The sequence below is a fragment of the Pseudomonas syringae pv. coryli str. NCPPB 4273 genome (genome assembly GCF_000972175.1).
In the GTDB taxonomy this organism is placed as follows: domain Bacteria; phylum Pseudomonadota; class Gammaproteobacteria; order Pseudomonadales; family Pseudomonadaceae; genus Aquipseudomonas; species Aquipseudomonas syringae.
In genome coordinates this window covers 1-53,108 of sequence record NZ_AWQP01000031.1, presented here as the reverse complement: position 1 = coordinate 53,108, position 53,108 = coordinate 1, and the positions used below count along the sequence as shown (strand labels likewise).

Here is a 53,108-nt window from a genome sequence, read left to right as displayed (position 1 = left end):
GGCCGGAAACGGAGCCAGGATAATGAGATGGTCAGCCCGATCCGAGAAACCCGGAGTGTCTACACTTTCCGGGTTTCTCTCTAACGTCGAGGAGATCACTCATGAAAAACGGCCTCAAGCTCTTAGGCATCGACATTGGTAAAAATAGTTTTCACCTCATAGGCCATGATGCAGGCGGCCACCAAGTATTACGCAAGTGCTTCAATCGCAATCGCTTTCTGCAGTTTGCGGCTCAGATTGAACCCTGCTCCATTGCAATGGAGTCGTGCGGTGGCTCTCACTGGCTTGCCAGGAAACTCGCCTCGCTGGGGCACCGGGTGAAGTTGATTGCTCCGCAACATGTGAAGCCCTACGTGACGGGCAACAAGAATGACTTCATCGATGCCGAAGCTATATGCGAGGCGGCCTCCAGACCGCGTACTCATTACGTTGCCGTTAAGACTGTGGAGCAGCAGGTACTTTCTGTACAACATCGTCTTCGCGAGTCACTGGTTTGCCACCGTACTGAAGCCATCAACAGGGTGCATGGTTTTTTGCTTGAGTTCGGAGTTGCCTTGCCAGCCACCAAGGCAGCGATCGCCAAAGTGCCTGAGCTGATTGACGATTCACGTAGCGACCTGCCGCTGCAGTTCAAAAGGGTCATGGAGCATTTGCTGGAGGATATTCATCGCCTTGATACCGAAATAAAGGCCTGTGATGCGCAAATCAAGCAGCAACTGGCGCAAGACGATGCTGGTACACGCTTGATGACGATTCCTGGCATTGGTCCTATTACCGCCAGCGCATTTGTAGCGGATCTGGGTGACGCTTCCAATTTTCGAGCCTCACGAGACCTTTCCGCTTTTCTGGGGCTGGTTCCCAGACAGTTCTCTACAGGCGGGAGACCCGTATTGCTGGGTATCAGCAAGCGAGGTGACAGGCACCTGCGAACCCTGCTGGTGCAAGGTTCTCGAGCGCTCATGATTCGAATAGAACGCCGCGATGATGCCCTTGGGCAGTGGGTAAGAGACTTGTTGGCACGCAAGCATCCGAACAAGGTGGCATGTGCTTTAGCGAACAAGCTGGCAAGAATCGTATGGGCGGTGCTCAGACGAGGTAGCACTTACAACGCATCAATGATCTGAGTAGAAAATAGACATACCAGCTTTTGCGACGCAGTGATGATGACGATAAACAGCTCATGGCCTGACTGAGAACCTGATAACCAAAGCAGCCTTCGAGGCTTTAAGGCTTTTGAGGACAGTAAGGCGGCGAATACTCATCAAGGGCCGGGCAGCGAAATTGCCCAGAATGAGCCCGGATACATTAGCGCAAGCATGCTTTACCGCTCATCGAACTGCGATTGCAGGGGGTGGGCTGACCATACATTTGGTTACTTTGGCCTCATCAAAGTAACTCGCCGAGGGGCGAAAAGGTGACCTGAGCCGAGCGCCAAACCACCTGATATCGCAGAACCGCTGTGTGACGCGGAGCGTCATGAACTGCATGCCGACGCGGAGCGTCGGCACGATAGTCAACTTGCATCGGATCGAATCCTGCTCGCGTCCAGCAATTAGCGATCATCCAGAGGCTCAGCGCACCGCCGGATCAGGCGGCACGTCGCCGTCCGCGCTGGTGTCGATGCTCACCACCACCGACATCCCTGGCCGCAAGTGCTCAAGCATGGGCTGATCGGCATCGACCACGATGCGTACCGGAATGCGCTGGGAAATCTTCACGAAGTTGCCGGTGGCGTTGTCGGCGGGCAGCAGGCTGAATTCCGAGCCCGCGGCGGGCGAAATTCTTTGTACGTGGCCGTGCATCTCGTGGCCGTCGAGCGCATCGACGGTAAAGCTCACCGGCTGGCCCAGGCGCACATTGGCCATCTGGGTTTCTTTCATGTTCGCCACGATCCAGCGCTGCTCGGGCACCAGCGCCATCAGTTGCGCGCCCGAATTGACATAGGCACCAAGACGCACGCCGATCTGCCCCAACTGCCCGTCACGCGGGGCAACGATACGGGTGTTGTCCAGATCGATGCGCGCCAGTTCGATAGCCGCTTGCGCATTGGCGACCGAGGCTTCCAGCGAGCCACGGTTGACGATGACGGTTTGCAGGTCCTCACGGGCGATCTGCAAGACAGCCCTGGCCTCGGCAACGGCGGCATTTGCCTGCGCGTCGGCGGCACGCGTCACATCCAGCTCGCTTTTCGAAACCGAACCGTCGGTCACCAGCGCCTGATTGCGCCGCAGATCGGCGGCGCTCTTGCGGCTCTGGGCGATGCTGTTCTGCAGTTCGGCCTGGCGCTGGCCGATGGTGGCTTCGGCACTGCGCCGTTGTTGCAGATTGTTGGCCAGCGAGGCCTTCTGCACCGCCAGTTGTGCGACGGCCTGGTCCAGGCGCTGACGATAGATACGGTCATCCAGACGCACCAGCAGATCACCGGCCTTGACGAACTGAAAGTCCTGCACCGGTACTTCGTAGACATACCCACTCAGTTGCGGCCCGATCAGCGTGGTCTGGCCCTTGACCTGCGCGTTCTCGGTGCTCTCGATCGGGCTGGCAAACGGAGGCAATTGCCAGGCGTACAGCACCACCAGTACTCCGGCCAGGGCGACGGCGCCGAAAATCACGGAAGACACGACACGCTTGCGGGTCGAGCGCGGCTTGCTGGTCACCGGGGACGTCAACGGTGCCGGTGGCGGCGAGTTACGAGGGGCTTCGGTATCTGGGGTCTTGGATTCGGTCATGAAGATTTAACGCCGGAGTTGGATACGGAGGGCGAAGCAGCAGGTGCAACGGGTGCCAGCGCCAGAGGTTGAGTGGTCATTTTCAGCCACAGGACCCGGGCTGAAATCCAGATCATGGTCAGCACGGCAATCAGCGCGATCAGCATGAATACATCGTTGTAGGCCAGCACGTTGGCTTCCCGGGTCGCGGCCGTGGCCATCGCGCGGATACCCTGACTGTTGCGCAACGACGGGTCGGCGATCACCGAGCTGTAACTGGCGCTGTAGCTCTGCAGCCGGGCCTGAACCAGCGGGTCGATGAGGCTCAGGTGTTCGACGACGTGGCTGGAATGAAACTTCTCGCGCACCACTTGAAAGGTGCCCAATGCCGCAGCCCCGATCAGCCCGCCGATGTTCTGCGTGATCCCGAACAACACCGAAAAGCTGACCATATTGCGCGGATTCGCCAACACCCCGCTGATCCCCAGCACCAGGGTAGGCCCGAGGAAGAACGTGCCACCGAACGCCAACAGAAACTGGCTGAGGTACATGTTCGATTGGCGGGTCAGGTTGGTGGAATGACTGTCCATCCAGGCACCGATTGCCATCATCGCCAGGGAGATCAGCAAAGGTTTGATCAGATGCGCAGGATTGATGGTCAGCGCGCTGACCGCCAGCCCCGAGACGCTGCCGAGCAACATCACCAGATACAAGGTGTGCAACTGCTGACTGCCCATGTTCAGCGCCTGCAGAAAACCGACAGCGCCCACCGACTGTTCGGACAACACCACGCGAAACAGGATAACCGCCAGGCCCAGACGCAGGATCGCGCCACTGCCCAGCCAGCGCGTGATCAGCAACGGATTGCTGCGGTTATGTTCAATGGCCAGTCCGGCACAGATCAGCGCAATCGATGCCGCTGAGGCGATACCAATCCACTGCGCTTCCAGCCACCATTCGATACGCCCCAGTGACAGCACCGCACAGAACAGCGCAAAGCCGGTGGCCAGCAGGCCGAAGGTCAGGAAGTCGAGCTTCTCGAACGCCTTGAAACGATCGCCCGGCGGCAGTTTGAGCATCAGTACGCAGCCCAGCGAGAGCAGCGCCATGCCCAGTTCGAACAGATACAGGCCACGCCATTGGGCAATCTGCAGCAAGTCTTCCGACACCAGCCGGGCCAGCGGTGTTGCCAGCTGGGCGGTGCCAATCCCCAATACCAGCGCCTTGAGCCGCCACTTCTGCGGGAAAGCCTGAATCATGTAATACAGGCCCAGAGTGCTGAGCGCAGCGCCGACCATACCGTGTGCCGCACGTACAGCGATGGCCGAATCGATGTCGTTGACGAACAGATGCGCCAGTGTCACCAGCGCGTACAGCACCAGAAACAGCTCGGTGAATGCGCGCAGACCAAATTGCTGACGAAACTTCACCAGCAGCAGATTCATCGACACGTTAGTCATGATGTAGGCCGCCGGCAGCCAGGCGATGTCCTGCGAGGTCGCCCCCAGTGCGCCCTGCAGATACGGCAGGTTGGCGACCACCAGCGCGTTGCCGAGCCCGCCGGTCAGCGCGACGATCACCCCTACGACAGCAAACGCCCAACGCCGCGCAGTCGAATGCAGCGGCGTCGACGGCGAGCCGGGCATGGTCGGACGCTCGTGGGCGGCCCACTCGCGCGGGGCATACTTATCGCTCATAAATGACTGGCACGCGGACGTTCATGGGGTACACCTGAGGAATTCCCTTTTGTGACATTAATGACACTCATAATACTCATCCGCCAGGCAATGATTCGCGTCGGTCAGCCCGATACAGCAACGCTCAGGCATTCACCAATGCTCTAAACAGTGGCTATCTGAAACTTCAGACTATGCTTAAACGCAGTTTTGCTTTGCACATTTGCGCTGCTAGGATCTTCTGCGACGCTTGAACGCTCGAATAAGAAAAAAGCGCAACCGAACAAGGAGTTCAGCATGAGTTCACAGGTTTCATCGGCCCGCTCGGTTCGACCGCCCGCCAGCCAGGATTCGATCGCTGTCGACGTGCGTAACCACATCGGTCACTTGACCCTCAATCGTCCGGAAGGCCTCAACGCAATCGATCTGGACATGGTCCGCACACTTCGCCAGCAACTTGACCGCTGGGCCGACGACCCCTCGGTTCATGCAGTGGTCCTGCGCGGCGCAGGGGGCAAGGCGTTCTGTGCCGGTGGCGATATCCGTTCGCTGTATGAAAGCCACCAGAACGGCCAGGATCTGCATCACACATTCTTTGCCGAAGAGTATGAGCTGGACCTGGCCATTCACCGTTACCGCAAGCCGGTACTGGCCCTGATGGATGGTCTGGTGCTAGGCGGCGGCATGGGGCTGGTCCAGGGGGCCGACCTGCGCGTGGTCACCGAACGCAGCCGCCTCGGCATGCCCGAAGCCGCCATTGGTTATTTTCCTGATGTCGGCGGCAGTTATTTTCTCTCGCGACTGCCCGGCGAACTGGGTACCTGGCTGGGCGTGACCGGGTCGCAGATCGGTGCTGCCGACGCGCTGTATTGCGGCCTTGCCAACTGGGCCATGAACAGCGAACTGCTGCCGCGCCTCGACCATATGCTTGATCACCTGAAGTGGAAGTCGACCCCACTCAAGGACCTGCAGGGTGCGCTGGCCAAGCTGGCGACCCAGCGTCTGCCCTCCCCGCCGCTGGAAGCCCTGCGCCACGCCATCGACCACTTTTTCGGCTTGCCGGATGTCCCCAGCATGCTCGAACAGCTTCAGCAGGTGGTCATCGGCGACACCAGGGACTGGGCGCTGGATACCGTCAGCCGAATGAAAGCTCACTCGCCGCTGAGCATGGCCGTGACTCTGGAAATGCTGCGCCGTGGTCGTCATCTGCCGCTGCCGGCCTGCTTCGCCATGGAGTTGCACCTGGACCGCCAATGGTTCGAACGCGGTGACCTGATCGAGGGCATACGCGCGCTGATCATCGATAAAGACAAGAAGCCGCAATGGAAACATGCCAGCGCGCAGGACGTCAGTGCCGCGCAGGTGCAGAGTTTCTTCAGCGGTCTGGAGAATTGAGCCGTGCACGACCTTGAATTGAGTGAAGAGCAGGTAATGATTCGCGACATGGCGCGCGACTTTGCGCGTAATGAAATCGCGCCGTATGCCCAAGCCTGGGAAAAGGCCGGCTGGATCGATGACGCGCTGGTTGCCGAGCTCGGTGAGCTGGGCCTTTTGGGCATGGTGGTGCCGGAGCAATGGGGCGGTACCTACATCGACTACGTTGCCTATGCACTGGCGGTTGAGGAAATCTCCGCCGCCGACGCGGCCACCGGCACGCTGATGAGCGTACACAGCTCGGTGGGCTGCGGGCCGGTTCTCAACTACGGGACCGACGAGCAGAAGCACGCGTGGCTGGAAAAACTGGCCACAGGCCGGGCCATCGGCTGTTTCTGCCTGACCGAACCGCATGCAGGCTCTGAAGCCCACAACCTGCGCACTCGCGCAGAATTGCAGGGCGATGAGTGGGTCATCAACGGCGCCAAGCAATTCGTCAGCAATGGCAAACGGGCACACCTGGCGATCGTGTTTGCGGTGACCGACCCGACGCTCGGCAAAAAGGGCCTGTCGGCGTTTCTGGTGCCGACCGACAACCCAGGCTTTGTGGTGGACCGCAGCGAGCACAAGATGGGCATCCGGGCATCGGACACCTGCGCGGTCACCTTGAACAACTGCCGAATCCCCGCAGCCAACCTGCTGGGTGAGCGTGGCAAGGGCCTGTCTATCGCCCTCTCCAACCTGGAAGGCGGGCGTATCGGCATCGCCGCGCAGGCACTGGGGATTGCCCGCGCTGCCTTCGAAGCAGCGCTGGCGTACGCCCGGGAGCGTGTGCAGTTCGACAAACCGATCATCGAACATCAAAGCATTGCCAATCTGCTGGCCGACATGCACACCCGCATCAACGCCGCCCGCCTGCTGACCCTGCACGCCGCGCGTCTGCGCAGCGCCGGGCAAGCGTGCCTGTCGGAAGCCTCTCAAGCCAAGCTGTTCGCGTCGGAAATGGCCGAATGGGTGTGCTCCAAGGCGATCCAGATTCATGGCGGCTATGGCTATCTGGAGGACTACCCGGTCGAGCGTTACTACCGGGACGCGCGCATCACCCAGATATACGAAGGCTCCAGCGAGATCCAGCGCCTGCTGATCGCCCGGGAACTGCGTCATTATCTGGTCTGACGTAGAGGCCGGGCGATACGGTATGCAGGGGCAGCGCGTCAGGGCTTCACGAATCGCTCTCGCCCCAGCAACGTCACCAGCAAGGCCACCGAGTCGGCATTCTTGAGCATGATGTCGGTTCGCTTGTGGACATCTTCGTAAAACACATCACGCGCCTCTTCGAGCGTGCTCTTGCCAGCGATGCGCAGAACTGTCTGCTTTCCGTTGCCGTCCCTGCGCCTCAGATCGTGCCACGCATCTTCGTCCAGTTGCTTGAACAACTTGTCCCGATCCGTGTGAAAGGAAAGTGTCTTTTGCTGCCGATATATCGTTTCGTTTCTGATGCGCAGTCGATAGGCAGGTGCGTCTTCGAGCAAATCGATGAACGGGGCTTCTGAGTCCACATAGGCGATGTCGTCCGTTTTCAGCACCATATGCGATAACTCATGAATCAGGATCGCGCCCCGATAATGCTGAGCAAACTTGAACTCCCCGGCCCGTTGCGCGCTGAGCTTCAATCGATAGGTCGGCAGTCGAAAGAACTGCTCTGTCAGAAAAACCCGCCGCGCCGGGTCGGCTTCGAAGATGAAAGCGCTGGCCGACTCGTTGCCAATTCGATTGACACCGACGACATAGCGCGACGAGTCGATGGGCGACATCGAAGGGTCGATCAACTCCTGATACAGGTCGGTGACCGCCTTTTTAGTGACATCGCGCAATCGATCGTCAGGCACCTTCTGCGCAAAAAAATCGCTCAGTATTTTCTCCGCACGCGGATCCAGCGTGTTGTCCGGCGAGCGTCGGGTCAGGTTGTCCAGCGCGTTTTCCAGATAGCGCTGCGCCTGCAGGCAGGCATCTTCGATGGCCTGGGCCATGTCCCGGTGGCGATGACGAATTTCAGGCATGCCTCGAGCGCTGACAACCATGATCTCGTCAACCAGATCATCGACCAGACTGCCTTCCATTCGGGTCAGCGCCCCGCCTCCACCGCGCAGCCCGCCAGGGATGTCCAGCTTCCATTGCTGATCCGCATCCAGGCTCACCGAGGGACCGATCTTGCTGCCCGACACGATGAACCAACCGTCCTCATCGGACTGCACCTCATAGGTTTTCCCGCCGATGGCTGCATACGCCCTGCTGGTAACAGGATCGCGGTAGACGCTTAACAGTTCATCGCGTTGCAACGTGTACAAGGCGATGTCGTGAACTTCGAACTCGCGCAAACGCTCGCGTATCTGTTGCGTCAGAGAACCGTTGCTCCAGGAGAACTCGAACGTATCAGCGCCATCGATCAATTGCACAAGCGGGTCGGGCGACGTGGCATCATCCAGCAAGGCGCTGGTCTCATGAGCCGTCAGTAAGGCGGCTTCCGCAGGGTTCTGCCCGGAAGAAATCATCACGCTCAGGGCCGTCATGAACTCCGAGATGGCCTGGCCCCATTGCTGATCCGTTGCCGAGATGAGCGACAGGTTCAACAATGTCTGCCCCTGAATGATGCCGATCAGCGCCCCCAGGCGCCCAGGCATGAGTGCCATGAATTGCTCTGCGCCCAGCGTGAACAGGTACTGGGTCGCCGCGCGGCGATGTTCGGCATTGGTGACGCTGTACTGCTTGACCTGCAGCTTCAGGATATCCAGCGCGCCTTTGAACATCAGCAACAGGCAGTTGCCCTCATAAGGATCGATTTGCACGGTGACAGGTGCAGGACGCTCGAACGGCAGATCGAAAGAGGACTCGGCGCTGAAAGGCAGGTGCGGCTCCACAAAGCCACCCTTATCATAAATCTTGCGCATATCCGGGTCGATACGGTCCAGAATGTACGCTTGAAAATAGGCTGAAGTGTGAATATCAAGGACCAGCGCAGCCTGGTCGGCGTACTCCTTGAACACGAATTCGTCATTCAGGGGCGCGTAAAGCACCCACGGTCCCGGCTGATTGTCCTTTGGCCCCATCAGGTACGTATTGAGCACGACGGTCGGCTCCCAGCCCTCCCTGGCCGGCAGCAGTTTCAAGGGGCTGAGGATCATCTGGCAACCGTCGACCGGCAGGCGCGCGACCGCATCAGGCATGGTCAGCACGTTTTCGATAATCCGATACGCCTGCTCGGACAGCTCGTTTTTCAGCTTGAAAGCAAAGGCTCGCAATATATCCAGCGAAGGAACCTGCTCGACGAACAGTTTGCGGCGCTCGAGATATTCCGGCGTCGTCTCGGCCAGCACCGAGTTCAGCATCGTGCGGTAACTCGCGGCGATGTCCAGCGACCTCACCAGGTCGCGCAGATACGCCGGTGTCAGGGCCGCGTTCAGCGGCGTGTCATCCTTTGAGGAGAGCAGAATGACGCCGTCCTGCCTGGACAGAAAGCGGTTGATTGCAAACTCGACCAGGTTTTCGCTGACGGCCTGGGTCGCCGCTGGTATCGACTGAGGCAACTCGCCCGGCGCCACCGGTGCCGGAACATAGTGCGTCAGGGAAACACGCACGTTTTCAGGATCAGGCCGAGGCTCTGCGAAGTCCTTGTCGAACCTGCGCTTGAGCTGCTCGAGGGAATAATCGTAGAAGCTTGGAATATCGAACAGAAAGTCCTTCTCGCCGACACAGGTCACATAAAACCGTCGCAGGACCTCGACCAGCATTACCTGATCACGCTTCGACGCCTCGCTGACCCATGAAGGTACGAGCGCCCGATAGATGATGAACTGAATCGCGACCCCCAGAGAATTGAGGGCCTGGCGATTTCGGTCATCCCGCTCTGCGGCACTCAGCAGGTTGACGAACAGTTCCGACGGCACCTGCCAGGCGATGGACTGCCGATAAAGATCGGCCACCGTACGCTGCTGGCGCTCGACCTCGTCGCGCTGCAATGCCTCGATGAAATGCCCCTCAATGGGTTGCAGGACGACCTTGAGCTCAAGCGTCCCTCGACGGTCACGCTGGCCGAGTAACATGCGCCGGTCAGGTTCAGCGATAACACCTGACACCTGCGAGCCCAGCTCCATGCTTGTCAGTCGCCCGGCGACGTACTCTTCCAGCGCCTGCAGGGTTTCGAAACCGACGAGCCCCTGATCCAGGATCCACAGAATGGGCTTACTGTCGGGAAGCCTGCCAGTGACCACAAACGCATTGGGTACCTTGACCACGGGCGCCTGCGGGTCGTACTGAACCGTCACCCCGAAAGCATCGACGCACGCCTCGCCCAACGCCTCCCGAAGTGCTGGCAACGGCCTGTCGAGGACCTGCTGTACGTTGTCGAGGAAAGCGACAGGCAGCGTGGCCGTGCGTCGTTCGACCAGCAATTCAAGGCGCAGCGAATACTCCCGGACCAGAGCGGATATCACGCCGGGATGCAGGCTGGTATCGCGTTGGCGAATCGTGCGTGAGTAGAACTCGCTGATCTGCCCCTCGAAGCGCTGGGCAAAATCTGCCTGCACGCAGATCAGTATCTGCTCAAGCAATGCCAGCGACAGACGCTGCACCGGTTGATCCGCCACCGGCGTGATCTGCCCGGCGAGAACGACGCTGTCAGCCAATGAGGCGCTTGCGTAACCGCACACCCGTTCAAGCGCCAGCGTCAACACTGGCACCGGCTCCGCCTCAGCGACACCCGCCTGCACCCAAAGCTTGCGGGCATCCAGAGGCGGACCGCCGATCAGGGCCAGATAGAGGTTGAGCGCGCGATGCATGCAGCCATCTGCACCGGGATGCATGGCATCGACGCTGTCGAGCAAGGCGTCGAGCTTTTTCAACTTGCCCATCCAGTTGTAGGACGGGTCTGAAATCAAGTTCGGCCGCTCACTGACACTGCTCTGGGCAGCCGCCCCCCAGACGCTGTCAAAGCTCAGCCGGTCCTGACGCCAGCGCCCTGCGTCGTGCATGTTCAATAGCCGACCATCGAGCAGCTTGCGGATGTCCAGTGCATCGTCGATCCGCGCCGGATTTTTTTCGGAATGAAGGGCCGGCAGGTCAAGTACATAGCGCAGGTCGCGCTCTTGCAAGGCGATCAGGGCATCGATGAATTCGCTGAAAAAGTCCTCGGTGAGCGTGTCATGACGCAGCTCAAGCTGACCTTCCAGGCTGATGACGGAATGATCATTCAGCGATGAGTAAAACAACAATCCGGCGCGTGAAGGGCCCCTCAGCACATGCTCGATGGCCTGAGCCTGATCGCCGAAGCGCAGGAAGCCCGGCAATGACGAATAGAGAAACACCGCCGGTGACGCTTCTCCGGGGAAATCGATGAAGAATACGCCGACCAGCTTGACGGGGTCCTGGCCGGCCACGACGACCGATAACCTGCGTACCCTCGGCACCGGCGCCACGGGCGCGCCAGGCTGCGAAGGCAGCAGGGTCAGCAGCCAGCGGTATTCAGCCTCGGTCATGTTGCGGTGCGCCCTGCTCGATAACAGATGCTGGCGAAAGCACTCTGCAAGCGCATCAGCGGTGAGGTCGCGACGCGTGCGCCCGCCCTGCCCCTGAGACATCCAGTAGTCAGACAGCAACTGCTCATACACGGTGCCGACCGAAGCAGCCGAGTCAGCCAGTGCCTGATCGAAAACGATCGCCTGTGCCGCGGGCAACGCCGCCCCCTTGGTATCCAGATAGCGACGTGTCTGGCCTTGCGGCAGGGCTTCGTAGGAAAACGCCTGCATGGCGGCATCGGCAAGGTATTGAGTCCCGACGACTGTTGACGTTGCCGGAGCAGCACCGGGCGCCGTGTGCACAAGCTGGACAGTCTGGGCAACGACGTCGATGCCCCTTTCTACCAGCACATCCTGAAAAGCCTTGCCAGTGGCCTCTCGAAGATCGGGCAGCGCCTCCAGGCTGACCGCCAGACGCTGCAGATGCCCGGCCTGCTGGCGCATGACCGTCTGCGTGCACGCATCAAACAGCGAGCCCTCGATGCGCTCGCTCTCGACGATCGACAAGGCAGTGATATCGTCGAATCGTTGCTGCAAGGCGCTGAACAGCGCGCTGCGACTCTCGAATTGCTCGATGCCGAAGGTCAGGGTACTTAGAAAGACCCGTGCCGAGGGGTTGGCGGCATCGCTGATGAACAAGGCCGCGGCCAGTTCCGCATTGACGGGCAACTGGTCGTCTATCAGCAGTCTGTCGACTCGGGGGACCGCATCGTTGGTTGGCTCGGTGCTTTCGGCGGCCAATAGCTGCAACCACGCGCCGTCGTCGCGGCTGATTCGAGACTGTGCTATGGCGTCCTGAATGTCTTGTGTGAATCGCGCGCGCAGAGCGTCGCTGGAAAAATAGGGAGCTGCTGACATGTACTGTTTCCTTTGAGGGGCGCCTCTGCGCACGGCGCCCAGGCGCGTGGCAGAGAAAAAGGAAACAGCGTATGAGAATGAACCGAAGCGCCTGCGTTACATAAAGCAATCGATCGGCAGACGCGCTTCGTCAAAAAAATCAGTTGGCGGCAGCTTTGCCGTTCTTCTCGACCCAGGCGGCGAAGGCATCGATGAACTTCTGCAGGAAGGGCCTGGTTTTATCGGACAACGCGCCGGACTCGTCGAAAAAGCTTCCGGCGCCGCCCAGGTAGGCTTCGGGCTGCTGAAGGCACAGCACGTCCAGAAACACCAGCGACTGGCGCAGGTGATGGTTGGCACCAAAGCCACCGACAGCACCCGGCGAGGCACTGATCACTGCGCCCGGCTTGCCGCTGAAGGCACTTTTGCCGTAAGGACGCGAGCCCACGTCGATGGCGTTTTTCAGGGCACCCGGCACCGAGCGGTTGTATTCCGGGGTGACAAACAGCACGCCGTCGGCAGCGCCCAGTTGCTCGCGAAAAGTGGTGTATGCAGGCGGCGGTGAGTCGCCATCGATGTCTTCGTTGTACAACGGCAAGTCACCGATCTCGACGATATTCAGTTTCAGGCTGGCAGGTGCCAGTTCTGCCAGAGCAAGCGCGATCTTGCGGTTGATGGACTCTTTTCGCAGACTGCCGACCAATACGGCAATGGTATGAACCTGGCTCATGAAAATATCCGTCATCTGATTCAAGGGAAGGTTAGGTATAGAACAGAAGCCGGGTTTAGACGACCTGTGCGCCAGTCAATTCCCCACGCACTTGAACAGCAGGGATTATTTTTTCCCTCAAAGGCAAACTCACCTATAGATCAGTGGTCTACTAGCCTCGATGGATTCGTAAACCAGCAGTTATATTCAGTTTCAGAGGTTACAGAGCAAATGGCTTCAGTTCTCGTCGGACAATTTCATGCCAGGGACGCCGAAGGTCGCGTTTATCCGGTTCATGAGTTCCAGGAATCGCAGCCGAATGAGGCGCAGGGCGGGCAGCCGGTGATCACCTACAGGCTGGCAATCGGCGACCGGGTCAAGCATTTGGGTGGTGAGGACTTCGAGCTGGTGCAATCGGGCATAAAAATTACCCGTACACCCACGTAATAACGGCAGCATTCCCGCTTTGGCTGCACGGCCAGCGGGAAGCTGTTAATCCGAAAAGATCAGATACCAGAAAATCGCCGTTTCACGAGTGTTCGGATCGATGCCCCGATAGCGCATGTGATCCACCCCGCCAACCACGTACCCGCAACTCTCGTACAGCCTGCAGGCCCCCAGGTTATTGTTCTGCGTTTCCAGAACGATGCCCGGCAGACTGCGCTTGCGCGTCCAGAATTGCGCGGCGTCGAGCAATGAACGTGCGACGCCATGACGGCGCGCCGACTCGTCTACCGCCAGCTCATCGATGTAAGCGAAGCCGCTCCAGTGAGTGCTCATCACGATATGGCCGACGGGGTGGTCATCCAGCCAGGCAACCATCACCGAACTGGTGTGGGCGTCACGATGATCGGCAAACTCCTGAGAGTCGATGCCATAATTCTTGCTGTAGGGCTCGACCAGCTCGACCGGCCATGAATCCACGCGCTCGCCGATAATCGGCTGGGCATAGCCGAGCACTGTAAACGTGAATTCGCTGTTGAGGATGTAGTCCTCGAAGCATTCGTCTGCAACCCGAATGCTCAAAGCAGGATGTGCCACGTTCAGTTCACCTTTACCGCTTGCTGTCAGGAAGATGCCTGTGCTCCGGCTTCCAGCATCTGTACCCAGAGCGGAGGAGCACCACAAGCCTTGGCAATGGTGCTCATGCGCACTTCGTGCTCGGCCAGCTCGCTTTCAGAGGCGCGAATGATGCGGCAAGGCTTGCGATCGGCCGGCAGGCGGCGAATTTCGCTGGCGCGGTTGCCAGAGCCTTCGCCCGAGCCGTTGCCATCGGAGGCATTGCCAGCCAGCGACAGGCTGGTCTGCCCGCCGGTCATCGCCAGGTAGACGTCGGCCAGAATCTCGGAGTCGAGCAATGCGCCGTGCAGTTCGCGGCCCGAGTTATCGACGCCGTAGCGTTTGCACAGCGCATCCAGACTGTTGCGCTGACCCGGGTGGCGCTCCCGCGCCATCATCAGGGTGTCGAGAACCGAACAGTGCTGGGTGATATCAGCCCTGTCCTGCGACCCCATCAAGGCAAATTCGTTGTTGATGAAGCCAACGTCGAACGCTGCGTTGTGAATGATCAGCTGTGCGCCCTTGATGAACTCGAAGAATTCATCGGCGACTTCGGCAAACCGCGGCTTGCCGACCAGAAATTCGTTGGTGATACCGTGAACACCGATCGCGCCTTCGTCACTCTCGCGATCAGGTTGCAGGTAAACGTGAAAATGCCGACCGGTCAGGCGGCGACCGATCAACTCGACACAACCGATCTCGACGATGCGGTGACCATCCGTCACCGGCATACCGGTGGTTTCGGTATCGAGGACGATGGATCTGTTATCCAGGTTTTGCAATGCCATTGACTGTTGCCTCATGTACAGGCCGCGATTCTAGCACGCAGCGGCCGTTGCAAGCCCGTGCGCGTCTAGCCGTGCCGGATGCCGCGCACTTCGTCGACGCCACGGTTGGCGAGCTGGTCGGCACGCTCGTTGCCAGGGTGGCCGATGTGCCCACGCACCCACTGCCATTTCACCGTGTGGCGACTGACCTGTTCATCCAGGAGCTGCCACAGATCGGCATTCTTGACCGGCTCCTTGGCAGCGGTTTTCCAGCCGCGCTTCTTCCAGTTGACCATCCACTCGGTAATGCCTTTCATCACGTACTGAGAGTCGGTCACCAGCGTCACTTCGCAGGGGCGCTTGAGTTCTTCAAGCCCGCGAATCGCACCGGTCAGTTCCATCCGGTTGTTGGTGGTATTGGCTTCGCCACCCCACAGCTCTTTTTCGACGCCCTTGCATACCAGCAGGGCACCCCACCCGCCCGGGCCGGGATTACCCTTGCAGGCACCGTCGGTGAAGAGTTCAACGCTATCGCTCATTACGACCTTTCCAGAATGATGGGCTTCATGTGCAGCAAGGCGTTATTCAAGCCTGGTCCTGAGTGTTGCGGCTGACCTTGGCCATCGGCATCGGGATCAGCTTGCCGATGGGGTCACGGCGCACCTGACGCAAGGGCCTGAGACCTACCACCAGTTTGCGCGCCACCAGTACATAGAAGCCGCCACCGGGGCTCTGACGTCCCTCGCCAAGGCGTTCAAGCCCTGCAAGACGCGACTGCCATACTGCTGAAGCAAGGGGCGGACGATAGCATCCGAAGCGCCGTTTCTCCAGCGCGAAGCCCAGCAGATTCAGCCAGTCAGCGACTCGCGAGGATGAAATGCAGCGTGCCTTGCGCAGCGCATCGCGGGCGAATACATGGCGTATGCCCCAGGTGCTCCAGGGGTTGATGCCGATAATCAGCAAGTGCCCGCCCGGGCGCACGCTGCTGGCCGCTTCACGCAACAGGCCATGGGGCGACAGGCAGAAATCCAGGCCATGTTGCAGTACCACGACATCGGCCGCGTGCTCACTCAATGGCCACGCCTGTTCCTCACAGACGATCTCGACACCCGGCAACGGCGCACCAAGGCGTACATTGCGCTGCACCTGGGGCGCCACCGGCGGGCTTTGCGCCGACGGGCCGTAATGCACCAGATAGCCGCCGAAGTACCGCCCCAGTTCTTCGTCGAGAATGCGCCGCTCCTCTTCGAGCAGAAGCTGCCCGAGCGGCCCGGAAAGCCATTCACGGGCAGCGCGGATCAATGCAAGCCACTCAGGATCAGCCTGAGCGAACGCTTCATCGGTCATGAGTTCTCCTCCAGAGGTGCTCGCATACAGCGGCAACAGACTCTAAGATGCACCATTGTCCGCCGCTATGCGAACTGCGCCATGATACAGATCCACGCCCTTCCTGCTTTCAATGACAACTACATATGGTTGTTACAAGACCTTTCGAGCCAGAAGTGCGCTGTCGTCGATCCGGGCGACGCAAAGCCGGTGCTGGGCTGGCTGGCGCAGAATCCCGACTACCGGCTGACCGATATCCTGATCACGCACCACCACAATGATCATGTGGGCGGTGTCGCGGAACTCAAGCAGTCGACCGGCGCGCGCGTGCTGGGCCCTGAGGCCGAGACCATACCGGCGCGCGACATCGCGCTGGTCGACAATGACCGCCTGACCGTGCTGGGCCTGGAATTTGTGGTGCATGCGGTTCCTGGTCATACGCTGGGGCATATCGCGTTTTATCACGAGGACGCCACAACACCCCTGCTGTTCAGCGGCGACACGCTGTTTGCCGCCGGCTGTGGACGGCTGTTCGAGGGTACGCCGCAACAGATGCACGATTCTCTCGGTCGTCTGGCCGAACTGCCGGACAGCACACTGATCTACTGCGCTCACGAATACACGCTGAGCAATCTGCGCTTTGCACAGGCCGTCGAACCCGACAACGTCGATATTGCCGAACGCCTGGCCGAAGTGACGCGCTGGCGCAGCGAAAATCGCATCAGTCTTCCTTCGAATATGGCACTGGAAAAACGCACCAACCCCTTCCTGCGTACCGGGGAAACATCCGTTAAAGAAAAAGCGGACGAACGGAGCGGCGGGCAAAACACCTCGCAGAGTGCGGTCTTTGCAAGCCTGAGGGCATGGAAAGATAAGTTCTGACCCGACCCTAAAACCGCAATAAAATTCTGAAAGGTTGACCGACGGCAGGCCGCTTCCTAGAATCGCCCGACATTTTCGTCTGGATGTACCCCCCGAACAATGTCGTCATCTACCAGCAAGCCTTCACATTCGGACGCATTGACTCGGTTGGCTCAGGCCATGGCCGTCACCGCGAGTGCCCTTCTGGCCGGTTGCCAGAGCACCGCCAGTGTCGACCCGGCCAGCAATCATCGCGCGCCTAACCTGGCCGCCGGAATCAAGCAAAAACCGATTTTCCTGTCGCACAAGCCTGCCACCCCTCTCGCACCGCCACAGGATGTCTGGGAGCGCATGCGTCAGGGCTTTCAACTGCAACAAGGCAACGATCAGAACCCCCGCATCGATCAACAGCGCCTGTGGTTCGCCAACAACCCTTCCTTTCTGGAAAACGCTGGCGAGCGCGGCAGCCTGTACATGCACTACATCGTCGAGCGCCTTGAAGAACGCAACATGCCGCTGGAACTGGCGCTGCTTCCGGTCATCGAAAGCGCCTATAACCCGATGGCCGTTTCGCGCAGTCAGGCGGTCGGCCTCTGGCAGTTCATCCCGTCGACCGGGCGTTACTTCAACCTGCGCCAGACCAGCTTTTATGACGGACGTCGCGACATCCAGGCCTCAACCGTTGCGGCACTGGATTACCTGACCCGCCTGCACGACATGTTCAACGGTGACTGGCTGCTGGCCCTGGCAGCCTACAACGCCGGCGAAGGCACGGTGAGCCGCGCCATCGAGCGCAATGACAAACTCAACCTGCCGACCGACTACTGGAACCTGCCGCTGCCGCAGGAAACCCGCGATTACGTACCCAAGCTGCTCGCCCTGTCCCAGGTTGTATTGTCGCCGGAAGCTTATGGCGTCAATCTGAACCCGATCGCCAACCAGCCTTACTTCGAAGTCGTCGAGCTCAATAAGCGTGTCGACCTGTCGAAAGTGGCCAGCGCCGCCGACATCGACGAAGACGAGCTTATTCAGCTCAACCCCGCCTACAAGAAGCGCCTGACCGTCGATGGCCCCCAGCACCTGCTGGTGCCTACCTCCAAGGCGCAATTGCTGACGGCCAGCCTGCTGACCATGAAACAGGAAGAACTGGTCGCCTGGCAGCCTTACCGGGTGCGCAAGGGCGATACTCTGGAAAGCCTGGCCAGTCGTTATCAGGTCACGGTCAGCTCGCTCAAGGGCAATAACAAGCTGTCCGGCAACCGCCTGAAGATCGGTCAGTCGCTGAGCATACCGGTCAAGCCGGGCATGCAGAATTCACAGCCCGTGTTCGAAGCGCTGGCCAGCAACGACAAGCCGTCACGTACCCGCAGTTACAAGGTGCGCAGCGGTGACAACCTGACCAACATCGCGCAAGCCAACAAGGTTGATGTCGAAGACCTGCAACGCTGGAACAAGCTGACCGGCAAGAAGCTCAAGGTCGGCCAGACGCTGGTCATGCAGGACACCAGCAAACCTGCAGGTAAAGCCGCCAGCAAGGCGGTCGCCAGCACCGGTGGCAAGGACAGCGAAAAGAAATCCATGCAGTACAAGATCCAGAAAGGCGACTCGATGTACCTGGTCGCCAAGCGCTTCAACGTCGAGATGCAACATCTCAAGCGCTGGAATCCACGTAGCGGGCAGGCTCTCAAACCCGGCCAGACCCTGACCGTTTACCTGCCACACTGATGCGCGCGGCCACTTGCCCTTCGATAACCTTGGGGCGGGTGGCCGACGCAGCCCCGGCAGCGCCATCACCTGCAGTCTTTTTCCAGCTGGAACAAGCTGTTACTGTTAGCGACCCGAAAGCCCAAGCCGCCTGGATCGTGATACGTCCCTTCCTGCTAACCCTCAGCCTGGCCTTGAGCTTCTGCGCCAACGCAGCCATCACTGAAAGTCATGGTTACGCGCAGTTTGGTGTTCTCAAGTACCCGGCCAGTTTCACTCATTTCGACTGGGTCAATCCCGAGGCGCCGAAAGGTGGCACCCTGAGAATGATGGCCTTCGGCACGTTCGACACGCTCAACCCCTACACATTCAAGGGCAGCAGCCCGGTCTCGACCGGCAACTTCCTGCAGTATGGCGTCAACGAGCTGAACGAACCGCTGATGGTCGGCACAGGCCAGTACGACCCGTCCGGCGATGAACCGACCTCCAGTTACGGGCTGATCGCCCAGTCCGTGGAATACAGCGAGGACCGCAGCTGGGTGGTGTTCAACCTGCGCCCGCAGGCGCGCTTCCATGACGGCAAGCCCATCACCGCCTACGACGTGGCGTTTTCCTACCGGACACTGCTCAAGGACGGTCACCCTCAGTACCGCACCGCCTTGCAGGAAGTGCAGCGCGTCGACATTCTCAACCGTCATCGCATCCGCTTTGTCTTCAAACGCTCCGGCAATCCACTGCTGATCCTGCGCCTGGGCGAACTGCCGGTATTGCCGCAGCATTACTGGAAGGACAGGGATTTCAAGGCGACCACCTTCGAACCCCCGCCGGGCAGTGGCCCCTACCGCATCACCCGCGTGCAGCCGGGTCGACAACTGGTGTTCGAACGGGTCAAGGATTACTGGGGCAAGGACTTGCCGGTCAACCGCGGCAAATACAATTTCGATCGGGTCGAGGTCGAGTTCTACCGCGACAGCGACGTCGCGTTCGAAGCCTTCAAGGCGGGTGAATTCGACATCTACATCGAGCATCAGGCCAAGAACTGGGCCAATGGCTATGACTTCCCCGCAGTCGCCAGCGGTCAGGTGATCAAAGCACAGATTCCGCACCGCATACCGACCCAGACCCAGGGCCTGTTCATGAACACCCGGCGCGCCGCCTTCGCTGACATCCGCGTGCGCGAAGCCCTGGGGCTGCTGTTCAATTTCGAATGGACCAACCGCACGCTGTTCAGCGATGCCTATGACCGCTCGACCAGCTACTACCCCAACAGCGAATTTTCCGCGACGGGTCTGCCGACCGGGGCCGAATGGCTGCTCCTGGCGCCCTACCGCGATCAGTTGCCCGCCAGCCTGTTCACCCAGCCATTCACTCCATCAAAAACCGATGGCGGCGGGATACCGCGCGAAACCTTGCGCAAGGCCCTGAAGCTGCTTGCCGAGGCTGGCTGGACGCTGTCGGACAAGGGTTTGCTCAATGCCGACAAGCAACCGTTGCGCTTCGAGATCCTGCTGGTCAACCCCAACCTTGAACGCATTCTGCAGCCCTACATCGAAGACCTGCGCCGCCTGGGGATCAATGCAGGGCTGCGCACCGTCGACCGCGCCCAGTACAAGCAACGTCTGGACCGTTTCGATTTCGACATGATTCTGATGACCCTGCAGCAGACCCTGAGCCCCGGTCTGGAGCAGTGGCAGTATTTCCACTCCAGTCAGGCCGCGATCAACGGCAGCAAGAACTACGCGGGTATCGCCAACCCGGTGGTCGATGTCCTGCTGAACAAATTGTTGGCCGCGCAGACCCGGGACGACCAGGTCGCCGCGGCGCGGGCGCTGGACCGTGTCCTGCTGTCTCAGCACTACAGCATTCCCAACTGGTACCTGAACAATCATCGGCTTGCCTATCGCAACCGATTCGCCATGGTCACTACCCCGCCCTACACCCTGGGGCTGCGTGCGTGGTGGCTCAAGACTCTGGAGAAGCCCCGATGAACCCTCTGCACTCCCTGCGCTCGCAGGCAGCCGGCCTGCTGCTGGCCGGCCTCGCCTGCACGGTACAGGCTGCGCCTCAGCATGGCGTGACGCTGTATGACGAAGCGCCGAAGTACCCGGCTGATTTCAAGCACTTCGACTACGTAAACCCGGATGCCCCCAAGGGCGGCACGCTGCGCCAGGCAGGCTTCGGCGGCTTTGACAGTCTCAACCCGTTCATCAACAAGGGCGTACCGGCAGACGACATCGGTCTGATCTACGACACCCTGGCCCGCTCGAGCCTGGATGAACCGTTCACCGAATACGGACTGATCGCGGGCAAGATCGAGAAGTCCCCGGACAACAGCTGGGTGCGTTTCTATCTGCGCCCCGAAGCGCGCTTTCATGACGGTCACCCGATCCGCGCCGACGATGTCGAGTTCAGCTTCAAGACCCTCATGGAGCACGGCTCGCCCATGTACAAGGGCTACTACGCCGACGTCGATCAGGTCATCGTCGAAGATCCGTTGCGCGTGCTGTTCAAATTCAAGCACAAGGGCAGCCGCGAGTTGCCGTTGATCCTTGGTCAGTTGCCGGTGCTGCCCAAGCATTTCTGGGCCGATCGCGACTTCAGCAAGGGCAACCTGGACTTCCCGCTGGGCAGCGGACCTTACAAGGTCGCCGACGTGAAGGCCGGTCGTTCGGTGAGTTATGAGCGGGTCAAGGATTACTGGGCAAAAGACCTGCCGATCAACAAGGGTTTCTACAACTTCGACGTGCTGACCACCGACTACTACCGCGACAATACGGTAGCGCTGGAGGCTGGCAAGGCCGGGCAATTCGACTATTGGATGGAAACCAGTGCCAAGAACTGGGCGACCGCCTACGACACGCCGGCAGTGCGCGACGGCAGGCTGATCAAGGAAGAGCTGCCCAACGGCAACCCGACCGGCATGCAGGGTTTTGTCTTCAACCTGCGCAAGCCTGTGTTTCAGGATGCCAGGGTCCGCGAAGCGCTGACTCTGCTGCTGGACTTCGAGTGGACCAACAAACAGCTGTTCAACGGTTCGTACAGCCGGACCAAAAGTTATTTCGACAACTCGGAAATGGCCGCCAGCGGCCTGCCGTCTGCCGAAGAACTCAAGCTTCTGGAGCCGTTGCGCGGCAAGATTCCGGATCGCGTGTTCAGCGAACCCTTCAACCTGCCGGTTACCGATGGCAGCGGCATGATCCGACCGCAGCAGCGACGGGCCTTCCAGCTGTTGCAGGAAGCGGGCTGGAAGATCGTCGACGACAAGATGGTCGACGCGCAGGGCAACCCGGTAAAAATCGAGTTTCTGATGGCCCAGACCGAGTTCGAGCGCATTCTGTTGCCTTACAAGCGCAACCTGAGTGACCTGGGTATCGAACTGGTGATTCGTCGGGCCGACGTGTCGCAATACATCAACCGCCTGCGCTCGCGGGACTACGACATGATCGTCACGGGCTATCCGCAGTCCAGCTCGCCCGGTAACGAGCAGCGTGTGTACTTCGACTCATCCAGCGCTGACAACCCGGGCAGCCGCAACTTCATGGGCCTCAAGGACCCTGCAGTGGACTCGCTGGTCACCGGCCTGATCAACGCCGACTCACGGCAAAGCCTGATCACCCATACCAAGGCGCTGGACCGCGTACTGCTGTGGGGCTTTTACGTCGTCCCGAACTGGCACATCAAGACCTGGCGCGTGGCTTACTGGAATCACCTCGACCATCCCAAGGCCAAAGCGCTTTCCGATATCGGCCTGATGACCTGGTGGGCCAAGCCGGATGTCAAACCGGCGACCGCGACCCCGTCAGCCCCTGATCAGGCCAAGCCTGCGAACGCGGAGCAATAACATGCTGGCTTATATTCTGCGACGGCTGCTGCTGATCATCCCTACCCTGCTCGGCATCCTGATCATCAACTTCGTCATCATTCAGGCTGCGCCCGGTGGCCCGGTCGAACAGATGATCGCCAAGATCGAAGGCTTCGATGGCGCCACCAGCCGGATTGCCGGAGGCGGCGCCGAAGTCTCGGTGGCGGGCTCCAACTACCGCGGCGCGCAAGGCCTGGACCCGGCACTGGTCAAGGAAATCGAACGCATGTACGGTTTCGACAAGTCGGCGCCGGAACGCCTGTGGATCATGATCAAGAACTACGCCACGCTGGATTTCGGCGACAGTTTCTTTCGCGATGCCAAGGTCATCGACCTGATTGTCGAGAAGATGCCGGTGTCCATTTCCCTCGGGTTATGGAGCACCCTGATCATGTACCTGGTGTCGATCCCGCTGGGGATTGCCAAGGCCACGCGCCACGGCAGCCAGTTCGACGTATGGACCAGTTCGGCAATCATCGTCGGCTATGCCATTCCGGCGTTCCTGTTCGCGATTCTGCTGATCGTGGTGTTCGCCGGGGGCAGCTACTTCAACTGGTTTCCACTGCGCGGGCTGACCTCCAACAACTACGACGAACTGAGCACGCTGGGCAAGCTATTCGATTACTTCTGGCATCTGGTGTTGCCAGTCACTGCGCTGGTGATCGGCAACTTTGCCACCATGACGCTGCTGACCAAGAACAGCTTTCTCGACGAAATCAGCAAGCAATACGTGACCACGGCCAAAGCCAAGGGCCTGAGCAACCACAAGGTGCTCTACGGCCATGTGTTTCGCAACGCGATGCTGCTGGTGATCGCCGGCTTCCCGTCAGCGTTCATCGGTATCTTCTTCACCGGCTCGCTGCTGGTGGAAGTGATCTTTTCGCTGGACGGCCTGGGCCTGATGAGCTTCGAAGCCGCGATCAACCGCGACTATCCGGTGGTGTTCGGTACGCTGTTCATCTTCACCCTGCTGGGGCTGGTGGTGAAGCTGATCGGCGATATCACCTACACCCTCGTGGACCCGCGCATCGACTTCGAAAGCAGGAAGCATTGATATGAAGCTGTCTCCTCTCAATCGCCGTCGCTTCGAACGCTTCAAGGCCAACAGGCGTGGCTGGTGGTCATTGTGGCTGTTCCTGATTCTGTTTGGCCTGAGCCTGGGCGCCGAACTGATCGCCAACGACAAACCGCTGGCCGTGCGTTATGACGGCAGCTGGTACTTCCCGGTATTCGAGCGTTACCCGGAAACCACCTTCGGTGGCGAATTCCCGCTGGAAGCCAACTACAAGAGCCCGTATATCAAGGAACTGCTCGCCGCGAAGGATGGCTGGACCCTGTGGGCGCCCATCCCGTTCAGCTACCAGAGCATCAACTACGACCTGAAAGTCCCTGCCCCGGCGCCGCCTTCGCGGGAGAACCTGCTGGGCACCGATGATCAGGGCCGTGACGTGCTGGCACGGGTGATCTACGGTTTCAGGATTTCGGTACTGTTCGCCCTGACCCTGACCATCCTCAGCTCGATCATCGGCGTCATCGCCGGTGCCTTGCAGGGCTTCTATGGCGGCTGGGTCGACCTGCTGGGCCAGCGCTTCCTCGAGGTCTGGTCGGGCCTGCCGGTACTGTATCTGCTGATCATCCTCGCCAGCTTCGTACAGCCCAACTTCTGGTGGTTGCTGGGCATCATGCTGCTGTTTTCCTGGATGAGCCTGGTGGACGTGGTACGCGCCGAGTTCCTGCGTGGCCGCAATCTGGAATACGTAAGGGCCGCGCGGGCGCTGGGCATGGAGAACGGCGCGATCATGTTCCGCCATATCCTGCCCAACGCCATGGTGTCGACCATGACCTTTCTGCCGTTCATTCTCACCGGCGCCATCGGCACCCTGACGGCGCTGGACTTTCTGGGCTTCGGCCTGCCCGCCGGCTCGCCGTCGCTGGGCGAGCTGGTGGCGCAGGGCAAATCCAACCTGCAGGCACCCTGGCTGGGCATCAGCGCCTTCGCTGTGCTGGCCATCATGCTGAGCCTGCTGGTGTTCATCGGCGAATCCGCCCGCGATGCTTTCGACCCAAGGAAATAAGATGAACAATGACAATCTGATCGAAATCCGCGATCTGGCGGTCGAGTTCGTGACGGGCGACTCACGGCAACGCGTGGTCGAGAACATCAGCTTCGATATTCGCCGCGGTGAAACGCTTGCGCTGGTCGGCGAAAGCGGTTCGGGCAAGTCAGTCACCGCGCACTCGATCCTGCGCCTGCTGCCCTACCCCATCGCCAGCCACCCGAGCGGCACGATTCGCTACGCGGGTGAAGACCTGCTGAAAGTGGAAGAGAAAAAACTGCGCACGATCCGTGGCAACCGGATCGCCATGATCTTTCAGGAGCCGATGACCTCGCTCAATCCGCTGCATTCGGTGGAAAAACAGATCAACGAGGTGCTGGGCCTGCATAAGGGCCTGACTGGCAAGGCGGCCACCGAGCGCACGCTGGAGCTGCTCGATCTGGTTGGCATCCCTGAGCCACACAAACGCCTCAAAGCACTGCCACACGAGCTGTCAGGCGGCCAGCGGCAGCGTGTCATGATCGCCATGGCCCTGGCCAACGAACCCGAGCTGCTGATTGCCGATGAGCCGACCACCGCGCTGGATGTGACCGTACAGCTGAAAATCCTCGAATTGCTCAAGCACTTGCAGGCTCGCCTGGGCATGGCACTGCTGCTTATCAGCCACGATCTGAACGTCGTAAGGCAAATAGCCAACCGAGTATGTGTCATGCAGCGCGGTTGCATCGTCGAACAGGCATCGTGCGAAGAATTGTTCCGTTCGCCGCAACATCCTTACACCAAAGTGTTGCTCAGCGCCGAGCCCAGCGGCGGTCCTTCGACCAACCCCGCGGGTGCTCCGCTGCTTGAAATCGAGGACCTGAAAGTCTGGTTCCCGATCAAAAAAGGCCTGCTCAAGCGCACGGTCGACCACGTCAAGGCGGTGGACGGCATACGTTTCAGCCTGCCGGAAGGGCAAACGCTGGGTATTGTGGGTGAAAGCGGGTCGGGCAAATCGACGCTGGGCCTGGCGATTCTCAGGCTGATCGGCAGTCAGGGCACCATACGGTTCAAGGGCAACGCGCTAGAATCCCTGTCGCAACAGCAGATCCGTCCGCTGCGCAGGCAGATGCAAGTGGTTTTCCAGGACCCGTTTGGCAGTTTGAGCCCGCGTATGTCGGTATCTGAAATCGTTGGCGAAGGCTTGCGAATCCACGGCATGGGTACGGCCGCCGAACAGCAGACGGCGATCATCGAAGCACTCAGGGAAGTTGGTCTGGACCCGGATACCCGGCACCGCTACCCTCACGAGTTCTCCGGTGGTCAGCGCCAGCGGATCGCCATTGCACGTGCGCTGGTCTTGAAGCCGGCGCTGATTTTGCTGGACGAGCCGACCTCGGCCCTCGACCGGACCGTACAGCGTCAGGTCGTCGAGCTGCTTCGCTCGCTGCAAACCAAGTACAACCTGACGTATTTGTTCATCAGCCATGACCTGGCTGTCGTCAAAGCGCTGAGCCACCAGTTGATGGTGGTCAAGCAAGGCCAAGTGGTCGAACAGGGTGCAGCGCAGGATATCTTCGCCGCACCGCAACATCCTTATACACAGCAGCTGCTGGAGGCCGCCTTTTTGGCGCCGGTAGCTGTCGATTAACCTGAAGAGGAACAACACATGGGTTTTCTCGCCGGTAAGCGCGTCCTGATCGTCGGTGTCGCCAGTAAACTGTCCATCGCATACGGCATTGCCGCCGCCATGCATCGTGAAGGCGCAGAGCTTGCCTTCACCTACCAGAACGACAAACTCAAGGGTCGTGTCGAAGAGTTCGCCGCAGGCTGGGGTTCGGGCCCTGAGCTGTGCTTCCCTTGCGACGTGGCCAGCGACGAAGAGATCAACAAGGTCTTCGAAGAGCTGAGCAAGAAGTGGGACGGCCTGGACGCGATCGTTCACTCGGTCGGCTTCGCGCCTGGCGACCAGCTCGATGGCGACTTCACCAACGCCACCACCCGCGAAGGTTTCCGCATCGCTCATGACATCAGCACCTACAGCTTCGTGGCCCTGGCCAAGGCCGGTCGCGAGATGATGAAAGGCCGTAACGGCAGCCTGCTGACCCTGTCCTACCTGGGCGCAGAGCGCACCATGCCCAACTACAACGTCATGGGCATGGCCAAGGCCAGCCTGGAAGCCGGCGTTCGTTACCTGGCCGGCAGCCTCGGCCCGGATGGTACTCGCGTCAATGCTGTATCGGCCGGCCCGATCCGCACCCTGGCCGCGTCAGGCATCAAGAACTTCCGCAAGATGCTGGCTGCCAACGAAGCGCAGACCCCTCTGCGCCGCAACGTCACCATCGACGAAGTCGGCAACGCCGGCGCGTTCCTGTGCTCCGACCTGGCATCGGGCATCAGCGGTGAAATCATGTACGTCGACGGCGGCTTCAACACCACCGCGATGGGCAGCATGGACGAGTAATACGGTAAACGCCGCTCCTCGCGAGCGGCACTTTCCCGGACTCAAAAAGAAGGCCGCTCAATGAGCGGCCTTTTTATTGTCCTGAATTATCCGCTAATTCGCCTTGCGCTCTGAAGTCGTGACAAAAATGGATGAAACTCCACATCAGGTATGAAAATGCGTTTTCGCTGACCCGCGATATCTCTGAAACCTCTGAAGGGATCATTAGCCGATTTCCAGTGCACTGATCAGCCCGTGAGTGAGTGTGAACCGGAATCTCACCACTGCAGGGCTTCCGGGAAATGTTCCGTCAAGCCTTGCCTTCACGATAACCAGCCCATCGCTTTCCAGGCTCTCGACAGGCTCGACGGTATATTGATATTTGTGTTTCGCCGCTTGCTTCCACGCCTTAATCGCTTCAACCCCGGAGACCGTCAGGCCCTCATCAATGACGCGAGCGTCATGGGTAAACAAGTCCTCCAGCACGTCCACGGCTGTGCCTGCTTCGCTGGCAAAATATGCTTCAATGACCGGGTACCGAGTGATGTTCATCGAGATGCCTCATTATCAAATGACGAGACACTCATGATCATGGTCAAAGGGTAGCCCCACAAGAGCGCACGAAAAAGTAAGTGACAGCAATGAGCCATCGAACGCTGTATACACCGGACTCTGCTGCCGAAGACGTCAACAGCGTATTCGCGCTGTTGCGCGGCAGATGGAAACTGGTGATTTTGTTCCACCTGTTCGACGGGAAGATTCAGCGCTTTTCAGATCTCGAACGCCGAGTGAAAGGCATATCGCAAAAAATGCTCGCTCAACAATTGCGTAGCCTGGAAAGCGATGGGTTGGTCATTCGAACTCTCTACGAGTTCAAACCCCCTCAGGTTGATTATCGCCTTACGCCATGGGGACAACGGCTTTGCCCAGTGCTCGATAGCATGCTCGGATGGTCAGAGTCTCGTGGGTGAACACGTGTCATGAGTTACCCTGACACAGGTGCATAACTGGCGCCCAGCCCCCCCAAAAAAAAGGCCGCTCAATGAGCGGCCTTCTTTGTTTACGCGTTTCGAGATTAGAACTTCTCGATCTTCGCCTTGCTTTCCAGCTGTGCACGGTACGCCGCGAAATCCTGTTGCCCCTCGCGGGAGGCAAGGAAGCGACGATACTGCGCCTTCTCGGCATCAGTCGGCGCAGCCGCCTGATTGACGCCATTGAGACGGACGATCACGAAGCTGCCATCGGAAGCGGTGATGCTGGCGAACTCCGGCTTGTCCTTACCTGTCGGCTTGGGCATGCGGAACAGCGTCTGCAGCACTTGAGGGTCAACCCCTTCCTGACTGCGAGTGACCGCTTCCATCATCTTCCAGTCACGACCTTCCTGCTTGGCCGCCAACGGAATCTTGCCGTCACGCAGACCGGCCAGCAGCGCCTCGCCCTTGGCCTTGGCAGCGGCCGAAGCATGCTCCTTGACCAGTTGAGCGCGAATCGAGCTGGCAACGCTCTCAAGTGGCAACTGCTGCGGTTGCAAGTGCTCTTTGGAGCGCACTACCACAACGGTTTCCGGATCCAGCTCCAGCGTGTTGCTGTTGGCGCCTTCTTCCAGCACCTCAGGGCTGAATGCCGCCTGGATGACCGCACGGTTGGCCGTCAGGCCTTCGCCGCCTTCACGACCGAACGGTGCAGTGGTCTGAACCTTCAGGCCCAGGTCCTGAGCCGGCTGCGACAGGTCGGACGATTCGAACGCCGAGTCTTCCAGCTGCTTGGTCACTTCGACAAACTTCTGCTCGACCAGCTGCGATTTCAAATCGTTGGTCAGCTTGCCTTTCAGACTGGCAAAGGTCGGCACAGAAGGTGCTTCGACGCCCAGCAGCTTGATCAGGTGCCAGCCGAAGTCGGTACGCACCGGCTGCGAAACCTGGTCCTTGTTCAAGGCATACAGCGCCTCTTCGAAAGCCGGGTCATAGACACCCTTGCCTGCGTAGCCCAGATCACCGCCCTTGTTCGACGAACCCGGGTCCTGCGAGTATTCCTTGGCCAGTGCCGCGAAATCCTCACCCTTGGCCAGACGCTGCTGAATTTCTTCAATCTTCGCCTTGGCCTGCTCGTCATTCAGCTTGTCGTTCACTTCGATCAGGATGTGTGCCGCACGACGCTGTTCGGACAGATTGGCGATTTCCTTCTGATAAGCCGCCTGCAAGTCCTCGTCCTTGACCTGCACCTTGTCGAAGAAGGACGACTTCTTCAATTCGATGTAGTCGAGTACGACCTGCTCAGGGCTCATGAACTCCTTGGCATGCTCGTCGTAATGCGCCTTGACTTCGTCATCGGTCACTTTGACCGCCGAGGTATCGGCAGGCAGGGTCAGCGACGCGAAATCACGGGTCTGCTTTTCGAGGCGTGCGAAGGCTTCAACCTGTGCGTCGGTTACAAAAGCACTGCCGGCGACACCTGCACGTACCTGACCGATGAGCATTTCCTGACCCAGCATCTGGCGGAACTGCAGACGGCTGTAACCCAACTGGCGAATGACCTGATCGAAACGGTCTGCGCTGAATTTGCCATCCACCTGAAATTCAGGAGTCTGCAAAAGCTGCTGATCCAGTGCCGCGTCGGAAAACGAGAACTTGGCATCCGCCGCGCCTTGCAGCAGCAGCTTGCGGTCGATCAGGCCCTTGAGCGCTGATTCGCGCAACAGCTTTTCATCCAGCATGGCAGGATCGAAATCCTTGCCCAGCTGTTGCGAAAGCTGTTGAGCCAACTGACGGCGCTGCATGTCCACGGCCTGACTCAACTCATTCTGAGAGATGTCCTCGCCGTTGACTTCAGCCGCGTTCTGCTTGTTGCTGGTAGCGGTAAACATCGCTTCAATGCCGGTGAAGGCCATCAAGGCGATGATGAGTCCGATAATTGTCTTGGCAATCCAGCCTTGTGAATTGTCCCTGATGTTCTGCAGCATTGCGTCCCCCAAAACGGTTGTACTGACTAACCAACCGCGGAGCGTGGGTAGAAAGCGGATAGAAGAAAGGCGCATCCGAGGATGCGCCTTCTCGTAACTGACGAAGCGGTAGGGCTCGAACCCTTCGGTGTCGCAACCGAATGCACCACCGCTCCGCTACTGGATCAGGACAGACCCGATCCAGCGGGCAAGGCGTAAAGAGGCTTACTTGTCAGTTTGGTTGACAGCTTCTTTAAGAGCTTTACCGGCTTTGAAACCTGGTTTCATGGCAGCAGCGATTTCCAGCGCTTTCCCTGTCTGAGGGTTACGACCGGTACGAGCAGGACGGTGAGTCACAGAGAACGTACCAAAGCCAACCAAAACAACCGGGTCGCCACCTTTCAGAGCGCCAGTGACGGATTCGATCACTGCGTCCAGCGCGCGGCCAGCAGCAGCTTTCGGGATATCAGCAGATGCAGCGATAGCATCAATCAGTTCCGACTTGTTCACTCTAAGTCCCCTTATCTCTATATTGAGTATGTTTCTAAGTTTTAGGTGTTAAGCAAAACGAGCGCTGGAAGGCTTGCCTGTGATTGCTTTAAAGAGCCGCTTTATAACAAGGGCTCTAAAAAGCTGTCAAGGAAGCCTGCCCAGACTTAATGCGTGCTAATTCTGTCCTTAGAGTCAGACTCGCGCTTCTCTTCCTTGGCGACCAGATCTGTAGCCACGTCCGGCAAAGGCTCCGGCGCGTATTGCAGCGCAATTTGCAGGACTTCGTCAATCCATTTAACGGGCTTGATCTGCAGATCCTGCTTGATATTGTCAGGAATCTCCTTCAAATCACGCACATTTTCTTCTGGAATGATCACTGTCTTGATTCCGCCACGGTGTGCAGCCAGAAGTTTTTCCTTCAAACCACCAATCGCCAGCACTTGACCACGCAGGGTGATTTCGCCCGTCATTGCCACATCCGCCCGCACGGGGATCTGTGTAAGTGCCGAAACAAGTGCAGTGCACATGCCCACGCCAGCGCTCGGTCCATCCTTCGGCGTGGCGCCTTCCGGCATGTGGATATGCGTGTCGTGTTTCTCATGGAAATCAGCGGGGATGCCCAGGCTACGGGCTCGGCTGCGAACCACGGTCTGGGCTGCGGTAATGGATTCGACCATGACATCACCCAGCGAACCGGTCTTGATCAACTGGCCCTTGCCCGATACCACGGCAGCCTCGATGGTCAGCAACTCACCGCCCACCTGAGTCCACGCCAGGCCGGTGACCTGACCGATCTGATCCTGCTGCTCTGCCAGCCCGTAGCGGAACTTGCGCACGCCCAGGAAGTGCTCGAGCATGTCGGCCGTGACCTGCACCGCGAAACGTTTTTCCATCGCGTGCTCTTTGACCGCCTTGCGGCAGACCTTGGCAATCTGACGCTCCAGCCCGCGCACGCCCGCTTCACGGGTGTAATAACGGATGATGTCGCGGATCGCCTCCTCGTCAAAGCTGATCTCGCCTTTCTTCAAGCCGTTGGCCTGAATCTGCTTGGGCGAGAGGTACTTGACGGCGATGTTGATCTTTTCGTCTTCGGTGTAGCCCGGCAGGCGAATCACTTCCATCCGGTCCAGCAGCGCGGGCGGAATGTTCATCGAGTTCGACGTGCAGAGGAACATCACGTCCGAAAGGTCGTAGTCGACCTCAAGGTAGTGATCGTTGAAATTGTGGTTCTGCTCGGGATCAAGCACCTCAAGCAATGCCGACGCCGGATCGCCACGCATGTCGCTGCCCATCTTGTCGATTTCGTCAAGCAGGAACAGCGGGTTGCGAACGCCCACCTTTGTCATCTTTTGTATCAATCTTCCTGGCATCGAACCGATGTAAGTCCGGCGATGACCACGAATTTCAGCCTCGTCACGCACGCCACCCAGTGCCATACGCACGAATTTGCGATTGGTCGCGTTGGCGATGGACTCGGCCAGGGAGGTTTTACCCACACCTGGTGGACCTACCAGACACAGCACAGGGCCGCGAATCTTCTTCACGCGCTTCTGCACGGCGAGGTATTCGAGGATGCGTTCCTTGACCTCATCCAGACCATAGTGGTCGGCATCGAGAATCGCTTCGGCACGTGCAAGGTCCAGACGCACTTTGCTCTGCGCCTTCCACGGCACCTGAACCAGCCAGTCGATGTAGGAGCGCACCACGGTCGCTTCGGCCGACATCGGCGACATTTGCTTGAGCTTGTTCAGCTCGGCATTCGCCTTGGTCAGAGCGTCCTTGGGCAGGCCCGCAGCGTCGATGCGCTTTTTCAGTTCTTCGATTTCGTTGTGGCCTTCGTCGCCATCGCCCAGTTCCTTCTGAATGGCCTTCATCTGCTCATTCAGGTAGTACTCGCGCTGGCTGCGCTCCATTTGCTTCTTCACACGACCGCGAATGCGCTTTTCGACCTGCAGCAGGTCGATTTCGGCATCCAGCAAGGCCAGCACGTGCTCGACACGGGCTGACAGGTCGATAATCTCGAGGATTTCCTGCTTCTGCTCGATTTTGAGCGCCATGTGCGCTGCCATGGTGTCAACCAGGCGGCCAGGCTCATCGATGCTGTTAAGCGACGACAGGACCTCTGCAGGGACTTTCTTGCCCAGTTGCACATACTGCTCGAACTGAGCCAGCAGGCTGCGCACGAACACTTCGGATTCACGATCCGGCGCATCGACTTCGTCGATCAGCGCGACGTCTGCACGGTAGTGGCCATCGACTTCGATGAAACGCTCTACCGAACCACGCTGCTCGCCTTCGACCAGTACCTTGACGGTGCCATCGGGCAGCTTGAGCAATTGCAATACGGTGGCAATGGTGCCGACGCTGTACAGAGCCTTTTCATCAGGATCGTCGTCAGCCGGGTTTCTTTGCGCGAGCAGCAGGATCTGCTTGTCGCCTGTCATTGCCGCTTCAAGGGCTTCGATAGACTTCTCGCGCCCCACGAACAGCGGGATAACCATGTGCGGATAAACCACGACATCACGCAATGGCAAGAGAGGCAATTCAATAGTGGTCTTCATGATTTCGCCTCTACGGCGGCCAATTGGCCGGGACAGATGGAATTAGCTTGAAGCCAAGATGGGGGTAGCGTCCAAAAAAAACAAGCTCTAGAGGCGCGACCCGCCAAGATCAGTTTCTTCATACAAAACGAATGAACGGCTTAAAAATGCAAAAGGGGACCAAAAAGGCCCCCTTCAGTATTACTTCACACGCATATGAACATGCGTTTATGCGTCGGGAGCAACCTTGGCAGGCGGCTCGCTGTTTTCGTAGATCAACAGCGGCTTGGACGTGCCATCGATAACGCTTTCGTCGATCACCACCTTGCTCACGTCGCTCTGCGACGGGATTTCGTACATAGTGTCGAGCAGCACGCCTTCGAGGATCGAACGCAGGCCACGGGCACCGGTCTTGCGCTCCAGCGCGCGACGGGCAACCGATTTCAGCGCATCGGTACGGAACTCGAGGTCCACACCTTCCATCTCGAACAGCTTGGCATACTGCTTGGTCAGCGCGTTCTTCGGCTCGGTGAGGATCTGTATCAAAGCAGCCTCATCCAGCTCGTCCAGCGTCGCAAGCACCGGCAGACGGCCCACGAACTCGGGGATCAGACCGAACTTGACCAGATCGTCAGGCTCGACTTCACGCAGCGACTCGCCAACCTTCTTGCCCTCCTCCTTGCTGCGAACCTCGGCATTGAAGCCGATTCCGCCACGGGTGGAACGGTTCTGAATGACCTTTTCCAGGCCCGAGAAGGCGCCACCACAGATAAAGAGGATATTGCGCGTGTCCACTTGCAGGAATTCCTGCTGCGGATGCTTGCGACCACCTTGAGGCGGAACGGAAGCCACGGTGCCCTCGATCAGTTTCAGCAAGGCTTGCTGCACGCCTTCACCGGACACGTCACGAGTGATCGAAGGGTTGTCGGATTTGCGCGAAATCTTGTCGATTTCGTCGATGTAGACAATACCCATCTGGGCCTTCTCGACATCGTAATCACATTTCTGCAACAGCTTCTGGATAATGTTTTCGACGTCCTCACCCACATAACCGGCCTCGGTCAGGGTGGTGGCGTCAGCGATGGTGAACGGTACGTTGAGCAGGCGAGCCAGTGTTTCGGCCAGCAGCGTCTTGCCGGAGCCCGTAGGGCCGATCAGCAGGATGTTGCTCTTGCCCAGTTCGACGTCGTCGTTCTTCTTGTCACGCTGATTCAAACGCTTGTAGTGGTTGTACACCGCTACTGCGAGAACCTTTTTGGCACGTTCCTGACCGATGACGTACTGGTCAAGGATGCCGCTGATTTCTTTAGGCGAAGGCAATTTATGCGCGCTGCTTTCGGCCTGAGCTTCCTGCACCTCCTCACGGATGATGTCATTGCACAGGTCGACGCACTCGTCGCAGATAAAGACCGAGGGGCCGGCAATCAATTTGCGCACTTCATGCTGGCTTTTGCCACAGAAGGAGCAATAGAGCAATTTGCCGTTGTCCTCGCCGTTGCGGGTGTCAGTCATTCGATCGATCCAATCCGGTAGGCTTGCAACACAAGATGAAGGCTATTGCGGGCTTTTTCAAGTCCGCAGGCGGTCGGTTGTGCCGACCCCCTACATTTTGAGCCGCTTAGGCAGGCATTTGACGCTTGTTGATCACCGAGTCGATCAGGCCGTATTCGGCCGCACGCTCTGCGCTCATGAAGTTGTCACGCTCGGTATCGCGCTCGATGGTTTCGAGGCTCTGGCCGGTGTGATGCGCCAGCAGCGAGTTGAGACGATGACGAATGTGCAGGATTTCCTTGGCATGGATGTCGATGTCCGACGCCTGCCCCTGGAAACCGCCCAGCGGCTGGTGAATCATCATCCGCGAGTTGGGCAGGCAATGACGCTTGCCTTCTGCACCGCCGGCCAGCAGGAATGCACCCATGCTGCAAGCCTGACCGATACAGATGGTCGACACGTCCGGCTTGATGAACTGCATGGTGTCGTAGATCGACATGCCTGCAGTCACCGAACCGCCCGGCGAGTTGATGTAGAGATGGATATCCTTGTCCGGGTTTTCCGCTTCAAGGAAGAGCAGCTGTGCCGCGATAAGGTTGGCCATGTAGTCCTCTACCGGACCAACCATAAAGATGACTCGCTCCTTGAGAAGGCGCGAATAGATGTCATAGGCGCGTTCGCCACGGGCGGACTGCTCGATAACCATCGGGACCAGGCCGCCAGCGGCCTGGATGTCAGAGTTCTGCTGAATATAAGAATTGCGGGACATGTCCTGCATTCACTCCCAAATAGTCGAGTCTTGAATACGCACAAGCCAGCGCGAAGGCTGGCTTGTGGGTGTTTTCGCACGAAAAGAGAAATCAGTCGGCTTTTGGAGCTTCCACCGGCTTGACAGCTTCTTCGTAGGAGACCGATTTGTCGGTCACGCTAGCTTTCTGCAAAACAGTATCTACAACTTGCTCTTCAAGCACAACAGAACGTACCTCGTTCATTTGCTGCTCGTTCTTGTAGTACCAGGCAACGACCTGCTCAGGCTCCTGATAGGCGGAGGCCATTTCCTGAATCATTTCGCGAACGCGAGCGTCATCAGGCTTGAGGTCGAACTGCTTGACGACCTCGGCAACGATCAGACCCAGCTCGACGCGGCGCTTGGCCTGCTCTTCGAACAGCTCTGCCGGCAGCTGGTCAGGCTTGATGTTGCCGCCGAACTGCTGAACGGCCTGCACACGCAGACGGTTGACTTCGTTTTCCAGCAGCGCTTTAGGCACTTCGATCGGGTTGGCGGCCAGCAGACCGTCCATGACCTGATTCTTGACCTTGGACTTGATCGCCTGACGCAGCTCGCGCTCCATGTTCTTGCGAACTTCGGTGCGGAAGCCTTCGATACCGGTTTCCTTGATACCGAACTGCTTGAAGAACTCTTCGTTCAGCTCAGGCAGCTTTGGCTCGGAAACGGTGTTGACGGTCACGGTGAACTCGGCAGCCTTGCCGGCCAGCTCGAGGTTCTGATAGTCCTCTGGGAAGGTCACGTTCAGAACGCGCTCTTCACCGGCCTTGGCGCCAACCAGACCGTCTTCGAAACCAGGGATCATGCGGCCGGAACCCAGAACCAGCTGGGTACCGGTAGCGGAACCGCCAGCGAACACTTCGCCGTCGACCTTGCCGACGAAATCGATGTTCAGCTGGTCTTCGTTCTGGGCAGCACGATCAGCCACTTCGAAACGAACGTTCTGCTTGCGCAGCACTTCAAGCATGTTGTCCAGATCGCTGTCGGCCACATCGGCAGACAGGCGCTCTACGGAGATGCTGTCGAAGCCGGCAACGGTGAATTCCGGGAATACTTCGAAAGTAGCCACGTATTCCAGATCTTTGCCTTTTTCGAACGACTTGGGCTCAACAGCAGGAGCACCGGCCGGGTTCAGCTTCTGCTCAACCACAGCTTCATAAAAAGTAGCCTGAATCAGATCGCCCAGCGCTTCCTGACGTGCGCCGTCCTCGTAACGCTGACGAATCACGCTCATAGGCACCTTGCCAGGGCGGAAGCCCGGGATCTTGGCTTTGCGCGCGGTCTGTTGCAGACGCTTGTTGACTTCAGTCTCGATGCGCTCGGCAGGTACACCAATGGTCATGCGGCGCTCAAGAGCGGAAGTGTTTTCAACAGAAACTTGCATGGATATTCCTCGTTGCACAGACGTTAGCCGGCCGTTTCCGACCCCAGAATCAAGGGCATGCATTCTAGTGGGTCAAACTCAAGAAGTCACCCTACTGAAAAAGGGCGGGTTAACAAGAAGGAATCGGCCTACAGCCGGGCGAGATGGAAATGACCCTCTCACTAACCGCGACAGGTCTGGCACAGCTTCCTTTATATAAGGACGCATCCGCACAAGACGATTACCGACTCCATCTACACAGCGCCCCACTCGACCAGTGGTAATGTGACCACCGAACCAGCGAAACGTTAAAACGAATACCTTGAAACAAAAAAACCGCTCAAGGCGGCCATTTCGTGCAGCCGAGGAGCTCTCGCCCCGGCAATCCAGACTCCGGCGGATGGCGATTACAAAATCAACCAAATGCCTGCTCCAACTTCGAAGCCTTATTCAACCCGGCGCGCATCGTACACAACGCAGCGATGCCGCGCCACCCATGGCAAGCAATTGACCGGACTGGCCTTTTTTACTCAGGCGGGTCGCGCAACCGCCTGACAACGAACAGGGGGGGGGGCAAATACACCCCGGCTCGGCGATCGCCCTCCGCTCATCAATAACTGAAACTTATGGCAATAACCCCACTTCGCACCTATCAAGCATCCAGGCGACGACGCTGCAAGTTATCGGGGACAAGACAACTTTTTGCTGACCTGACACCTACAAAACATCGACACACGAAACACCTGAACTTTTATAACCACCTCGACACAAGCTCATAACAGCGGGACTTTCATGTCAATTTGCCTGAAAGCGATGGATCGCAGCGAGCGGCACGCAAAGCCGGCCGCCCACCTGACGCACGGGAAGATCAAGCCAGCCGGATCGCCTGGATCATTCAACGGGAGAACCTGGTCAACCCCGGAGCCTGGCGACCCTGCACCCTTGTGCTGCGGGGCTAAGCACTCCATAATCCGACCCCTGATTTTGCTGCCCGAGCAGCGGGGACAGAGGCTGCGACGACGATGAGTCATATAATCTCCGCCTCGCGTCAATGCGCTGCCAAACCGTTAAAACCACTCAGCCCCTCCCCACAACATCGACATCTCCCAGGAAAAATCATGCTCAAGATGATTGCTGCAGTAAGTGTTCTCGCTATAACTTCAGCGATCATGACGGGGTGCGATGATAAAGACGGGAGCAAAGAAAGCGCAGCCAAAGTCACAAACTATGCAACAGACAAGTGCGCTATCGACTCGATTGGCGGAAAGACCGGCTCAACTGTCTATTTAGCCAAAGGCATGGCCCAGTTCAACGGATGGGCCATCGACACAGCCAACCAGCGCGCCCCCAAGGAAATCAGACTTCGCCTGACGGGCTACAAAGGCACCCCCGTCACGTTCAAAGATCCTGTGATCGTGGACCGCCCTGATCTGATCAAAGCGTTCGGCAATGAAAACTTCCTGAAATCAGGCTTTTCATTCTCTGCCGATTTATCCTCACTGGAATCCGGCGGCTACAGCGTAGTCACTGAAATTCCGGGCGAGCACTCATCACTTCTGTGCCAATCCAGGGTTTTGCTGGTTATCGAATAAGCATACAGCCGCCATCAGGCTGAAATTGCAGTCCAGCGCGCCGCGAGCATGAACTACCGCTCGCGCCGCCGCAGCCTCTCCCCCTCAGCCATCGCCGACCAGATCCAAATTCGCACCACCTCACAGACACAGCCAAAACCGCAGATAAAACTGCCTAATGAGAAATTCAGGACAACAAAAAGCCCGCACTGGGCGGGCTTCTCTTGACTTTCGCGGTGCTCACTGGAACCCGACGAAAGTACATCTGGTGCGGACGGAGAGACTCGAACTCTCACACCTTGCGGCGCTGGAACCTAAATCCAGTGTGTCTACCAATTCCACCACATCCGCATTTCAGACTTTTAAAGCAAAGGCGCCAGACTATGAATCTGGCGCCCTTCTTAATATGGGGTGGACGATGGGGTTCGAACCCACGACCGCAGGAGTCACAATCCTGTGCTCTACCAACTGAGCTACGCCCACCATATTGCGCGTGACGATACAACTTACTTGCTGTGCCAAAGCTGCCTTGAATGGCGCACCCGGCAGGACTCGAACCTGCGACCATCCGCTTAGAAGGCGGATGCTCTATCCAGCTGAGCTACGGGCACTTATATAATTTGTACTCTTGCGATAACAAACTAAAAGGCTTTCAATCGATCACACCGAGCTGATTTGCAACTCTGCCTGACCGAATCAACCAGTGCTAGCTTAACCAGTGCTGGGCTCTGCCCGGCAAGTGCGACGAATCTTATAGACGCCCCCTGGGGTCGTCAACCTTTTTTTGAAAAAAATTCAGCTAGATAAAGGAGTTAGCTGAATATGCAAAGCAATCGCCTTTGCCCTCGCGCCATGTCATGAGAGAATGCGCGCTCATTTTTTTCCTCTCGATGGTTAATCACGCGTCATGACTGCAAAACTAATCGACGGCAAGGCGATCGCCGCCAGCCTGCGCCAGCAGATCGCCAAACGTGTCGCCGAACGTAGCCAGCAAGGTCTGCGTACGCCGGGCCTCGCGGTGATTCTGGTCGGCAGCGACCCCGCCTCCCAGGTCTATGTCTCTCACAAGCGCAAGGACTGCGAGGAAGTCGGCTTTATCTCCCAGGCTTACGACCTGCCCGCCGAGACCACTCAGGCAGCACTGACCGATCTGATCGACCGCCTCAATGAGGATGCTGCTGTCGACGGTATCCTGCTGCAACTGCCCTTGCCTGCGCACCTCGACGCTTCGCTGCTGCTGGAGCGCATTCGCCCGGACAAGGACGTGGACGGCTTCCATCCTTATAACGTGGGTCGTCTCGCTCAGCGCATTCCACTGCTGCGTCCATGCACCCCCAAGGGCATCATGGCCCTGCTGGAAAGCACCGGTGTCGACCTGTACGGTCTGGATGCCGTCGTCGTCGGCGCCTCCAACATCGTCGGCCGCCCGATGGCGATGGAACTGCTGCTGGCGGGCTGCACCGTCACGGTGACCCACCGTTTCACCAAGGATCTGGCAGGCCACGTGGGTCGTGCCGATCTGGTGGTGGTTGCCGCCGGCAAGCCGGGCCTTGTCAAAGGCGAATGGATCAAACAGGGTGCGATCGTCATCGACGTCGGCATCAATCGCCAGGAAGATGGCAAGCTGGTAGGCGACGTGGTTTACGAGACCGCCCTGCCCCGCGCCGGCTGGATCACTCCGGTTCCGGGCGGCGTCGGCCCCATGACCCGCGCCTGCCTGCTGGAAAACACGCTGTACGCGGCAGAAACCCTGCACGACTGATCAGCCTGCGGCAATAAAAAACGGCACCTAGAAGGTGCCGTTTTTTTACCTCGACAAAACCTTACTTCTTGGCTGCCTCCCAGCTTTTCAGCAGGTCAGCGTAGGCGATGGTTTCGCCCTTGGGTTTCTCGTTGGCCAGCTTGCGCTGTGGCGCGAGGAACTTGCCGTTGCTCTCTTCGGCCTTCTTGTACCAGGCTTCTGCAGTGGTTTCCGGATTCATCTTCGGCGCACAATTGCTAGCCTTCTGAACCCCGGAACGCTCGATGCGCGTCATGATCGCATCCTGGTCCTTGGCCAGACCGTCGAGGGCCTCCTGCGCAGTCTTCTCGCCAGTGACCGCCTCGGCCACATGGCTCCACCACAGCTGTGCCAGCTTCGGATAGTCAGGCACGTTGGTGCCGGTAGGCGACCATTGAACGCGGGCCGGACTGCGATAGAACTCCACCAGACCACCGAGCTTGGGCGCCAGTGCGGTCATTTCCTTGGAATTGATGTCCGACTCGCGAATCGGCGTCAGGCCGACGATGGTTTTCTTCAACGAAACGCTCTTCGAGGTCACGAATTGCGCATACAGCCAGGCGGCCAGACGCTTTTTCTCGTCGGACGACTTCAGGAACGTCCATGAACCGACGTCCTGATAGCCGAGCTTCATGCCTTCTTTCCAGTAAGGGCCTTTCGGCGAAGGCGCCATGCGCCACTTCGGCGTGCCGTCAGCATTCATCACCGGCAGGCCTGGCTTGGTCATGTCGGCGGTAAAGGCGGTGTACCAGAAGATTTGTTGCGCGACGTTACCCTGCGAAGGCACCGGTCCGGATTCGGAGAAGGTCATGCCCGCCGCTTCCGGCGGCGCATAGGCTTTCAGCCAGTCGATGTATTTCTGCGTAGCGAACACTGCCGCCGGGCCGTTGGTGTCGCCACCGCGGGTAATGCTGGAGCCGACCGGATGGCAGTCTTCGACGCGAATACCCCACTCATCCACCGGCAGACCGTTAGGCAAACCCTTGTCGCCGCTGCCGGCCATGGAGAACCAGGCATCGGTGAAACGCCAGCCCAGTGACGGGTCTTTCTTGCCATAGTCCATGTGCCCGAAGACTTTCTTGCCGTCGATCTCCTTGACGTCTTCGCTGAAGAACTTGGCGATGTCCTCGTAAGCCGACCAGTTGACCGGAACGCCCAGCTCATAGCCGTACTTGTCCTTGAATTTCTTTTTCAGGTCGGGACGTTCGAACCAGTCGGCACGGAACCAGTACAGGTTGGCGAACTGCTGATCAGGCAGCTGGTAAAGATTGCCGTCTGGAGCGGTGGTAAACGAGGTGCCGATGAAGTCCTTGATATCCAGGGTTGGCGATGTCACTAACTTACCGCTGTCACTTTTCATCATCTCCGTCAGCGACACCGCTTTGCCGTAGCGGAAGTGCGTACCGATCAGGTCCGAGTCGTTGACCCAGCCGTCATAGATGCTCTTGTCCGACTGCATGGCGGTCTGCAGCTTTTCGATAACATCACCTTCCTGCAGCAAGTCATGGGTGACTTTGATGCCGGTGATTTCGGTGAACGCCTTGGCCAGGGTCTTGGATTCGTATTCATGGGTGGTCAGGGTTTCCGACACCACCTTGATGTCCATGCCACGAAACGGCTTGGCAGCTTCGATGAACCACTCCAGCTCTTTCAACTGCTCGGCATCGGAAAGCGTGCTCGGCTTGAACTCGCTCGCCGCCCACTTCTTCGCCGCATCTTCGTACTGATCCGCCCATGCCGACACACTCAACCCGCTGAGCATGATCATGGTTGCCAGCGTCACGCTATGTTGCAGCTTGTTTTTCTTATTGAACATAGTCATCTCCAGGTTGCTTTCATGTAGTCCCGCTTTTTCAATACTGCCGACCGGATCACCCCGGCAACCACGCCCGGCCGCCCTCTAACCCCAACGCATCACCACCAACAGCCACACCAGGGAAGCCCCCGAAGCGATCCAGATGCTCCAGTCCGTCGCGCCGATTACCAGCAAATGCAGATAAGCGCTGCCCAGAAGCCCAATGAAAAGACGGTCGCCACGCGTGGTGGCAATCGGCAAAAAACCACGACGCTCGATACTTGCCGAGCGCAATTCCCATACGGTCATCCCTGCCAGCAGTACCGCAATGCTGATGAAGAAGGCCGCAGTGGGCAGTGTCCAGGACATCCACTCCATTTTTTCGACTCCTCAGACACGACCAAGAGCAAAGCCCTTGACCACATGGTTGCGAACGAACCAGATCACCAGCATGCCCGGCAGAATGGTCAACACCCCTGCCGCCGCCAGCACCCCCCAATCGATACCCGATGCCGACACGGTGCGGGTCATCACCGCAGCGATCGGCTTGGCATTCACCGACGTCAGGGTGCGCGCCAGCAACAGCTCGACCCAAGAGAACATGAAGCAGAAAAACGCGGTGACGCCGATACCCGAACCAATCAGTGGAATGAAAATCTTCACGAAAAACTTGGGAAAGCTGTAACCGTCGATGTAAGCCGTTTCATCGATCTCCTTGGGAACGCCGGACATGAAGCCCTCCAGAATCCATACAGCCAGCGGAACGTTGAACAGGCAGTGCGCCAGTGCCACGGCGATGTGCGTGTCAAACAGGCCGATGGACGAATACAGCTGGAAAAACGGCAGCAGGAAGACTGCCGGTGGCGCCATGCGGTTGGTCAGCAGCCAGAAGAACAGGTGCTTGTCGCCGAGAAAACGATAGCGTGAAAACGCGTAGGCTGCCGGCAATGCGACGCTTAGCGATATCACGGTATTGAGGCACACGTAGTACAGCGAGTTGAGGTAGCCGCTGTACCAGCTCTCGTCGGTGAAGATCACCTTGTAGTTGGCCAGGGTGAAATCCTGCGGCCACAGGGTCAGGCCACCGAGGATCTCGGTATTGGTCTTGAACGACATGTTGATCAGCCAGTAGATCGGCACCAGCAGAAACAACAGGTAAATCCACAGCGGTATGATTTTGCGCAGACTCATGACCAGCCCCTCAATTCTTTTCGCTGTGAGTCATGGCGGTGTAGAACACCCATGACACCAACAGAATGATCAGGAAATACACCAGCGAGAACGCGGCCGCGGGCCCCAGGTCGAACTGCCCGAGCGCCATGGTGGTCAGCGTCTGACTGAGGAACGTGGTGGAGTTACCCGGCCCGCCACCGGTCAGCACGAACGGCTCGGTGTAGATCATGAAGCTGTCCATGAAGCGCAACATCACCGCAATCAGCAGCACGCTTTTCATCTTTGGCAACTGGATATGCCGGAAGATCGCCCAGCCGGACGCCCGATCAATGCGTGCCGCCTGGTAATACACATCCGGAATCGCCCGCAGCCCTGAATAGCAAAGCAGAGCCACCAGCGAGGTCCAGTGCCAGACGTCGATGACCAGCACCGTCACCCAGGCATCCGAGGCATTGGCGGCGTAGTTGTAGTTGATGCCCAGCACATTGTTCAGCGTGTAACCCAGCAAGCCGATATCACCACGGCCGAAGATCTGCCAGATAGTGCCGACCACGTTCCACGGGATCAGCAGTGGAATGGTCATCACGATCAGGCACAACGACGACCAACGGCCCTTGGTCGGCATGGTCAGCGCAATCGCGATGCCCAGCGGGATCTCGATCAGCAGCACACAGCCCGAATAAATGAACTGGCGCAACAGCGAGTCGTGCAGACGCGGGTCCTGCAGGACCTGCCGGAACCAGTCGGTGCCGACGAAATAGCGGCTGGACTGGTCGAAAATGTCCTGCACCGAATAGTTGACCACGGTCATCATCGGGATAATCGCGCTGAATGCCACCAGCAGAAACACCGGCATCACCAGCCACCAGGCCTTGTTGTTCTGAACCTTACGCATGGGACACCTCACTGGCAGGGCCGGCTTCGATCAGGTAATCATCTGCATAGAGCATCAGCCATTGCCCCGGAAAGCTGATCCAGGCCTGGCCTTGCGGCACCGGTTTGTCTTCCTGCAGACGCACCTTCAGCAGTTGTCCGGCCAGTTTCAGGGTGATGATCTTGTAGGTGCCGAGGTCTTCCACATAGGTCACGTCGGCACACATCGCATCGTCGTAAGGCCCGTCCCAGACATGCACGAACTCAGGACGAATACCCACTTTCAGCGTTTTCCACGGCGTATTGGCGAGCTTCTGCTGCAACGACTCAGGCAGCGGCAGGTGAATATCGGCAAAACCGACGCCGCCCGGCTGCGGCGTGACGTCAATCAGATTCATCCCCGGGCTGCCGATGAAATAGCCGACAAAAGTGTGCGACGGCTTTTCGAACAGCTCCCGCGGCGTGCCGAACTGGACGATCTGTCCGCCATACATCACGGCGATCTTGTCGGCGAAGGTCGACGCCTCCAGTTGATCGTGGGTGACGTAAACCATGGTGATATTGAACTGCTCGTGGATCTGCTTGAGCTTGCGTCGCAGTTTCCACTTCAGGTGCGGGTCGATCACGGTCAGCGGTTCGTCGAAGAGGATCGCCGACACGTCATCGCGCACCAGTCCACGGCCCATGGAGACCTTCTGCTTTTCGTCCGCGCTGAGGTTGCGCGCCTTCTTTTTCAGTAGCGGCTGCAGGTCCAGGACATCGGCAATTTCGTTGACCTTGATGAGAATCCGCGCCTCGTCCATGCCCTGATTGCGCAGCGGAAAGGCCAGATTGTCGAACACCGTCATGGTGTCGTAGATCACCGGAAACTGGAAAACCTGAGCGATGTTGCGGCGTTCCGGGGGCAGCTCGTTGACCACTTTCGAGTCGAACAGCACCTGCCCCTGCGACGGACTGAGCAGGCCGGAAATGATATTGAGCAGCGTTGACTTGCCACACCCGGAAGGCCCGAGCAGCGCATAAGCACCGCCCTGCTCCCAGACGTGGCTCATCTCGCGAATTGCATAGTCGTCAGGACCAGGCTTGGCGCTGTAGCTGTGCGCGAGGTTCTGCAAGCGGATCTCGGCCATCAGGCAACCCTCGCCATGCGCAGGCCCGGCGCCTGAATCAGGCCGCCCTGCTGATCGAATACAAACAATTTGTGGGTCGGGATGTACACCCGGATCGCCGCATCGACGTCGTAGGCATGCACGCCCGGCAGATGCAGGACCAGCGAGAACAGCTCGTTGCGCACATGCAGGAAGGTTTCAGAACCGCTGATTTCCGCCAGCTCGACAGTAACCGCCAGTTCCAGATCGTCATCGTTGGACGGCACCAGGCTCAAATGGCTGGGGCGCACGCCGAAACGATACTCGCCGTCGCCGACAGCCCGCAGGTCGACGTTGAGCGGGAAGTGCACGAAATTGGCGAAGCTGACTTCATTGCCCTCTATACGGCCCGGCATGAGGTTGATCGGCGGTTCGGAGAACAGCTCGGCGGCCAGCACAGTCGCAGGTCGATGATAGACCTCGGGGGTCTTGCCGCTCTGTACCACCCGCCCTTCATGCAGGATGGTGGTGGTGCCACCCAGCGCCAGCGCTTCATTGGGCTCGGTGGTGGCGTAGATGGCGATGGTATGGCGAGCGGCAAACAGCTCGCGCATTTCCTGACGCAGCTCTTCGCGCAGCTTGTAATCGAGGTTGACCAACGGTTCGTCGAAGAGGATCAGCTCGGCATCCTTGACCAGCGCCCTGGCCATCGCGGTGCGCTGCTGCTGCCCACCGGACAGCTCGAGAGGATGGCGTTGCAGGAATTTTTCGATGCGCAACATCTTCGCGGTTTCCTGCACACGGCTGTGGATCACGTCTTTGGAAAGACCCGCCTGGCGCAGCGGCGAAGCAATGTTTTCGAACACCGTCATGCTCGGGTAATTGATGAACTGCTGATAAACCATCGAGACGTTGCGCAGACGAACCGGACGATGGGTGACATCGACCCCGTTCATCAGCACTCGCCCGCTGTCCGGCTTGTCCAGCCCGGCCATCAGGCGCATCAGGCTGGTTTTGCCGGACAGGGTGCGCCCCAGCAGAACGTTGAATGATCCCGGCTCAAAGCTCAGGGAGGCGTCGTCGATCCAGACCTGGCCATCGACGGCGCGACTGACATGCTCCAGCGTGAGTGACATGGCGTGCCCTTTGTTGTTTTTTTCTTAAGGGTGAATGCTTGACTGTTTGCAGATAGCGACATTCGTGCCAGCTCAGGCAGATTGCCGGTGAAGCCCGAAACAGAGCGATCGCCCGTATTCAGGGGACGAAACGGCTTTCACAGCTGAACAATAATGAACAGAAAATACTGAACACTTGAACAAAATGAACATTGACTTTGAACAAAACTGAACGACACTGGACTGACGTTGCGGGCAAGGATGGTCACGCCGACGGGACCTAAAAACAAAAACAATACGTCATATTCGCAGGCATCCTCATGTCTCAAACCAGCGCTTCGCTTGCTCACGACATCATCATTCAGGATTCATGGACCCGCTGCCGGGACTTCGGCCTCAGTCATCAGACGCGCCCCTCATTCGGCCAACTGCCGGGGGCGGAGGTTTCCAGGCTGCTGGAGCGCCATCATGGACTGGTGCAGACCACCCATCAGGAGGTCCTGCCGGTCTACGAGAACATTCTCAGCAACTCCAGCTGTCTGATTCTGCTGGCCGACCCTCAAGGTCAGTTGCTCAAGTCATGGGGTGCGCAACGCTTCGTCGAATCGTCCCAGGCTCAGGGCTTCATGCCAGGTGCCAGCTGGAGCGAACGTGGCACGGGCACCAATGCCATCGGCACGGCGCTGGCCTGTGAGCAGGCCATTCATATCGAACCGGACGAGCATTTCCTCAAGGCCAACCGTTTCATGACCGGTTCGGCCTCACCGATCTTCGATGCTGATAGGCGCATCATTGCCGTGCTGGATGTGTCCAGTGACAGCTTCCTGCCACCCTCGCACACGCTGGGCATGGTCAAAATGATGAGCCAGTCGGTGGAAAACCGCCTGATCCTCGACCAGTTTCGCGACTCCCACTTCCAGCTGATCTTCAATACCGGTCTGAACAACCTCGACAGCCAGTGGGCCGGCCTGCTGATTTTTGACGAAAGCGGCCAGATCCTGTGCGCCAATCGGCGTGCCGACACTTTGCTGGGGACGGCTCCGGCCGGTGCCAGTATCGAGACGCTGTTCAAATGTCCGATCCTGCAATTGCTCAGCGAAACCGAAGCGCGTCCGTTTGCGCTGCATGCATTTGGCAACAATCGCTTTCAATGCCTGCTCAAGCGCCCGACTCGCAAACCACTGAAGCTGCATTGCGTCCAGGCTGCGCAGGTACCTGCTGCACCACGAAACCTTGATCTGCAGGCGATCAGCCTGGGCGATGCGAAGGTCGAGAAGGCTGTGCGTCAGGCGCAGCGGCTGCTGGAAAAAGACATCCCTCTGCTCATTCATGGTGAAACCGGGGTCGGCAAGGAAGTCTTTGTCAAAGCCCTGCATCAGGCCAGTGCGCGCGCCAGCCAGCTGCTGATCGCGGTCAACTGCGCAGCGATCCCGGCCGAACTGGTCGAGGCCGAGCTGTTTGGCTATGAAAGAGGCGCCTTCACCGGAGCCAACCAGAAAGGCAGCATCGGCCTGATCCGCAAGGCCGACAAAGGCACGCTTTTTCTCGACGAAGTGGGCGACATGCCGATGCCGGTACAGGCGCGGCTGCTGCGCGTGCTTCAAGAGCGCTGCGTTCAGCCACTGGGCAGCAGCGAGTTGTATCCGGTCGACATACGCCTGATTTCAGCCACCAACCGAAGCCTGCGCGATCAGGTCCAGGCGGGGCTTTTCCGCCAGGATCTTTATTACCGGATCAGCGGCCTGAGCATCGAACTTCCTCCCCTGCGCGAGCGAACTGACAAACATGCGCTTATCCAGCGAATCTGGGAGCGACACCGTGATGCCCATCAGCGCGCGGGCTTTTCCAGAGAGGTACTTGAGTTATTCGAGCATCACCCTTGGCCGGGTAATCTGCGCCAGCTCAACAGTGTGATTCAGGTGGCGCTGGCACTGGCCGACGAACAGCCGATCGGCACTGACCATCTGCCCGAGGACTTTCTGCTCGATGCTCACGCGGATGAGGAATGCCATGCCCCGGTCAAGACTCAGGAATCGGCCACGCGCCTTCACTCGAGCGAAGACCTCGGCCAATTGTTTCAAGCGGCAGGCGGGAATATTTCACAGCTGGCCAAGCGTCTGGGCGTCAGCCGCAACACGCTGTACAAGCGGTTGCGGGAGCAGCGGATCGTTTAGTGTTCGACGCTCGTCAGGCGGAACATCGAGGACAGGACGCGGAGCGTCCAGAACAGCATGCCCACGCGGAGTGGGCACAATAGTGTTTCAGGGATAGTCCTTGATCAGTCCGCCAGACGCCAGGTCGTGCCGCCCTTGCCGTCTTCCAGCAGCACGCCCATGGCGGTGATCTGGTCACGGATACGGTCGGACTCGGCCCAGTCTTTCGCGGCACGCGCAGCCAGACGCGCCTGAATCAGCGCCTCCACTTCAGCTGCATCGACCCGCCCTTCCGCGCCAGCGCGCAAAAAGTCGTCGGCTTCGATTTGCAGGACACCCAGCACGCTGGCCAGTTGCTTCAAGCGCGCCGCCAGACCCGCCGCTGCTGCGATATCGGATTCGCGCAGACGATTGACCTCGCGAACCATCTCGAACAGCAACGCACAGGCTTCAGGCGTACCGAAGTCATCGTTCATCGCCGCGCTGAAACGCTCGACGAACGCCTCGCCACCCGCAGGTTCGGCGACCGGCAGGCCCTTGAGCGCGTGATAGAACCGCTCCAGTGCCGCCTTCGACTCACGCAGGCTGTCTTCGGAATAGTTGATCGCGCTGCGGTAGTGGCTCGACACCAGCAGGTAACGCACCACTTCCGGGTGGTATTTCTCCAGCACGTCGCGGATGGTGAAGAAGTTGTTCAAGGACTTGGACATCTTCTCGCCATTGATGCGAATCATGCCGCAGTGCAACCAGGCATTGGCGTAGGTCTTGCCGGTGGCCGCTTCGCTCTGGGCGATTTCGTTTTCATGGTGCGGAAACTCAAGGTCGCTGCCGCCGCCATGAATATCGAAGGTCTCGCCCAGGCAGCAGGTCGACATCACCGAGCACTCGATATGCCAGCCTGGACGTCCTGCACCCCAGGGCGACTCCCAGCTCGGCTCGCCCGGCTTGACGCCTTTCCAGAGCACGAAGTCCAGCGGATCTTCCTTGGACTCGTCCACTTCGATGCGAGCACCGATGCGCAGATCTTCGATCTTCTTGCGCGACAGTTTGCCGTACCCCTGAAACTTGCCGACCCGGTAATACACATCGCCGTTACCCGGCGCGTAGGCATAACCCTTGTCGATCAGGGTCTGGATCATGGCGTGCATGCCAGGGATATGATCGGTGGCACGCGGCTCCATGTCCGGCTTGAGGATGTTGAGGCGCGCCTCGTCCTCGTGCATGGCATCGATCATGCGCGCGGTCAGTGCGTCGAACGACTCACCGTTTTCCCGCGCCCGGTTGATGATCTTGTCGTCGATGTCGGTGATGTTGCGCACATAGGTCAGTTCATAACCGCTGAAGCGCAGCCAGCGCGTCACCAGATCGAACGCAACCATGCTGCGGCCATGGCCCAGGTGGCAGTAGTCGTAAACGGTCATCCCGCAGACATACATGCGCACCTTGTTGCCATCCAGTGGCTTGAAAACTTCTTTGCTCTTGGTGAGCGTGTTGTAGATAGAAAGCACGTGCTCCCCCTCAAACGTACAGCATCAGGTCCAGGAATCCCGCAACGTCACGGTGCGGTTGAAGACAGGTCGACCAGGTTTGGAGTCCTTGATGTCCGCGCAGAAATAACCTTCGCGTTCGAACTGGAAACGGTCTTCCGGTTGCGCTTGGCCCAAAGAAGGCTCGGCGCGACAACCGGTCAGTACTTGCAGGGAGTCCGGGTTGATGTTGTCCAGAAAGCTTGCGCCCTCTTCGGCTTTTTCAGGGTTCGGCGAACGGAACAGTCGATCGTAAAGACGCACTTCGCACTCTACGCTCTCGGCTGCCGGCACCCAGTGCACGACGCCCTTGACCTTGCGACCTTCAGGGTTCTTGCCCAACGTTTCCGGGTCGTAGGAGCAACGCAGCTCGACGATGTTGCCGTCGGCATCCTTGATCGCTTCATCAGCACGGATCACATAGCTGCCACGCAAACGCACTTCGCCATTGGGCTCAAGACGCTTGTAGCCCTTTGGCGGCTCTTCCATGTAATCGTCGCGGTCGATGTACAGCTCCCGCGAGAACGGCAGCTCGCGCATGCCCAGGTCTTCTTTCGGGTGGCGCGGCAGTTCCAGCTTCTCGACCTGGCCTTTCGGGTAGTTGGTGATGACCACTTTCAGCGGACGCAGCACGCACATTGCGCGCGGCGCGCTGTGGTCCAGGTCGTCGCGGATGCTGAATTCGAGCATGCCGAAATCGACCACGCCGTCAGAGCGGTTGGTGCCGATCATTTCGCAGAAATTGCGAATCGATTTCGGCGTGTAGCCACGGCGACGGAAGCCCGACAACGTCGACATGCGCGGGTCATCCCAACCACTGACGTGTTTCTCGTCAACCAGTTGCTTGAGCTTGCGCTTGCTGGTGATGGTGTAGTTCAGGTTCAGGCGCGAGAACTCATACTGACGCGGCTTGCACGGCACCGGCAGGTTGTCGAGGAACCAGTCGTACAGCGGACGATGGCTTTCGAACTCCAGGGTGCAGATCGAGTGGGTGATGCCTTCGAGGGCATCCGACTGACCGTGGGTGAAGTCATAGATCGGGTAGATGCACCACTTGTCGCCGGTCTGATGGTGATGCGCATGACGAATGCGGTAGATGATCGGGTCACGCAGGTTCATGTTCGGCGAGGCCATGTCGATCTTGGCGCGCAGTACACGCGCGCCATCCTCGAACTCGCCGGCTTTCATGCGCGCGAACAGGTCGAGGTTTTCCTCGACGCCACGCTCGCGGAACGGACTGTTCTTGCCCGGCTCGGTCAGGGTGCCGCGATATTCGCGCGCCTGCTCGGGGGTCAGATCGTCCACGTAGGCCTTGCCTGCCTTGATCAGCTCGACCGCCCAGTCGTGCAACTGGTCGAAATACTGCGAGGCGTAGCGCACTTCGCCCGCCCACTCGAAGCCCAGCCACTTGACGTCACTCATGATGGCGTCGATGTATTCCTGGTCTTCCTTGGCCGGGTTGGTGTCATCGAAACGCAGGTGCGTATCGCCACCGAACTCCTTGGCCAGACCGAAGTTCACGCAGATCGACTTGGCGTGACCGATGTGCAGGTAGCCGTTGGGCTCCGGCGGAAAGCGGGTCACGATTTTGCTGTGCTTGCCCGAGTCCAGGTCTGCCTGCACGATAGGACGCAGGAAATTGGTCGGTACGGCTGGACCTGCCTTTGAATGGGCAGCGGGTTCTGGAGTGGGCTTGCTCATAGGATCCTTGGACATACGTGCGCGGCCAGGGTAGGCCGACTAAATCAAAGCGCTTATCATAGCCGAAGCTGTCAAGTCCCTGACAACAGACTGCGTATTTGAAGGCATAAAAGCTGCAAAAGCGCTGAAAAATGTAACCTCGTCTGTAAACTGCGCGTCAGGGTCATAATCTGCCCATTCATGCATGACTAGAGAGCGACTTCCCAAATGCCTAATGTAAAGCTGACTACCAACCACGGCCACATCGTGCTGGAACTGAACGAAGAAAAGGCGCCGCTGACCGTTGCCAACTTCATCGAATACGTTAAAGCCGGCCACTACGAAAACACCGTTTTCCACCGTGTGATCGGCAACTTCATGGTTCAGGGCGGCGGTTTCGAGCCTGGCATGAAAGAAAAGAAAGACAAGCGTCCGAGTATTCAGAACGAAGCCGACAACGGTCTGCCGAACAAGAAGTACAGCGTCGCCATGGCCCGTACCATGGAACCGCATTCGGCCTCTGCGCAGTTCTTCATCAACGTCGCTGACAACGCCTTTCTGAACCACAGCGCCAAGACCGTTCAGGGCTGGGGTTACGCTGTATTCGGTGAAGTGATCGAAGGCACTGACGTGGTCGACAAGATCAAAGGCGTGGCGACTTCCAGCAAGGCCGGCCATCAGGACGTCCCGGTAGAAGACGTGATCATCGAGAAAGCCGAGATCGTTGAGTGATACTGCTGATCTCTGATCTGCACCTTGAACAGGAGCGCCCGGACATTACCCGGGCGTTTCTGGATCTGCTCGCAGGACGCGCTCGCGACGCCGAGTCGCTGTATATCCTCGGGGATTTCTTTGAAGTCTGGATCGGTGACGACGCGATGTCGCCGTTCCAGCTTTCGATCTGCAAGGCCCTGCGCGAATTGAGCGACAGCGGCACACGAATTTTTCTGATGCACGGCAACCGTGATTTCATGCTCGGCAAGGGTTTCTGCAAGGCAGCGGGCTGCACGCTGCTGAGTGACCCCAGCGTCGTGCAGTTGAACGGTGAGCCGGTGCTGCTGATGCACGGCGACAGTCTGTGCACCCGCGATGAAGGCTATATCCGGATGCGTCGCTATCTGCGCCATCCGCTGACGCTGTTCATTCTGCGCCATTTGCCGCTGGGCACCCGCCACAAGCTGGCGCGCAAGTTGCGCAATGAGAGCCGTGCGCAGACCCGTATGAAGGCCAATGATATTGTCGATGTGACGTCGGACGAGGTGCCGCGGATCATGCAGCAGTTCGGTGTGCGTACGTTGGTCCACGGTCACACTCATCGTCCGGCGATTCATAAGTTGCAGATTGGCGATCAGGCGGCCAGACGCATCGTGTTGGGTGACTGGGATCGTCAGGGCTGGGTGTTGCAGGTGGATGAGCAGGGTTTCAATCTGAGTTCGTTCGACTTTGTACCCGAGACGACTGCGCTGTTGAACTGATGGCGCGGGAATGCGGCTGTTCTGCGACATCAGGTGGATGGGGTTCGACTCAGATTCTCATTACCACGCTCCGCGTCACACGAGGGTTCTGCGACTTCAGGTGGATTTAGGTCGAATCGGATTCTCGTTCCCACGCTCCGCGTGGTAATGCAGTTCGTGACGCTCTGCGTCACACGGCGGGTTTTCTTTGTCAGGTAGATTAGGGTCCGGCTCAGGTCACCTTTTCGCCCCTCGGCGAGTCACTTTGAAGGGGCCAAAGTGACCAAAGCCCCCAGCTCCGTTTCCGGCCCGACTTCGTCGGGTTCCTTCGCCCTGTCACTGATCCGGGGGGCGCCG

General features: G+C 58.7%; 41 protein-coding genes and 3 tRNA genes. 18 read left to right on the top strand and 26 right to left on the bottom strand.

All coding sequences use genetic code 11. From position 1 onward, the window contains the following. Window positions 1-101 precede the first annotated feature (101 nt). Entirely contained in the window at window positions 102-1,124 is a 1,023-nt protein-coding gene (locus tag P406_RS14360) for an IS110-like element ISPsy7 family transposase (protein ID WP_046236539.1), read from the top strand. Between the two features lie 447 nt (window positions 1,125-1,571). Here the strand turns inward: P406_RS14360 and P406_RS14355 are convergent, their stop codons facing one another. After that, window positions 1,572-2,729 (bottom strand): HlyD family secretion protein, encoded by a 1,158-nt coding sequence (locus tag P406_RS14355; protein ID WP_003409745.1) that lies wholly within the window; start codon window positions 2,727-2,729, stop codon window positions 1,572-1,574. Continuing rightward, window positions 2,726-4,405 carry an MFS transporter gene (locus P406_RS14350; RefSeq protein WP_046236538.1) on the bottom strand — a complete coding sequence of 560 codons (1,680 nt, stop codon included), beginning with the start codon at window positions 4,403-4,405 and terminating at the stop codon, window positions 2,726-2,728. Before P406_RS14350 ends, P406_RS14355 begins: the two co-directional genes overlap by 4 nt. A 276-nt stretch (window positions 4,406-4,681) precedes the next feature. On the opposite strand from P406_RS14350, the gene P406_RS14345 reads away from it, so the two are divergent. Then, window positions 4,682-5,779, top strand: a complete 1,098-nt coding sequence (locus P406_RS14345; RefSeq protein WP_046236537.1) for an enoyl-CoA hydratase/isomerase family protein — start codon at window positions 4,682-4,684, stop codon at window positions 5,777-5,779. A gap of 3 nt (window positions 5,780-5,782) precedes the next feature. Continuing rightward, window positions 5,783-6,934 carry an acyl-CoA dehydrogenase family protein gene (locus P406_RS14340; RefSeq protein WP_046236536.1) on the top strand — a complete coding sequence of 384 codons (1,152 nt, stop codon included), beginning with the start codon at window positions 5,783-5,785 and terminating at the stop codon, window positions 6,932-6,934. 38 nt (window positions 6,935-6,972) lie between these two features. On the opposite strand, the gene P406_RS14335 is transcribed toward P406_RS14340, so the two are convergent. Both P406_RS14335 and P406_RS14330 read right to left on the bottom strand, forming a co-directional pair. Then, the gene (locus tag P406_RS14335) at window positions 6,973-12,186 is read right to left on the bottom strand and encodes a dermonecrotic toxin domain-containing protein (protein WP_046236535.1); all 5,214 of its coding nucleotides are present in this window, start codon (window positions 12,184-12,186) and stop codon (window positions 6,973-6,975) included. 139 nt (window positions 12,187-12,325) lie between these two features. Further along, window positions 12,326-12,895, bottom strand: a complete 570-nt coding sequence (locus tag P406_RS14330; RefSeq protein WP_032698203.1) for an NADPH-dependent FMN reductase — start codon at window positions 12,893-12,895, stop codon at window positions 12,326-12,328. 210 nt (window positions 12,896-13,105) lie between these two features. On the opposite strand from P406_RS14330, the gene P406_RS14325 reads away from it, so the two are divergent. After that, a complete protein-coding gene (locus P406_RS14325; protein WP_003342876.1) occupies window positions 13,106-13,321 on the top strand; it encodes a hypothetical protein in 216 nt (71 codons plus the stop codon). Between the two features lie 45 nt (window positions 13,322-13,366). On the opposite strand, the gene P406_RS14320 is transcribed toward P406_RS14325, so the two are convergent. The 4 genes from P406_RS14320 to P406_RS14305 form a co-directional block, all read right to left on the bottom strand. Continuing rightward, window positions 13,367-13,921: a GNAT family N-acetyltransferase gene (locus P406_RS14320; RefSeq protein ID WP_032698202.1), complete on the bottom strand. Its 555-nt coding sequence runs from the start codon at window positions 13,919-13,921 to the stop codon at window positions 13,367-13,369. A 20-nt stretch (window positions 13,922-13,941) separates the two neighbouring features. Then, window positions 13,942-14,721, bottom strand: coding sequence for a DNA polymerase III subunit epsilon (gene dnaQ, locus P406_RS14315; protein WP_003390621.1), 780 nt, complete (start codon window positions 14,719-14,721; stop codon window positions 13,942-13,944). Window positions 14,722-14,786: 65 nt separating this feature from the next. Then, window positions 14,787-15,239 carry a ribonuclease HI gene (rnhA, locus tag P406_RS14310; RefSeq protein ID WP_003368579.1) on the bottom strand — a complete coding sequence of 151 codons (453 nt, stop codon included), beginning with the start codon at window positions 15,237-15,239 and terminating at the stop codon, window positions 14,787-14,789. A 46-nt stretch (window positions 15,240-15,285) separates the two neighbouring features. Continuing rightward, on the bottom strand, window positions 15,286-16,047 hold the full coding sequence (locus tag P406_RS14305) for a methyltransferase domain-containing protein (protein ID WP_003415761.1): 762 nt from the start codon (window positions 16,045-16,047) through the stop codon (window positions 15,286-15,288). An 81-nt stretch (window positions 16,048-16,128) separates the two neighbouring features. Between P406_RS14305 and gloB the strand changes: the two genes are divergently transcribed. The 8 genes from gloB to fabI all read left to right on the top strand — a co-directional run bounded on the left by gloB (window position 16,129) and on the right by fabI (window position 26,953). Next, the gene (gloB, locus tag P406_RS14300) at window positions 16,129-16,908 is read left to right on the top strand and encodes a hydroxyacylglutathione hydrolase (RefSeq protein WP_046236534.1); all 780 of its coding nucleotides are present in this window, start codon (window positions 16,129-16,131) and stop codon (window positions 16,906-16,908) included. 99 nt (window positions 16,909-17,007) lie between these two features. Further along, window positions 17,008-18,612 (top strand): lytic transglycosylase domain-containing protein, encoded by a 1,605-nt coding sequence (locus P406_RS14295; protein WP_024647979.1) that lies wholly within the window; start codon window positions 17,008-17,010, stop codon window positions 18,610-18,612. 137 nt (window positions 18,613-18,749) lie between these two features. Next, entirely contained in the window at window positions 18,750-20,579 is a 1,830-nt protein-coding gene (locus P406_RS14290; RefSeq protein ID WP_046236533.1) for an extracellular solute-binding protein, read from the top strand. Next, window positions 20,576-22,432: an extracellular solute-binding protein gene (locus P406_RS14285; RefSeq protein ID WP_046236532.1), complete on the top strand. Its 1,857-nt coding sequence runs from the start codon at window positions 20,576-20,578 to the stop codon at window positions 22,430-22,432. Before P406_RS14290 ends, P406_RS14285 begins: the two co-directional genes overlap by 4 nt. A gap of 1 nt (window position 22,433) precedes the next feature. After that, the gene (locus tag P406_RS14280; RefSeq protein WP_003409733.1) at window positions 22,434-23,507 is read left to right on the top strand and encodes a microcin C ABC transporter permease YejB; all 1,074 of its coding nucleotides are present in this window, start codon (window positions 22,434-22,436) and stop codon (window positions 23,505-23,507) included. Window position 23,508: 1 nt separating this feature from the next. Next, on the top strand, window positions 23,509-24,528 hold the full coding sequence (locus P406_RS14275; RefSeq protein WP_003315267.1) for an ABC transporter permease: 1,020 nt from the start codon (window positions 23,509-23,511) through the stop codon (window positions 24,526-24,528). A gap of 1 nt (window position 24,529) precedes the next feature. Then, window positions 24,530-26,140 (top strand): ABC transporter ATP-binding protein, encoded by a 1,611-nt coding sequence (locus P406_RS14270; protein ID WP_046236531.1) that lies wholly within the window; start codon window positions 24,530-24,532, stop codon window positions 26,138-26,140. 18 nt (window positions 26,141-26,158) lie between these two features. Further along, complete coding sequence (gene fabI, locus P406_RS14265) at window positions 26,159-26,953, top strand: enoyl-ACP reductase FabI (protein ID WP_003409730.1); 795 nt, start codon at window positions 26,159-26,161, stop codon at window positions 26,951-26,953. Between the two features lie 204 nt (window positions 26,954-27,157). Here fabI and P406_RS14260 read toward each other — a convergent pair whose 3' ends face one another. Then, window positions 27,158-27,484 (bottom strand): nuclear transport factor 2 family protein, encoded by a 327-nt coding sequence (locus tag P406_RS14260; RefSeq protein ID WP_046236530.1) that lies wholly within the window; start codon window positions 27,482-27,484, stop codon window positions 27,158-27,160. An 89-nt stretch (window positions 27,485-27,573) separates the two neighbouring features. On the opposite strand from P406_RS14260, the gene P406_RS14255 reads away from it, so the two are divergent. Then, window positions 27,574-27,903 (top strand): winged helix-turn-helix transcriptional regulator, encoded by a 330-nt coding sequence (locus P406_RS14255; RefSeq protein WP_046236529.1) that lies wholly within the window; start codon window positions 27,574-27,576, stop codon window positions 27,901-27,903. Window positions 27,904-28,007: 104 nt separating this feature from the next. Here P406_RS14255 and P406_RS14250 read toward each other — a convergent pair whose 3' ends face one another. From P406_RS14250 to tig, 6 genes are all read right to left on the bottom strand, one after another. Further along, on the bottom strand, window positions 28,008-29,891 hold the full coding sequence (locus P406_RS14250) for a SurA N-terminal domain-containing protein (RefSeq protein WP_003315271.1): 1,884 nt from the start codon (window positions 29,889-29,891) through the stop codon (window positions 28,008-28,010). Window positions 29,892-30,095: 204 nt separating this feature from the next. Then, the gene (locus P406_RS14245; protein ID WP_046236528.1) at window positions 30,096-30,380 is read right to left on the bottom strand and encodes an HU family DNA-binding protein; all 285 of its coding nucleotides are present in this window, start codon (window positions 30,378-30,380) and stop codon (window positions 30,096-30,098) included. Window positions 30,381-30,526: 146 nt separating this feature from the next. After that, window positions 30,527-32,923 (bottom strand): endopeptidase La, encoded by a 2,397-nt coding sequence (lon, locus tag P406_RS14240; RefSeq protein ID WP_003409729.1) that lies wholly within the window; start codon window positions 32,921-32,923, stop codon window positions 30,527-30,529. Between the two features lie 207 nt (window positions 32,924-33,130). Next, window positions 33,131-34,414, bottom strand: a complete 1,284-nt coding sequence (clpX, locus tag P406_RS14235) for an ATP-dependent Clp protease ATP-binding subunit ClpX (RefSeq protein WP_002552735.1) — start codon at window positions 34,412-34,414, stop codon at window positions 33,131-33,133. Between the two features lie 106 nt (window positions 34,415-34,520). Further along, the gene (gene clpP / locus P406_RS14230) at window positions 34,521-35,162 is read right to left on the bottom strand and encodes an ATP-dependent Clp endopeptidase proteolytic subunit ClpP (RefSeq protein WP_002552734.1); all 642 of its coding nucleotides are present in this window, start codon (window positions 35,160-35,162) and stop codon (window positions 34,521-34,523) included. A 91-nt stretch (window positions 35,163-35,253) separates the two neighbouring features. Then, the gene (gene tig / locus P406_RS14225) at window positions 35,254-36,564 is read right to left on the bottom strand and encodes a trigger factor (protein WP_003315274.1); all 1,311 of its coding nucleotides are present in this window, start codon (window positions 36,562-36,564) and stop codon (window positions 35,254-35,256) included. 1,097 nt (window positions 36,565-37,661) lie between these two features. On the opposite strand from tig, the gene P406_RS14220 reads away from it, so the two are divergent. Beyond that, window positions 37,662-38,135 (top strand): hypothetical protein, encoded by a 474-nt coding sequence (locus P406_RS14220; protein ID WP_046236527.1) that lies wholly within the window; start codon window positions 37,662-37,664, stop codon window positions 38,133-38,135. A 245-nt stretch (window positions 38,136-38,380) separates the two neighbouring features. Here the strand turns inward: P406_RS14220 and P406_RS14215 are convergent. The 3 genes from P406_RS14215 to P406_RS14205 form a co-directional block, all read right to left on the bottom strand. Further along, a tRNA-Leu gene (locus P406_RS14215) sits at window positions 38,381-38,465 on the bottom strand. Window positions 38,466-38,521: 56 nt separating this feature from the next. Beyond that, a tRNA-His gene (locus tag P406_RS14210) sits at window positions 38,522-38,597 on the bottom strand. Window positions 38,598-38,648: 51 nt separating this feature from the next. After that, window positions 38,649-38,725 (bottom strand) — tRNA-Arg (locus tag P406_RS14205). A 296-nt stretch (window positions 38,726-39,021) separates the two neighbouring features. On the opposite strand from P406_RS14205, the gene folD reads away from it, so the two are divergent. Then, window positions 39,022-39,876 carry a bifunctional methylenetetrahydrofolate dehydrogenase/methenyltetrahydrofolate cyclohydrolase FolD gene (gene folD, locus P406_RS14200; RefSeq protein WP_046236526.1) on the top strand — a complete coding sequence of 285 codons (855 nt, stop codon included), beginning with the start codon at window positions 39,022-39,024 and terminating at the stop codon, window positions 39,874-39,876. A 61-nt stretch (window positions 39,877-39,937) separates the two neighbouring features. On the opposite strand, the gene P406_RS14195 is transcribed toward folD, so the two are convergent. The 6 genes from P406_RS14195 to P406_RS14170 form a co-directional block, all read right to left on the bottom strand. Beyond that, complete coding sequence (locus P406_RS14195) at window positions 39,938-41,710, bottom strand: ABC transporter substrate-binding protein (RefSeq protein WP_003415750.1); 1,773 nt, start codon at window positions 41,708-41,710, stop codon at window positions 39,938-39,940. A gap of 84 nt (window positions 41,711-41,794) precedes the next feature. After that, window positions 41,795-42,067, bottom strand: coding sequence for a DUF2160 domain-containing protein (locus tag P406_RS14190; RefSeq protein ID WP_010437138.1), 273 nt, complete (start codon window positions 42,065-42,067; stop codon window positions 41,795-41,797). Window positions 42,068-42,079: 12 nt separating this feature from the next. Then, a complete protein-coding gene (locus P406_RS14185) occupies window positions 42,080-42,880 on the bottom strand; it encodes a carbohydrate ABC transporter permease (RefSeq protein ID WP_003315280.1) in 801 nt (266 codons plus the stop codon). A 10-nt stretch (window positions 42,881-42,890) separates the two neighbouring features. Next, window positions 42,891-43,757, bottom strand: coding sequence for a carbohydrate ABC transporter permease (locus P406_RS14180; RefSeq protein WP_002552729.1), 867 nt, complete (start codon window positions 43,755-43,757; stop codon window positions 42,891-42,893). Further along, window positions 43,750-44,865, bottom strand: a complete 1,116-nt coding sequence (locus tag P406_RS14175) for an ABC transporter ATP-binding protein (protein WP_003390667.1) — start codon at window positions 44,863-44,865, stop codon at window positions 43,750-43,752. Before P406_RS14175 ends, P406_RS14180 begins: the two co-directional genes overlap by 8 nt. After that, window positions 44,865-45,959 carry an ABC transporter ATP-binding protein gene (locus P406_RS14170; RefSeq protein ID WP_003409725.1) on the bottom strand — a complete coding sequence of 365 codons (1,095 nt, stop codon included), beginning with the start codon at window positions 45,957-45,959 and terminating at the stop codon, window positions 44,865-44,867. The genes P406_RS14175 and P406_RS14170 overlap by 1 nt, the downstream gene beginning before the upstream one ends. A 299-nt stretch (window positions 45,960-46,258) precedes the next feature. Here P406_RS14170 and P406_RS14165 point away from each other — a divergent pair, with 299 nt between their 5' ends. Next, window positions 46,259-48,112, top strand: a complete 1,854-nt coding sequence (locus P406_RS14165; RefSeq protein WP_046236525.1) for a sigma-54-dependent Fis family transcriptional regulator — start codon at window positions 46,259-46,261, stop codon at window positions 48,110-48,112. Window positions 48,113-48,216: 104 nt separating this feature from the next. Here the strand turns inward: P406_RS14165 and cysS are convergent, their stop codons facing one another. Both cysS and P406_RS14155 read right to left on the bottom strand, forming a co-directional pair. Continuing rightward, complete coding sequence (gene cysS, locus P406_RS14160) at window positions 48,217-49,599, bottom strand: cysteine--tRNA ligase (RefSeq protein WP_046236524.1); 1,383 nt, start codon at window positions 49,597-49,599, stop codon at window positions 48,217-48,219. 24 nt (window positions 49,600-49,623) lie between these two features. Then, on the bottom strand, window positions 49,624-51,318 hold the full coding sequence (locus tag P406_RS14155; protein WP_046236523.1) for a glutamine--tRNA ligase/YqeY domain fusion protein: 1,695 nt from the start codon (window positions 51,316-51,318) through the stop codon (window positions 49,624-49,626). Between the two features lie 207 nt (window positions 51,319-51,525). On the opposite strand from P406_RS14155, the gene P406_RS14150 reads away from it, so the two are divergent. Together P406_RS14150 and lpxH are read left to right on the top strand one after the other, a co-directional pair. Then, window positions 51,526-52,029 (top strand): peptidylprolyl isomerase, encoded by a 504-nt coding sequence (locus tag P406_RS14150; RefSeq protein WP_046236522.1) that lies wholly within the window; start codon window positions 51,526-51,528, stop codon window positions 52,027-52,029. Further along, window positions 52,026-52,772 carry a UDP-2,3-diacylglucosamine diphosphatase gene (lpxH, locus tag P406_RS14145; RefSeq protein WP_046236521.1) on the top strand — a complete coding sequence of 249 codons (747 nt, stop codon included), beginning with the start codon at window positions 52,026-52,028 and terminating at the stop codon, window positions 52,770-52,772. Before P406_RS14150 ends, lpxH begins: the two co-directional genes overlap by 4 nt. Window positions 52,773-53,108: the final 336 nt, after the last annotated feature.

Bases quoted from the DNA above. Each gene is read 5' to 3' on its own strand.
- fabI (WP_003409730.1), top strand. From the start codon at position 26,159: ATGGGTTTTCTCGCCGGTAAGCGCGTCCTGATCGTCGGTGTCGCCAGT.
- P406_RS14250 (WP_003315271.1), bottom strand. From the start codon at position 29,891: ATGCTGCAGAACATCAGGGACAATTCACAAGGCTGGATTGCCAAGACA.
- P406_RS14285 (WP_046236532.1), top strand. From the start codon at position 20,576: ATGAACCCTCTGCACTCCCTGCGCTCGCAGGCAGCCGGCCTGCTGCTG.
- P406_RS14350 (WP_046236538.1), bottom strand. From the start codon at position 4,405: ATGAGCGATAAGTATGCCCCGCGCGAGTGGGCCGCCCACGAGCGTCCG.
- P406_RS14360 (WP_046236539.1), top strand. From the start codon at position 102: ATGAAAAACGGCCTCAAGCTCTTAGGCATCGACATTGGTAAAAATAGT.
- tig (WP_003315274.1), bottom strand. From the start codon at position 36,564: ATGCAAGTTTCTGTTGAAAACACTTCCGCTCTTGAGCGCCGCATGACC.
- P406_RS14175 (WP_003390667.1), bottom strand. From the start codon at position 44,865: ATGGCCGAGATCCGCTTGCAGAACCTCGCGCACAGCTACAGCGCCAAG.
- P406_RS14255 (WP_046236529.1), top strand. From the start codon at position 27,574: ATGAGCCATCGAACGCTGTATACACCGGACTCTGCTGCCGAAGACGTC.
- P406_RS14295 (WP_024647979.1), top strand. From the start codon at position 17,008: ATGTCGTCATCTACCAGCAAGCCTTCACATTCGGACGCATTGACTCGG.
- P406_RS14180 (WP_002552729.1), bottom strand. From the start codon at position 43,757: ATGCGTAAGGTTCAGAACAACAAGGCCTGGTGGCTGGTGATGCCGGTG.
- P406_RS14150 (WP_046236522.1), top strand. From the start codon at position 51,526: ATGCCTAATGTAAAGCTGACTACCAACCACGGCCACATCGTGCTGGAA.
- P406_RS14325 (WP_003342876.1), top strand. From the start codon at position 13,106: ATGGCTTCAGTTCTCGTCGGACAATTTCATGCCAGGGACGCCGAAGGT.
- P406_RS14280 (WP_003409733.1), top strand. From the start codon at position 22,434: ATGCTGGCTTATATTCTGCGACGGCTGCTGCTGATCATCCCTACCCTG.
- P406_RS14170 (WP_003409725.1), bottom strand. From the start codon at position 45,959: ATGTCACTCACGCTGGAGCATGTCAGTCGCGCCGTCGATGGCCAGGTC.
- folD (WP_046236526.1), top strand. From the start codon at position 39,022: ATGACTGCAAAACTAATCGACGGCAAGGCGATCGCCGCCAGCCTGCGC.
- P406_RS14330 (WP_032698203.1), bottom strand. From the start codon at position 12,895: ATGAGCCAGGTTCATACCATTGCCGTATTGGTCGGCAGTCTGCGAAAA.
- clpX (WP_002552735.1), bottom strand. From the start codon at position 34,414: ATGACTGACACCCGCAACGGCGAGGACAACGGCAAATTGCTCTATTGC.
- P406_RS14190 (WP_010437138.1), bottom strand. From the start codon at position 42,067: ATGGAGTGGATGTCCTGGACACTGCCCACTGCGGCCTTCTTCATCAGC.
- dnaQ (WP_003390621.1), bottom strand. From the start codon at position 14,721: ATGGCATTGCAAAACCTGGATAACAGATCCATCGTCCTCGATACCGAA.
- P406_RS14335 (WP_046236535.1), bottom strand. From the start codon at position 12,186: ATGTCAGCAGCTCCCTATTTTTCCAGCGACGCTCTGCGCGCGCGATTC.
- P406_RS14355 (WP_003409745.1), bottom strand. From the start codon at position 2,729: ATGACCGAATCCAAGACCCCAGATACCGAAGCCCCTCGTAACTCGCCG.
- P406_RS14165 (WP_046236525.1), top strand. From the start codon at position 46,259: ATGTCTCAAACCAGCGCTTCGCTTGCTCACGACATCATCATTCAGGAT.
- P406_RS14220 (WP_046236527.1), top strand. From the start codon at position 37,662: ATGCTCAAGATGATTGCTGCAGTAAGTGTTCTCGCTATAACTTCAGCG.
- P406_RS14260 (WP_046236530.1), bottom strand. From the start codon at position 27,484: ATGAACATCACTCGGTACCCGGTCATTGAAGCATATTTTGCCAGCGAA.
- clpP (WP_002552734.1), bottom strand. From the start codon at position 35,162: ATGTCCCGCAATTCTTATATTCAGCAGAACTCTGACATCCAGGCCGCT.
- P406_RS14345 (WP_046236537.1), top strand. From the start codon at position 4,682: ATGAGTTCACAGGTTTCATCGGCCCGCTCGGTTCGACCGCCCGCCAGC.
- P406_RS14270 (WP_046236531.1), top strand. From the start codon at position 24,530: ATGAACAATGACAATCTGATCGAAATCCGCGATCTGGCGGTCGAGTTC.
- lon (WP_003409729.1), bottom strand. From the start codon at position 32,923: ATGAAGACCACTATTGAATTGCCTCTCTTGCCATTGCGTGATGTCGTG.
- P406_RS14185 (WP_003315280.1), bottom strand. From the start codon at position 42,880: ATGAGTCTGCGCAAAATCATACCGCTGTGGATTTACCTGTTGTTTCTG.
- gloB (WP_046236534.1), top strand. From the start codon at position 16,129: ATGATACAGATCCACGCCCTTCCTGCTTTCAATGACAACTACATATGG.
- P406_RS14305 (WP_003415761.1), bottom strand. From the start codon at position 16,047: ATGACCGATGAAGCGTTCGCTCAGGCTGATCCTGAGTGGCTTGCATTG.
- P406_RS14275 (WP_003315267.1), top strand. From the start codon at position 23,509: ATGAAGCTGTCTCCTCTCAATCGCCGTCGCTTCGAACGCTTCAAGGCC.
- P406_RS14195 (WP_003415750.1), bottom strand. From the start codon at position 41,710: ATGTTCAATAAGAAAAACAAGCTGCAACATAGCGTGACGCTGGCAACC.
- P406_RS14155 (WP_046236523.1), bottom strand. From the start codon at position 51,318: ATGAGCAAGCCCACTCCAGAACCCGCTGCCCATTCAAAGGCAGGTCCA.
- rnhA (WP_003368579.1), bottom strand. From the start codon at position 15,239: ATGAGCGATAGCGTTGAACTCTTCACCGACGGTGCCTGCAAGGGTAAT.